Below are 56,770 nucleotides of genomic sequence, written 5' to 3'. Positions count from 1 at the left end.
CATCAGCGATTTTATAACCACGTTCAGTGACTTGTTTGACGGCTTCAATTTTGAACTCATCAGGATAACGTTTTCCGCGCATGTAACACCTCATATTTTTGGTTCATTATAACTCTATGAAGTGTCTATTGTTCTAGGGGCTTACCAAGCTCGCAGCCAAAGCGGTGCGTCAGCATTGGCACATCGAGAACCAGCAACACTGGGTGCTTGACGTCACCTTTAGGGAAGATTGTTCAAGGATTGGTGACCATGAAAACGCGAAGAAGATGGCGCTATTTCGGCGTATCGTGCTGAACCTTTTAGAGCAACATCCGCTAAAAGCAAGTAAACCAACCAAGATAAGAAAAGCAGCATGGAATGGCGATTTTAGGAGCGAGGTTTTCTTTGGTTAAATGATTTAACAAAGTTTAATCCCGCCCTGACCCTGATACACTTACCAAAATTGATTTGACTAAAATGAATTAAAAACAAGGTGACTCATTTCTATAATATAGGTGTTTAACTAAGTTGAATAACTATTTTAGATGTTAACTTCTCAGAAAATTGTATAATAGAGGAGTTGCTATTTAAACGACGTAAGCCTAAAAGCACAAATAAAAAGTTAACGGGTAATGCTAATTAGCCACAATAGACTTATCTGACTATAAATCTTTACTTGTTACAAAATTATTCATTACCCCTTTTAGAAAGCAACACCAATAATACTATCTAACTTGTAACTGACTAGGATCGTCGGTAGCAATATAAATAGCTTTAAACTTCTTCTCACCATGTTCATTCACAGTTGTATTTGTGAATGTATAATTTTTAGAAAAATATGAGAACTTTGTTAACTCATCTTCATTCAAGTCATCATAATTAAATGAGATTGCACAGATCTTCCCCGCACAAGCATAAGACTCCGCATAATAATTAGTGTTTTTAAATACTTTTAAGTTTTGTGTAAGCTGATATTCTCTTGCCTCAGACAGTTCTGTTGGAGCGATATCTTTAACTTTAGAAATAAATTCATCTACATTCTTCACAGTAAAAAATGTTCTTAAAGCTTCTTTTGAAACTATATCATTTTCAAGAACAAAGGAATTTGTAAATGAGTCTGCGTCGACAAAGCTTTCTTCAGTTAATAGTTTTGGGGATTTATCTTCGATTGTTTTTTTTAGGAGCTCTAATTCCACACCATCATTTTGTTTTTTTTCAGATTTGATAGTTTTTGTTAAATTACTCTCCTCTAAATCCTTAACTTTTGTGGCACTAAAATCTTTAGCTTCATGTTTGACCGTTGCTTTATTAGAGTCATGATGATTATCATAAAAAAAAACAAAATAAATAGAGGTTGTTATGATTATAAACGTAATGGTATAAAATTTTTTCATGTTAAATCCTTTTAATGGAAAGTGAGAAAACTATCCCACCTTCCAAATAACAAATAAAATTAGTTATTCAAGTTGTATCGAACACTCTAATCGCCCGCTAGAACATTTCATTGTTATTGTACCATTATCGCCTACAGTAACCGACATAGACCCTGATGGGCAAGTGCAGGTCATTGCTTGCGCGTTAGCGCACAAACTACCGAATAATATTAGTGAAAGTGCTATTTTTTTCATACTAAATTAACTCCATTTAAAATTGCCACTCCAGATTAACAGCGCAATCACAAAAATACAACACTGGTAAAACCCTAGAACAGTAGACACTTCATAGAGTTATAATGGACTGCCCCAGGTCTTTGCTTGGAATAACATTCGCGTACAAAGAAATTAGAAAAAGTAGGTCGAAAAATGATGTACGAACGAAGATAAATTTTAGTTGAAGCTCATTTAGGGGCATAAATGAGTTTGGTGGCGCTATCCATCAGCCCACCACACCTTGAGCCTCGCCTTTTGGGAAGTCCCGAATTCAGATAATAAGTGCACCACTCATGGTTAAACGGTGAGGAGAGATCAACTGCCTGTTGGTGATACTCTGTAGTCGCCAAACAAACATGAGTAGTTACCATGAATTACAAGCAGTTGATCGAGGGACAACGATACCAGATTGAGGCCTATTTACGCGANGGTTTCAGTTATCGGGAGATAGGAAAACGTCTGAAAGTAAGTCACAGCACAATCAGCCGGGAAGTAAATCGCAATCGAATTCGGGATAACCATTACTTGCCGGAAGTCGCTCAGGTGAAGGCATTAAAACGCCGTAGTCAGTCCGCGAAGTCTAGAGTATCTGAACTGACCATCACCTTTGTTGAGTTCGGTCTCAATGAGAAGTGGAGTCCAGAACAAATAGCCGGTGTCGGTAAAATCATCGGATATAACGTCAGTCATGAGTGGATTTATGGCTATGTCCAGCGTGATAAATTATGCGGCGGCAAGTTGTACAAACAGCTACGCCAGAGTCACCGAAGATACCGTAAAGGTAATCGCGCGAAGCGTGTGATTATCCCGAATCGCGTTGGCATAGAGCATCGTCCCGCTATCGTGAACAAGAAAAAGCGGTTCGGAGACTGGGAAGCTGACACGGTTCTGGGCAAGCAAGGTACGGGCGCGATTGTCAGCCTAGTTGAGCGGAAAAGTAAGCTGTACCTGATACGCAAAGTGCCAGCGAAAAGCGCAGCCGATGTGGCCCGGGCAATGGTTGGCATGCTGTGGAAATATCGAGGTTGTGTCCGAACTATCACAGCGGACAACGGCAGCGAGTTCTGTGACCACGAACAGGTCGCAGAAAAGCTTAAAACGGATGTCTACTTCGCTAACCCTTATTCGTCCTGGGAACGCGGACTGAATGAAAACTTCAACGGTTTGCTGCGGCAATACATACGGAAAGGCACCGATTTGCGGACGGTAACAGATAGGCAAATTAGTGAGATTGAACGGACATTAAATGCCAGACCGAGAAAGTGCCTCGGCTTCAGGCAACCTGTTGCGGTATTCAATGAATTACGCAAGGCAGCCTAATTTAGCGAGTGGTGCACTTCGGAGTTGAATTCGCGAGCAATAAAATAAAAAGATTAACACAAAAAACCTATGAATTATATTTGTGAAAATAACGTCAAAATACACATGAGCTCTAAAAGTGAAAATAACGTCAAATAAAAACAAGGCGCAAACCCAAAAACCTAAAAATATAATCAGCAGAGGCAAACGCAAATACAATGCCTTATCAATTTCAACAAAATATTATTGAAACTCACAATGAACAGTAATTAAAAACTGAATAAGTTAACTGTTTTGTGTAGACGTAAGATATTTTAAACAAGAGAGCTAATTGAACTAAGCGAGTAACAGTTAAACAACAAAGTGCTGTATTAGTGATGCAACTATTGCCATCACTAAACAGCGAGTTGTTATTAAAGATTAAGCTGAGTGTATGATGAGGCTTGCTCTAAAAAAGTTATCATCGTAACTGGTTGAATAGTGCCAATTAAGCTGGGCAGTTAAACGTTCAACTAACATCAATCCGAGCCCGAAACCACTGGAGTTATGCCGTGACAACGGGTTAACAATATCGATTCTATTACCTCGTTGAGTGATGCTAATGCCTTTAGCACCGTGCTCTAAACTGTTACGGACCAAGTTATTTAACACTATGCTCAGCGGCTCTTTAAGCACTAATAATTGGGTGTCATCACAGGATAACTCCACCTCAACCTCGCTGCCTTGAGCAAATTGTTGATCATAAACAATGCTCTGCAACAAGTCGGCTAACGTTATTAAGCTTTTATCCATCGGACTACAATCAGAGCTCATTAACCACAGCAATGTCTCGGTGATCGATTTCATCTGAGTCGTCGCTTGACTGGCATGCAATGTCGGCCCGGTTAACTGGCCCTGTTGTAAGGTCAAAATATCAAACGAAGACTGACAGATAGCGATGGGCGTGCGGAGTTCATGACTGGCAAAACGCAAAAATGATAGCTCACGTTGCTGCGCCTCTTTAAGCTGTTTAATCGAGCTGTCTAAGGCATCGACAATAGATTGAAGCTCGGCATAACACTGTTTTGGAAATCGAAGTTGTTCCATCTTTTGCCAATCATGCTGCTTTATTGCCCGACTGATCTGATGCACCGGTGAAATCACCCGGCTCTGTAGATACCAGGCCAGAATGGCATTAACGGTAAACGTCATGATGACCAAGAGTAAGATAGCTGCCATATTTTTGGGGGCAAACTCTAACTCATGGGTGGCGTTATAGTGCAGCCATACATAGCTAGCATTTCCCGCCTCATCTTGATGTAGCATCAGGGCATCGATGAATTTACCATCGGTATGCTGGTGTTTTACGTCATTAGGCTGTTCGGGGGGGTTACCATTATTTATCGCCTTTATCTTGCTTGGCACCGACTCCCAGCTATTAAATACGCTCAGGTTGTCGGTGTAAAAAGGGCTATTTTCGGCACTGGCGTATTGCACTGCAGCTTGAGCGGCATTTCTCATGGTGATCTCATGCATGCTAAACATGCCTGTACACATCATACACAGGGGGATAAAACTGTTGATGAGTAAAGTGATCGCCAAAAAGCTTAAACCATAAACCTGATAGACTCGCTTTAAACTGAGTTTAGGCTTCATCATCGACCTTTAAACATAGACCTACGCCACGAATAGTATGCAGCAGCTTTTGCTCAAAAGGCTTATCGACAATTTTACGCAGTAGATGAATATGACTGCGCAGACTATCACTATCTGGCAAACTATCGGGCCAAAGTAATCTCTCAATTTCATCTCGCTCTACTGTTTCAGGACTCCTTCTCGCCAATAGCGCTAGGATCTGCCAGCCTGTCCGTGTTAAGACTAAACGCTGCCCTTGTCGATATACGTTATGTCCAGCAAAATCAAATTCAAGCTCGCCAATTGTAAGCAGATTCGGCGACGGGCGCCGCTGCGACACGACCTTGAGTCGAGCCACTAATTCAGCCATAGCAAAAGGTTTAACCAAGTAATCATCGGCTCCCACTTCAAAACCAGACAATCTATCTTGCAGGTTACTGCGCGCTGTCAGCATAATGATGGGAGCAATGATGCACTGTGCTTTCCATTTTTTACAGGCACTAATACCATCACCGTCGGGTAAATTAAGGTCGAGAATAATAGCGTCAAAGTTACGCTTTATTATCGCCTGCTCAGCCTGTGCAAGTGTCTCAGAATAATCCGTTTCGATATCATTCAGCTCTAAATAATGAATAATGTTTTTAGCAAGCAGACGGTTATCTTCGACAAGAAGCACTAACATAATTATATGATTTCCAATTGATGTGCAATGTGTACTAAATTAGCACGATTGCTAGCTGACAGCTTATTTCTCATAGATTCTAGATGATATTCTACGCCACGAACGGTAATGTGTAACTCTTGTGATATTTCATGGTTATGCAAACCTGTAGCGGCCATTCTTAATGCTTTAATCGCAGTTTTATTAAATAACTTATATTGGCGGTAGGGATTTATTTGATCATGAAAATGTTCAAATAAATTCATTTGGGCTTGCTTAAGCGTAACCTCTAAGCCTGTCAGATTTAGATCTTTATATTCATGCTTAGCGAGTAAAGTGAATCGACCGCTCCAAGCATTCGAAGCAAAGTTTTTCAGCGGCCAGCTGACAATCGTATTAACACCATATCGATTAAACAGTTTTTTAGCTTTATTTGGCCGTCCACCTTCATCAAATACATAGCAATAGGGAGACTTTAGGCACAGAGCTTCGCCAAAGTTAATGTCTGTTGCGGCGACACGAGCCAGATATTGTTGATGCAGTTGTTGCACCGTCGGTGATGAAGCCAATACGCCAGCAGCACTTTGTAGCGTGCGGCGTGTCAGTAAATTGCCGCGATTATTTTCACGGTAGTCTTCATAAGCACTGTTAGCTATGCCTTGAAACCAGAAGCCACCAAAGCCATGTGAGGCTATTGGTCGCTTGATATCATCGAGTACTGTATTGGCAATCTCTGGGCTTGCTTCCGCTTTCGTTATAGGCAGTTGAGTTAAACGTTCCATTTTTACACCACATACGCGCTATCAAAAACCACTAAGGCGGCACTTAGCACGCACCGCATCAAACAACTCTGTTACAGTTGTTAAACTGATAGCACAGAGTCTACGCAATTTATGATATTGGATAAACGCTCATGGTATGGAACTTCTAACTGCACAACAAAAACATACAATTTTATATTTCCCCGCCAAGTTTTGACGTAACTTTGACGTGCTGCGTTTTATACTCTTCGGTAGCCACGCCTTAAAAAGCTGACTTTGTCATTCGCCGAAACCTCACGATAAACATGCGTATCATAAGCGATAGAACCCAAAACTCCCGTCGCTAACCTCCTTGATTAACTCATTGACCTCACTCTCGATTAGACTAAAACCATTAAATACGCTAAGTCGATCACATAAACAGATCGAATATAATTGAATGTGGAACCTTGCATTCCACGCAGAGTCAGAGCAACTAACGCATGAAGATTTTCTCCTGTAATAAACCCAATCACTCACCAATCTGTTTATAAAGGTTATTCCATGTTAAGCACACCTCCACTGCGCCGCATGCGACGTCTACGTAGCTCTGAAGCCATGCGCGATCTATTACGCGAAAGCCATATTTCACTCATCGATTTAATCCACCCTATTTTTATTGAAGAGCAACTCGAGCAGGCTATGCCGATCGCTACTCTACCTGGTATCAGCCGTATTCCCGAAAGCCACCTCGCCGATGAAGTTCGTGAGTTATATGCCCTTGGCATTCGCTATGTGATGCCCTTTGGTATATCACACACCAAAGACGCCGCAGGCAGCGATACGTGGGATGAAAATGGCCTACTTGCTCGTATGATTAACACCATAAAATCGACCGTCCCCGAGATGATGGTGATTCCAGATATCTGCTTCTGTGAATATACCGATCACGGTCATTGCGGCGTGATGCACCACAACGAAGTCGATAATGACGCCACCGTAGACAATTTAGTTAAACAGTCTGTCACCGCTGCTAAAGCTGGCGCCGATATGTTAGCCCCATCGGCGATGATGGATGGTCAAGTAAAAGCCATTCGCCAAGGACTCGATGACGCGGGTTTTCAACACGTCGCCATTTTGGCTCATTCGGCAAAATTTGCCTCTGCTTTTTATGGTCCATTTAGAGCCGCTGTAGACTGTGAACTCAGTGGGAATAGGAAAGGCTACCAACTCGATTACGCTAATGGTCGTCAAGCGCTACTCGAAGCCACATTAGACGAGGCCGAAGGCGCCGACATTCTGATGGTCAAACCAGGAACCCCTTATTTAGATGTGATCAGCCGTTTAAGACAGGAGACCCATTTGCCTATAGCGGCATATCAAGTCGGTGGTGAATATGCTGCGATTAAATTTGCCGCACTAGCGGGAGCGCTCGATGAACGAGCCGTGGTAACCGAAACTTTTACTGGCTTAAAACGCGCGGGAGCCGACCTCATTGTGAGCTACTACACCAAACAGTATGCCCAGTGGTTAGCCGAAAGCAAGATGCCCTAGTCGCTGCCCTAGATTAATACAACATTGCCGCCTGATAGACTGCTAATCGTCGCCATCATTATGCTTGATGGCTAACAGCCGACTCTATGAGACTAAGATTTTTGTAATAAGACTCAATAGTTACCTCAATTTATGTCGACGACAAACTCAGAGATCAACATTAACGATTTTGCATCAATCAATAGATGACTAACTTTATTTGATTGGCATCATCCAGCTTATGGACTCAAGCGCCTATAGAGACAAAAAAGCCCTCAACATTGTCATGCTCAGGGCTTTTTTAATACTTAAAGCTTAATGGCTAGCGACTCGTAAGTGCTACCTCAGGCTTAAGAAGCGTCTTTTGAACCACGGTTGTGGCGCTTACGCTCGTTTTCTGTCAAATAACGCTTACGAACACGGACGCTCAGTGGCGTTACTTCGACTAACTCATCATCATCGATAAACTCAAGCGCTTGCTCAAGGCTTAAGTTGATAGGTGGAGTCAGTACCTGCGCTTCATCGGTACCCGATGCACGCATGTTCGTTAGCTGCTTACCTTTCAAACAGTTAACTGTAAGATCGTTTGCACGCGCATGAATACCAACGACTTGACCTTCATACACTTCGGCAGCGTGGCCAATAAACAGACGTCCACGATCTTGTAGACCAAATAGTGCGAAGGTTAGTGCCTTACCTGTTGCGTTAGAGATCAGTACGCCGTTAGCGCGTTGACCAATATCGCCACCTTTAAATGGACCATAGTGGTCAAAGGTGTGGTAAATCAGACCAGTACCAGATGTGGCAGTTAAGAACTCAGTTTGGAAACCGATTAGACCACGGCTTGGAATCACGAAATCGATACGCACACGGCCTTTACCGTCAAGCTGCATATCTTTCATTTCAGCTTTACGGGTACCTAGTTTCTCGATAACGCCGCCTTGATGCTCTTCTTCAACGTCAACGGTTACGGTTTCGAACGGTTCACACATCACGCCATCGATCTCTTTCATGATCACTTCTGGACGCGAAACGGCTAACTCGTAACCTTCACGACGCATGTTTTCAATCAAGATTGACAGATGAAGTTCACCACGGCCCGATACACGGAAACGATCTGGGCTGTCAGTTTCTTCAACACGCAGTGCAACGTTATGCACTAATTCCTGTTGTAGACGCTCAAGGATATTACGTGAAGTCACGTACTTACCTTCTTTACCAGCAAATGGAGATGTGTTGACTTGGAACGTCATGGTCAATGTTGGCTCATCAACTGACAGTGGTGGTAGTGCTTCTACAGCGCCTACTGCACAGATAGTGTCAGAGATCTTAAGCTCACCAAGACCAGTGATTGCTACGATGTCACCAGCGTTAGCAATTTCAACTTCGGTACGGTCTAGACCCATGTAACCTAATACTTGGCCGACTTTACCATTACGTGTCTTACCATCAGCACCTACGATGGTGACTTGTTGGTTAGTCTTAACGCTACCACGTTTGATACGACCTACGCCGATAACACCAACATATGAGTTGTAATCAAGTTGCGAGATCTGCATCTGGAAGTCACCTTCCGAGTCAGCGTCTGGAAATGATACTTTCTCAACGATAGTTTCAAACAGTGGCGTCATGTCGACACCCGCTTCGTCTGGATCTAAAGTTGCGTAACCGTTTAATGCAGATGCGTAAACGATTGGGAAGTCAAGCTGCTCATCAGTTGCACCTAAGTTATCGAATAGGTCGAATACTTGGTCAATAACCCAATCAGGGCGAGCACCTGGACGGTCAATTTTGTTGATAACAACGATAGGCTTTAGGCCTTGCGCGAATGCTTTTTTGGTTACGAAGCGCGTCTGTGGCATTGGGCCATCAACCGCATCAACCAGTAGCAATACACAGTCAACCATCGACAGAACACGCTCTACTTCACCACCGAAGTCGGCGTGGCCAGGGGTGTCGACGATGTTGATACGGTAATCGTTCCACTTGATGGCAGTATTCTTTGCAAGGATCGTGATACCACGTTCCTTTTCGATGTCGTTCGAATCCATCACCCGCTCAGCGGCTTCTCCCCGAGACTCCAGGGTTCCAGACTGTGCCAGCAACTTATCAACAAGGGTAGTTTTACCATGGTCAACGTGTGCAATAATGGCGATGTTACGTAAATTCTCTAACACAAATAAACCTCTTACCATCAAAAAAATAGGGGGTATTACTAACAGCTTCAATAATAGCTATTGCAATAAAAAACGTGCCATTCTACTCTAGACGAGGACTCTCGCACAGGATTATTTTTTAGTCAGCTATGAATAATCATGATCGTTGCAATGCGCACCAAGATGGTGAACGCACCATAACAAGGCAAATAACGCACCAATGTAGTGCAATCCGAATTGCGGCGCATCACCTCCTCACACACAACCTCAAACTAATCAACAGTTTAGAATATTGGCACGAGTCTAGCTTTATATTGGCCAGTACCGCGCCAAGCGCTAAATTGAATGTTACAAGAAGGGCATCCCCTCTACCCTACACGGAGATTTAAGAATGTCAGCAGAATCAGTTTTACAGCAAATAGCAGAACTTGAAGTTAAATTTGTTGATTTACGTTTTACCGATACCAAAGGTAAAGAGCAGCACGTTTCTATTCCGCATCACCAAGTTGATGCCGATTTCTTCGAAGACGGCAAGATGTTTGATGGCTCTTCAATCGCAGGATGGAAAGGCATTAACGAATCAGACATGGTATTAATGCCAGATCCAACCACTTTTGTATTAGATCCTTTTACAGAAGAAACCACTGCACTTATCCGCTGTGACATTCTTGAGCCTGGCACCATGACAGGTTATGACCGCGACCCACGCTCTATTGCCAAGAAAGCAGAAGAGTATCTCGTCTCTACGGGGATCGCTGATACCGTATTGATTGGTCCAGAACCAGAATTCTTCCTATTTGATGATGTAAAATTTGGCACCGACATGTCAGGTTGTTTTGTCAAGCTTGACGCTAAAGAAGCGGCTTGGAACTCTGGTACCCATTATGAAGATGGCAACACAGGACACCGTCCATTCGTTAAAGGCGGTTATTTCCCAGTAGCACCAGTTGATTCTTCACAAGACTTACGTAGTGCTATGTGTCTAGTGCTTGAAGAGATGGGCCAAGTCGTTGAAGCGCATCACCACGAAGTGGCGACTGCCGGTCAAAACGAAATTGCCACACGCTTCAACACGCTAACTAAAAAAGCCGATGAGATTCAGATCCTTAAGTATGTAGTCCATAATATGGCACACGCTTATGGCAAAACAGCCACCTTTATGCCCAAGCCAATTGTTGGCGACAATGGCAGTGGTATGCATGTACATCAATCACTGGCTAAAGATGGTGTTAACCTATTTGCTGGTGACAAGTATGGCGGATTGAGTGAAACGGCCCTGTATTATATTGGCGGTATCATCAAACATGCTCGCGCACTGAATGCTTTTACCAACCCAAGCACTAACTCTTACAAGCGTTTGGTGCCACATTTTGAAGCCCCAGTGATGCTGGCATATTCTGCCCGTAACCGCTCAGCCTCAATCCGTATCCCTGTGGTACCAAGTCCGAAAGCGCGCCGTATTGAAGCACGCTTCCCGGATCCACATGCAAACCCATACTTAGGTTTTGCTGCGCTTCTAATGGCCGGTCTTGACGGTATTCAAAACAAGATCCACCCTGGCGAAGCGATGGATAAAGATCTCTACGATCTACCAGCAGAAGAAGCCGCAGAGATCCCACAAGTGGCAACCTCACTGGAAAATGCACTCGAAAACCTCGATGCTGACCGTGAGTTCCTCACTAAAGGCGGCGTCTTTAGCAATGACTTCATCGATTCGTATATCGCATTGAAGACCGCAGAAGCAGAGCGAGTGGCTCGCACCACTCACCCAGTTGAATTCGAGCTTTACTACAGCTTGTAATCTACCAATACACGATTAAAAAACCGCCTACTCAGGCGGTTTTTTTATTGCTCAACCCATACGTCAACGCAACTGCTCTACATGCTTAAAAATGCATGAAAGCCATAGCTTGAAATCGCGCCTAGGTACCGACAATAAGTCAAATTGAACCTCCTCAATCATACCTAGTGTCATCCGCATGCAAACCTTAAGTCGACAATTATCCATTAAGGCCTAATCTTGCTTAAAAGGATTTATCTTTATGGGTAAACTGCTATGATGAGCAGGCCGATAATTTACAGTAGAATCAATTATGTCTAGCCGTGATCCGTTTGCCAGTTACACTTGGAAGAGCGATATTTTTAGTTGCGAGAGTAACGATATCAGCACCTTTTACGCGTGCTTAAAAGAGCAAGTCACTCGATTAGGTTTACTGGAACGAACCCTCGGCGACGCGGGACGCTACCCGTTAAATCTGTACCAATCACCGGCACAAAAATCGGGGCAGCCCTCACTGTTAATTAGCGCAGGGTTTCACGGTGAAGAAGCCGCTGGCCCTTGGGGAATGTTGCATTTCCTCAATGAATTAGAACCCGAACTCTTTCAGCGCATCAACCTTAGTCTACTGCCACTTGTCAACCCGACAGGATTCAAGCGTGGCCATAGATTCAATAAGTTAGGTCAAAATCCTAATCGAGGTTTTTTGGTCGAAAATGGTCGCGGTAAAAGTAATGATGACACCTCTACGGAAGGTAAAATACTGCTTGAACATTCGCAGTTGTTACAGGCCGCCAGTAAAGAAGGTATTTTAACTTGCCATGAAGATGTACTGCAAAACGATACTTATATCTATTCATTTGAAGCTAACCAAACTCCAGGCCATTTCAGCCGCACACTGCGTGACACCCTAGGTGAATTTTTTCCTATTGCCCCTGATGGTTTTATCGATGATTGCCCGGTAGCCGACGGCATTATCTTTAACCATTTCGACCTCTCATTTGAAGCCTTTTTGGTCCGCTTAGGTGCTAATGCTGGTGTATGCAGCGAGACGCCGGGTAAACAGAATTTCGATCAACGCGTTTTGGCTAATAGTGCCATTATGCAAACCTTTATTGAGCAGGTCATTGCCAGACAGTAATCAACATCATGTAAATCGATATTACGACACCTACACTTAAGAATAGATATTTTCATTTTTTAACTATATATTCATCTATCGGTATTTTTTAAGGATGAATATATGAATCAATTTCAACAGGTTTCAGTCGATAAGCTGGCTAATGTTTATTTCGATGGCAAAGTGATGAGCCGCACAGTCACTTTTAGTGATGGCAGCACACAAACATTGGGCGTGGTATTACCCGGCGAATATGAATTTAGCACTGCAGTGGGCGAAATCATGCACGTGATCGATGGTACCTTATCAGTGTTACTTCCCGGCAGCGATACATGGCAAAGCTTTTCCGCAGGCAGTCAGTTTCAACTGGCGGCGAAGGTCAGTTTCACCATGCGTGCCAATGACATTGCCCAGTATTGCTGCCAATACCTAGATTAACCCCACAAACCACTTAGAGTCGCTGAGCGGCGACATTGTCGCTCTATATGACGACTCATTTACGTCTCAAGTTGCGGCAACCACTTCCTCTATGCGTACACCTCAACTGGCAACCAAACGCACCTCTACAATTGACTAACAACATATTGCGACGCATAAAACACAGCAAGATACGCGATGATTTTTATTCAAAAACAGACTAATCTAACCAAGATACCATCGTATAACAAAGGATCGCTTATGCGCACGCTATTGCTTTTTACCTTACTACTTGTTACCGCGTTCGCGCAGGCGGCCATTTATAAATGGGTCGATAAAGATGGCAAGGTACACTACTCAGACAATCCAATTGAAAATGCTCAAGCGGTCGAGCTCAAAGAAAATACCCAAAATCAGATTAAGCTCCCCCCAGTGGTAGTGCGTGATCTAGGCGACAAGCAACTCGAGCCAGCAGCAGATAAACCCAGCTATCAGATGCGGATCAGCAGCCCATCTGAAGAGGAAACCATTCGTGATAATAACGGCAACATCACCATTATCGGTTCGATAACCCCAGATCTTGCCAGTAATCACGTGTTGGTACTGTTAATGGATGGCAAAGTGATAGGGCCAGCCCAAACCACTGCGATATTTAGTTTGGAAAACGTCGATCGCGGTGAGCATATTTTTGAAATTAAGGCATTAGCACAAAACGGCAAACAACTTGCATCTACTCCTCCAAGAACCATATTTCTTCATCGAGCTAGGGTCAACGCAATACCAAAGCCAAAACCCGCTGGCGGCTAATAATTATTAATTAATTACTTTTTATTGGCTTAGCGCATATTTCGACATTTTTCCTCTCGATGAAGCTAGCTTGCACCATGCACCAAATTGGTGCACCATGTTGGTGCGATCTATTTCAGGGAGTCGTAAATGCACACAGACCCTTTGCTGAACAACTTAGTGACTGCGGTCATAGTGATTAATCACGACCTAAAACTCTGCTATGCCAACAGTGCAGCAGAGCAACTATTAGGCATAGGCAGTCACCGACTCACAGAACATAGCCTAGGCGATTGCTACCAAGAACTGAGTGTCGACACTCAACTGCTGATGAGCGCCATTGAGCAGCACCAAGGGCTAACAGTCAATAGTGCCAATATCACCACCTTAGATGGCAACGCACACATTCTCGACATCACTCTGTCTCCCATCGAAGCAGACAATGACCACCCCCAAGGCTTATTGGAGTTACGTCAGGTGGATCAACAACGGCGTATTCACCAGCAGTTAACCTTAGATGCACAGCAACAAGCGGCGCAGTATCTGGTGCGTAACTTGGCTCATGAGATTAAAAACCCGCTCGGTGGACTGCGCGGCGCGGCGCAATTACTCGCCCGCGAATTAAAAGATGATGAACAACGCGAATTTACCGACCTGATTATTGAACAAGCCGATAGATTACGTAACTTGGTCGACCGCCTGCTAGGGCCACAAAAACCGACACAGCACAGCATGCATAATATCCATGAAGTGATCCAAAAAGTGCTTAAGCTGGTTCAGGTCACCTTGCCCACTAATATTCATCTAATCCAAGACTATGATCCTTCCATCCCTGATATTGAAATGGATCAAGAGCAACTGCAGCAAGCGGTGCTCAATATTGTACAAAATGCGATACAAGCATTAGCAACAGGCGGCGAGATCCGCATTAAAACACGCACCCAACACCAGATAACCATTGGCACTCTGAGGCACAAGCTGGTACTGGCTTTATCTATCATAGACAACGGTCCCGGCATCAAACCCGAGCTCATGGATACCCTGTTTTATCCTATGGTCACGGGCCGCGAACATGGCTCCGGGTTAGGGCTATCCATTGCCCATAACTTTGCCAGATTACACGGCGGGCGCATTGATTGCGCCTCGGTTCCCGGACAAACCGAATTCACCATTTTACTGCCGGTCAAAGGCTAAAATGAGTTACAGGTCACCAGAGACACGCGCGTGACACTACATAATGAGTATTCAACTTAAGAGAGTAAGCGTATGACAGAAAAAGTTTGGGTTCTCGATGATGACAGCTCTATACGCTGGGTCGTAGAGCGCGCCTTAAAAGGGGCTAACATTAGCTGCGCTAGCTTTGCCGCTGCCGAATCACTCTGGCAAGCACTAGAGCAGACTCAACCCCAAGTGATCATTTCAGATATTAGAATGCCAGGCACCGACGGCCTGACACTGCTGGAGCGCTTACAGCTGCATTACCCGCATATTCCAGTGCTTATCATGACTGCCCACTCAGATCTCGACAGCGCCGTTAGCGCCTATCAAGCGGGCGCATTCGAATACCTGCCCAAACCTTTCGATATCGACGAGGTGATTGGTTTAGTCGAACGTGCACTCAATCATGCCAAGGAACAATCACCTAAAGTTAAAACTGTACCCGAGGTCAAGGCCCCAGAAATTATCGGCGAAGCCCCCGCCATGCAGGAGGTGTTTCGCGCCATAGGTCGACTATCACGCTCCTCGATCAGTGTACTAATCAATGGTCAATCGGGCACAGGTAAAGAACTGGTGGCGGGAGCACTGCACAAACACAGCCCTCGTAAAGACAAACCTTTTATTGCGCTCAATATGGCGGCCATTCCGAAAGAGTTGATTGAGTCTGAGCTGTTTGGGCATGAAAAAGGAGCCTTTACGGGCGCGGCAGGCGTGCGTCAAGGCCGCTTCGAACAAGCCGATGGCGGTACCTTATTTCTCGATGAAATTGGCGATATGCCACTGGATGTCCAGACACGACTGCTGCGGGTGTTGGCCGATGGTCAATTTTACCGTATTGGTGGCCACTCGCCAGTACAGGTTGATGTGCGCATCATCGCCGCGACCCACCAAAATTTGGAAGCACAAGTCAGTAAGGGGGAGTTTCGAGAAGATCTATTTCATCGCTTAAACGTTATCCGCGTGCATCTGCCACCGCTATCGCAACGCCGGCAAGATATTCCCCAGTTAGCGCGCCACTTTTTAGCCACTGCGGCCAAAGAGATCAGTGTAGAACCCAAAGTACTCACCAAAGCCACCGCAGAGTTGTTAGCTAGCCTACCTTGGCCTGGTAATGTGCGCCAATTAGAAAATACCTGTCGCTGGTTAATGGTGATGGCATCGGGACAGGAAATTTTACCTCAAGACTTACCACCAGAATTATTAACCCCAACCGCCAGTCACCCCGTTAAGGCTGAAGCGGCAGGCGGCTCATGGCAACAAGCCTTAACCCAGTGGATAGATAAACGATTAAGTGAAGGGGATAGCGACTTACTTACCGAAGTTCAACCCGCATTTGAGCGCATCTTACTCGAAACGGCACTTAAGCACACTAACGGCCATAAGCAGGAAGCGGCCAAGCGTTTAGGCTGGGGACGTAATACATTAACCCGTAAACTCAAAGAGTTAGAAATGGGCTAACCTAAGAATACCAAAGCTGACATAACAAAAAGCCCAGCTTAGGCTGGGCTATGTTGTAGCTCTTCAGAGGGAGCATTGTTTGCCATAGTTGCCGATGATTCTGTCACCTTGTCACTCTCGTTTGCATCGACAGGCATAGCAGCTTGCCACAAGGCACCGACCCATAAATTTTTACTGAATTTCATTGTGTTGCTCCATTTTTGCTGACCAGTTCAAAGTAATACTATGGCGTCTATTAGTAAAATGAATATATGCCATGCCATAAATGCCAATAAAGAATGAACATACCAATCAAGACGTTACAGTATTACCTAACCCTAGTGGAAAGCGCGAATTTTACCCGTGCCGCCGAAAAATGCTTTATCACCCAACCGACGCTCAGCAAAATTATCCAGCGCCTCGAAGAGAGCCTAGGCCAGCAATTACTGCATCGTAATAATCAAAAAGTTGAACTCACTCAGGCAGGCATATTGCTCGAACGTAGCGCACGAGAAATTCTCGGCCAATGGCACAGATTACAAGAAGATTTAACCAATTTAAGTGGCCTCAAATCGGGCCACTTACGGCTGGGTGTTTGCCCCATGATGAGTAGCCTGCTGATCGGCCTACTAACCAACTTTCGACAGCGCTATCCTGGCATCGAATTACAAATGTATGAATATGGTGGTTTTGGTTGTGAACAGGCCTTACTTAATAACAGCTTAGACATCGCCTTTACGGCGCTGCCCACCACACATGAAACCGAGCTAGCTCATCACCCCTTGACGCGCTACCCTCTGCTCGCCTGCTTACCCGAAGATCACCCACTGGCAGAAAAACAGGCGATCACTTGGCAAGACTTTGAACCCTACCCCTTTATTTTGTACAACGAAGACTTCTCACTGGCTAAGTTGATCCGACGACTTAGCGCCAAGGCGGGAGTGCAATTAAATATCGCTTTTCGCAGCGGCCAATGGGATTTTTTAGCCACTATGGTTGAAGCCCATATGGGGGTCGCTATTCTTCCCGAGCCCATCTGCGCTCGCCTCAGTACTAGCCGCTTAACGTTTAAACCCATAGTGCCAAATCTAACTTGGGACTTAGCCTTAATTTGGCGTAAAGATCTGCCTCTTACGCCCGCAGCTGCGGCATTGTTACACTTGAGCCAGCAAGCACAACTGGCGGCACCATCATCACCTTAGTTAAGTGATATCGACCTTTAAGGTAAATACCTTTTAACACTAAGCCGCCCGTTGGCGGCTTATTTCAGGTATATAAATCAAGCTTAAATGGGGTCTTGGTGGATCAACACTTCCACATGCTCGAACAACTTACGCACCCTCGCCTCTGCCGCATCAGCAATGGCATGAGCCTCGCGTAGCGTAAGCCGGCCATCGAGCTCTAAATGACACTGTACAAAGGTGGTCTTGCCCGACTCGCGAGTACGTAAGTCATGAAAACCGTTAATACGTGGGTCTTGCTCTAGGGCTTGCACAATAAGCAATTTCTTATCGGCATCAAGCTCTCTATCGAGCAGCGACTGCGCCGAACGATAGCCTAAGTCTAACGCCTGGTGACCAATAAATAGCGCAATGAACACGGCGAACAAACCATCGGCCCACCACCAACCAAATTGTGACAATATTAAGGCGAGTAAGACTGCCGAGTTGAGTAATAGATCCGACTTATAGTGCAGCGCATCGGCCTCCACGACCGTGCTCGATGTCGCCGCTACCGCCCGCTTTTGTAACATCACTAAGGCAAAGGTCAACACTATGGCGATAACCGAGACTATGATACCCATCATGGCATGATTGACTGGCGTGGGGTTAATGAGGCGATCGCCACCATGAAACAGCAATAAAAAAGCTGAGCCCATGATAAACGCCGACTGCGCCAGTGCCGCCAAAGGCTCCGCCTTACCATGGCCATAGCGATGATCTTTATCGGCAGGCACAATGGCATAACGTATCGCAATGAAGTTAACTATTGAGGCTAACGCATCGGCAAAGGAATCTGTGAGCGATGCAAGCATACTGGCAGACCCAGAATACATCCAGGCTGCAAGCTTGATAACAATAAGGGTGAACGCTGTCGCCACTGCTGCGCGGCTAGCCAGCTTCACCCAAAAATCGTATTGGGAAGTGTCTTTCATAAGGTCACATTACTACTGATTAAAGTAGGGGAAGAAACGTAACCCATTGTAACTTAGTTAACGCTTATCGGCGATCCCCTTTACGTCCGGTACCTTTGCCCAAGTTGGCTTTAAATTGCGCCTGCTGCTCGGGGGTGAGTAGTTGATAGATATCGTGTTGCACTTTGAGTCTAGCTATCGCCGCATTTTGACGTTGCTGCTGTTTAGCTTGCACTAACGCCAACGCATCGGCCTCATTAAAACTGTCTGCGCTGAGCACTGCCAACATTTGCGATTGATGAGCTTGGCGTACGTCATCGGTAGGGCGATTTTGTTTCATTGCATCTCGATGTTGCTGCATTATCTGCTTCATTTGGCCACGCTGCTCATCGGTTAAGTCTAAACCACGAAAGAGTTTATGCATGCCATCATGATGAGCCCTATGTTCGCCATGCATCTTATGATACGGCGCCGCATCACGATTAGGCGTTTCGGCAAACGCTGCTGACGACAATAAAGTTGCCGTGGTCATTAGTGCCAATAATCCAGATTTTAGGGTTAACTTGTTCATAGTCTGCCTCTTACACGCTATTGCGAGTGGGTAAATCAATTAAACTCACGTTGAGTTCCAACACAACTAGTGTACGCCCTGCAATGTAATGCTGCGCGATAGTGAGGTAAACCTCTGTAAAGTTATTACGCTGATACGCTAAAATAGCCAACAGTAAGGCTTTACGTAGGCTTACATTGGTAGACTGCAATTGACATCCAAACGGGTATACTCAGCCTGTTAAAGGTGTATCGATATTCACACAGAGATTAAGGCGCATATGAATCAAATATTGTTAATTGACGATGACTTAGGTCTAGCCGAACTGCTAGTGCAGTTTTTAGAACTAGAAGGATTCAGCTTAACCGTGGCCAACGATGGTCAGGCGGGGCTCAACCTTGCGCTGGAGCAAGAGTTTGACTTAATCCTATTAGATGTGATGTTACCTAAACTCAACGGTTTTGAGGTGCTTAAGGCCCTGCGAATCAAGAAGCACACTCCGGTGTTGATGCTCACCGCACGCGGTGACGAAATAGACCGAGTAGTAGGGCTAGAAATTGGGGCCGACGACTATCTACCTAAACCTTTTAATGATCGAGAATTGGTCGCGCGTATTAAGGCGATTATCCGCCGCACCAGCCAGCAAGCAGATGAACAGCAGCCGGGTATCATTGAATTTGCCGACATCAAACTCGACCCAAGTCGCCAAGAGGTGACGTGCCAAGATCAACTCTTAATCCTCACGGGAACCGAGTTTAGCCTACTGTATTATATGATCCAACATAACGGCGAAGTGTTAACCAAAGAGACGCTGAGCGAGCAGGTACTCGGCAAAAAATTGATGCCCTTCGATCGCAGCCTAGATATGCACTTATCTAATTTACGCAAAAAACTCCCCGAACGTGCCGACGGCCGCCCGCGAGTCAAAACGTTGCGTGGCAAAGGGTATATCTGGTTAACTTAAATGAAGCTCAGTAGCCTACCCAATCGCATTTTTATCAAACTGCTACTCAGCTTTTGGCTGTGTAGCAGTTTAATCATAGCCATTGTTGGTCTGCTGCCATTGTTGCAGCAAAATCACGATCAAACTCAAATGACACCGCGCCTTGAAGAACTGCTTGAGCGTGTGGCTATCCATATTCAAACTCACCCAGAAGTGCTCACCTCCGGGCGTGAACAGCGCTGGCATCGCATTAAAGAGATGGACCATAAACCGGTACGCTTCTATCTAGTCAATGAACAAGGCCAAGTGGTCAATACCGACCGAGTTTCTCGCGGTATGCGCCGCTTTATGTTGTTGGCAGAAGAAGCCGCACGCCCCATCAGCCACCAGTTTAAGAGTGAGATTTTTTTTGGCCCTCACGAGTTTAGTGTCAATGGCAGTAAATTTAGCCTCTATGGCAGAATGGCCGAAATGCACCCTCGGCCCTGGTTCTTTTTCTTCGCCGACAACATCATCTTCACCCTAGTGCTTGCCATTGTGTTGTCGGGCTTATTGTGCGGCCTACTGGCATGGCATTTAGGTAAACCACTACGCGCCTTAAAAGCGAGTGCAGAAGCGGTAGCCAGAGGCGAATTAAGTCATCGCGCCGATAACAGCACCACAGCACGCAAAGATGAAATAGGTCAACTCGCCGTTGCCTTTAATGCCATGGCGGGTTCAATCGAGTCTATGGTTAATAGCCAACAGCGGCTTATTAGTGATATTTCCCATGAACTGAGAACACCATTAACTCGGCTGCAGTTAGCCTTAGCTCTGGCGCGCAAAAAAGGCCAAGAATCAACGGAACTCGAGCGCATTGGCTATGAAGCACAATTGCTTGAGGCGATGATAGCCGAGCTATTGGAACTATCACGAGCCAAGCTCAATCTACACGAAAGCAAACATAACTTGTCACTCAGTGAAACCTTAGGTCAGGTATTGGATGATGCCGAATTTGAAGCCGAGCAGCAAAATAAACGGTTGCTCATCGACATTGATGAGCAGTTGATATTGCCGCTCACGCCGCGACCACTGTCAAGGGCAATAGAGAACTTACTCCGCAATGCGATTCATTATGCTAACCAGCAAATCTCCATCAAAGCGGTATCTTTTAACGATCATGTGCTTATTGAGATAATTGATGACGGACCCGGTATCGCACTGGACGCCGATCTTAAAGCCATATTTGATCCCTTCTATCGACCTCAATCTGCTAGGGAAAGAGAGTCTGGCGGTTGGGGGCTGGGATTGGCAATAGCGAAGGCGGCCGTCGATGCCCACAAGGGAGTGATCAGCGCATCCAATGTTACACCTCACGGTTTATTGGTCAGCATCAAGCTGCCGACATAGCAGCTTGCTCATGTAACTGCGACAACCAATCGGTAAATTTTTGTATGGTGGGGATGCGCTTATCCGAATGTCCCATTAACTGGCTCAATGCATAACTAAATTGATAATAGGTCTGTACATCGTCACATGCCTTGGCGCCATCATCACTGTTGATCATTGTGCCGCGAATATAATTTTTGAGTAATTCGCCACGATCAAACCCAGGCCGTTCACCAACAGCGAGTATCGTACTTTGATTCCAACGACAATATTGCTCAAGCAAATCATTAAATTTATCGCGGTAAACGTCTGAGGCTTGTAGCAATAACTCTTGATTAGGCATCATTCGCTCTATCACAAAGCGTTTTTGAGCTAACACATCATGTAGGCGCTGGCAGTGATGAAATAGATAGCATTCAAAGGGATCGGAATATTGCAGCTGATCGCGCTCAGCCGATGTCAACCAATCTTGGTATTGAGCACAAGCAACAGCGACGACTAAATCCGCCTCGGTGGTGAAATGGTTATAGATGGTTCCTTTAGAAATTTGACTCGCCGCAACCAGATGAGAACGGCACAGATCAAAACTCTGGTGCCCCCTAAGACATCGCTGTGCAACCTCAACAAGATAATCCGTTCTTTGTTCCCAGCTACTCATAGCGACCCCATCACATTTCGACAAACAAATACATTGCAACTTCACAATCAAACCATAACAGGGTTTGTGTCCAGCAGATATTGAGTAATACTGATACCACTATTAACAAACTCAATACCCCATGTTAAAAATCGAATTGCTTGAGAGTTTTATCGCGGTGGTGGAATGCGGCAACTTGTCTAAAGCCGCCGATAAGATCTGTCGTACCCAATCAACCTTAAGCCTGCAGATCAAAAAACTGGAGGAGAGTGTCGGACAATCCTTACTCCTGCGCGACAACAAAGGAGTCACCCTCACCGAGTCGGGCAATACTTTACTCAACTACGCTTACAAGATGATGCAGCTCAACTCTCAGGCGCTAGATGAGCTTAAAGAGTGCCAAAACCGTGAAATTATTCGCCTTGGGGTGCCCACAGATTATATTAAGCGCTACCTCAGTAGTTGTTTACTCGAGTTTATTCGCGAATTTACCTGCATAGAGCTGGTCATTGATACCGATGTTAGTGGCAATCTGTATAAGCGCCTGCAACAAGGAGAGTTTGACCTTATCGTTGCCACCCATTGGCAGCCACCAGCTCACGGTGAACTTCTGTTTGAACGTCGATTTCATTGGGTCGCAGCTAAAAATGGCAATGCCCATCAGCGTGCCACGATCCCTATGGCGCTATACCCCGAAAATTGCCCAATCCGAGCGCAGGTTTTTGCTAACCATCAGCTCACCATGCGGCCTATCAATGTATTGTTATCGACACCGTCGCCACAAGCCTTATGCATGGCGGTAGAGAACGATCTTACTATCGCGCCTATTGCCGAGTTTCGCATTAATGATAATATGCAGATATTAGATCCACTCGAACACGGCCTACCCGTGTTGCCAGTGTTTAACGAGGGTTTATACCTCAACCCTGACACCCAAACCGATGCCACCCAGCAATTGATCACGCTGATCAAAGCCAACGTCGAAATCTAGCAGAAGCCAATCACAACTGACCTCTTGCGCAAGATGCAGTGAAGTGCCGCTATAGGGCACTTCCGCTTACTTAAACTAGGCTGTATTTTCTAGATTAAGCAATCAGCAACAACGGCACAACATACAGGGCCTGTTGATCTTTGCTGGTTGAATTTTGTTCTAGACAAAAACGTTTTAATCGAGGCGAGTGGATTGCAGCCTAGTCATCTAAGCAAAATTCACTTAACAAAGAGTAAAACGTTTTTAGCCGAACCCTTCGGGCAGCGTTTGTTGGGTATTTTTACTGCGTTCTCAGCTTTTTATGTAGAATAACTACACTACAAAGCTTCTGCCTTGTATAAATACCCAGCAATTCGCTGCAAAAACAACCTTGAAAGATCAACAGGCCCTAGGGACTGTTTATCTTTATAGATTAACTTTACCGTAGTTTGTAGCCATTTTCTACAAGGCAGCACTTATGGCAGGTCATTATTTCTACATGTCACAAGCGCTAAGCTGGTAGAAAGCAGCGAAGGCTTCGGCTAAACCGCAGCCATTTCTATCATGGGGATTGATTTATCCAGCCCGCCTCCCAATCTTTCCAGACAGGGGTTAAACCTTGCGCTTTTAACGCATCAACCACCTGTTCGACACTGCGATTATCGGCAATTTCAAATTGGTCCAGCTGTGTTTGCGGATGAGCATATCCGCCAGGTTCAGTCGAACTGCCAGCACTAATATGGGTGATCCCTAAGCGATATAGATGATCTCGCAGCGCGGCAGGCTCTCGTGTCGACAGGCTTATCTCCAGTTGTGGATTAAAGAGCCTAAAAGCGCAAATAATCTGCACTAAGCCTTTATCACTGAGTGCCACTTTAGGCTGTACGCCCCCAGTACAAGGCCGCAACCTAGGCAGTGAAATGCTGTAACGACTGCGCCAATGCTGGTGCTCTAAATAATGCAGATGATGCCCCATTAACAGGGCATCAAAGCGCCAATCATCGAGTCCAAATAGCACTCCTAAACCTATTTTATCGACACCTGCGCGGGCGATACGCTCTGCAGAGGCTAAACGATAAGCAAAATCTTGTTTATTACCACGCGTATGATGCTGGCGATAAACTTGTGGGTTATAGGTTTCTTGATACAGCATTACCGCATCGAGACCATGGCTCACTAAACATCGATACCCATCTTCGCTCAGCGGCTGTACTTCCATTGCAACAAAGCTAAAATGCCGTTTTACCTCTGGCAACATGGAAACAAAATAATCGATGCCCACTTTAGTTTCATGCTCACCCGATACCAGTAGCAGCGAATCGAAACCTCGGCGTTTTATGATGGCTATCTCTTGGCGCAGTTCTTCATGGTTTAACCGTTTACGTTTAAGCTTATTACCCATGCTAAAACCACAATAATCACACTCATTGGCACACAAATTAGACAGGTATAAGGGTAAATACATACCGATAGTTGCGCCAAACCGCTGCCGGGTTAACTGCGCTGCACGCTGCGCCATCGACTCTAAATAAGGTTCGGCGGCGGGAGATAATAACGCCATCAAGCCAGACAAAGAGCCTTCGCAGCTCAATAAGGCCCGTTCCACATCTGCTGATCTGGCAGAATATTGCGCCAACTTTAACCGTTCTGTGGGTAGGGCCTGTAAATAATCGACAAAACTCATCGGCAATTACTCCAAGAATGCCGTCAACGGCGTTTGTGGACTGGTATGGCTTGCATGCTCCGACACACCCCCTAATCCGGCTTGGTAGGCGTCACGCCCAGCCTTAACGGCAATGGCGAAACTGCGCGCCATCATTACCGGATCGCGGCTACTGGCTATTGCAGTGTTAACCAATACGGCGTCGGCCCCCATCTCCATCGCCTGCATCGCCTGAGACGGCGCGCCGATCCCAGCATCGATAATTACAGGTACCTTAGCCTGCTCAATAATGATCTTTAAAAATGTTTGGGTAGCCAAGCCTTGATTAGAACCGATAGGGCTACCCAGTGGCATCACCGCCGCACAACCCACCTCCTCTAAACGACGGCACAATACGGGATCGGCATGTACATATGGCAATACCACAAAGCCTTTATCACACAGTTGTTGAGCAGCCTTTAGAGTTTCGATGGGATCGGGCAGTAAATATTTAGGATCTGGGTGGATCTCCAGTTTAATCCAGGAGGTGCCCAGCACATCTCTGGCTAATTGCGCCACCATGACCGCCTCATGCGCATTTCTCGCCCCAGCGGTGTTAGGTAATAGTTTGACCCCTGACGCTAATAATGGAGTCAAAATATCATCGCGTTTTGCGGTCAAATCCAAACGTTTCATCGCCAAGGTGACCAGTTGCGAACCACCCGCCTCAATGGCGGCCAGCATAATTTTTGATGAACAAAACTTACCCGTTCCACTAAATAGGCGAGATTCAAACTGTATATCGGCTATGGTTAACATATTATCCTCCTGCCACTACGCCAAAAATCTCAATCACATTCCCCTCTTCACACAAGGTGCTGCTCCACATCGATTTAGGCACAACATCTCCACCGCAAACAACGGCAACCCTGTCGAGCTGTATCTTCTGTGCAAGCAAGAGCTGCTGCACATTGGTTCTATTGGCGACAGTCACTGGCTCACCATTGAGCATCAGGTTGATCTCATCCATGTATCTTCTCCATAACATAAGGGGCGCACACGGCGCATTGCGGGTCGCGCTTACGCCGCGAACTGAGTTGATTTAGGCCAAGGCCATTAAAACGATATAAGGTGTCATACCGCCTTTGTTGCACATCGTCTAATTGCAGCAGGATCTGCATTGCCAGCAATGTCTGCATCGAAGCCATCACGCCCACCATAGGACCTAAAACACCTTGGGTGTCACAGCCTTGGCTCACCTTTAATGATTGTGGAAACAGGCAATGGTAACAGCCAGCTTGTGGCGCCTTTTGCAGGTCAATACACAACAACTGGCCACTAAAATGCGCCACCGACGCCACCACATTAGGACGCATTAACGCCACACAGGTTGCGTTAACTAACTGGCGAGTCATAAAATTATCGCTGCAATCGATTACGACATCGACCTGACTTAAATGGTTGACGGCATTGTCGTGACCAAGATAGTTGTCATCACTACGCACCTGACAGCTAGGGTTGCGATGTTGCAGTTTATGTTGACTCACTAAGGCTTTATTGTGACCAATATCCTTATCATCAAACAGCAGCTGACGCGGTAGATTACTGCTTTCGACCTTATCACCATCGATGAGCAGCAAAGAGCCAATACCAGCACCGGCAAGGTACTGAGCGCAAAGCATTCCCAGCCCCCCTAAGCCAATAATGGCCGCACTGGCACAACTGAGCCGTTGCTGTCCCTGCTCCCCCATCTCTGGCAGCATGATATGACGCGAGTAACGAACATAGTCTTTATCATCAAGCGCCATAACCTTCCTCCCACGCGGCATGCAGGGCATGATAAGCCGACTCGACACTGAGACCCTCTTTTAGCGCCCGCACTACGGCAATACCATCGACCCCTGTAACTTTAACTGACTGAAGTCGCGTGGCATCGATACCGCCGATGGCGACCGTAGGCAGATCTTCCGCTAATAGAGCAGCGTAACGCGTCAGGTTTACCAGCCCTTGAGGCAAAGACGGCATCTGTTTTGTCGTCGTTGCGAAGATATGCCCTAGGGCGACATATGATGGCTTAAACTGGGCGGCTAACTTAAGTTCAAAATAGCCATGACTCGATACTCCTAACGCCAAGCCGTGCGCGGCAATAAGCGCTAAGTCAGCATCATGCAGATCTTCTTGGCCAAGATGCACACCATAGGCGCCATGTTTGAGAGCGAGTTGCCAGTGATCGTTAATAAACACTTGGGCTTGATAGCGTCGACCAAGGGCGATCGCAGCGCAGATCTCAGTCTCAAGTCGTTGTGCATCTATGCCACTTTCTACTTTTAGCCGCAGCTGCACTGTCGTCGCACCACAATGAAGCAAACGCGCTAGCTGCGTAAGACAATCGACCACAGGATAGACCCCCAGCGGCAAGCGTAAACGGGGGAAGATGAACGGTGACACTTCAACTTTTGACAAGTCATCATCAGACTCGATGCGTTTAATCTCGGCAAAATATGCCATATCCTTAGGCCAACCTGTTCGAGCCAACGGCCCAGCCCCTTGACCTATTTGCTCTGCCTGTGCGATCCCTTGGCTCACATAGGCTTTTGCTAGCAAAATCGCATCATGCATCACAAATCCCTGCGCCAACATGGCGGCAATTGCGGTCGATAGCGTGCAACCACTGCCATGATGGTTGGGATTGGTACTACGCCGACTCGATAACATAAATGCTTGGCCTTGATGCAGGGGACAAACCCCAGCAGCCTGAAGACAAATGAACAAGTCTGTGGCGACATGAGGATGCCATAACAGCCCTTTATCACCGCCTTTAGCTAGCACATTGCAATCTAAATGCTTGGCTAAATCCGTTGTGGCCGCGACGATACCGGCACCATCGCGTGCTGCGTCACTATTCATAAAGGCAAGCTCATCGGCATTGGGGGTCAGCAAGGTGACTAATCCACTGAGCACCGAATAATCTAAATTCGACGCTAACGGCTCGCCGCAGCTTGCTACCATCACAGGATCGACAATTAAAGGAATGGGTTTTCCCTTGCGCAACTCGAGTTCGCTTAACGCTGTGGTTAACCACTTGGCGATAATCATAAGCTGCGCTTGATTTGCCACCATCCCCATTTTTATCGCATCTGGGGGTAAGTCACTCAACAGGGCATTAAGCTGAGCCAACAATGTGCTCTCATCGACCGGTGTCACCTTGTCAACTGCTACGGAGTTTTGCGCCGTAATGGCGGTGATAACTGTGCAGCCATGACACTGCAAGTCTTGGAGCGTGGCAAGGTCAGCTTGTATACCCGCACCGCCACCACTGTCGGAGCCTGCAATCGTCCACACTATGGCTGGAGTCGAGCTGGCAGCAAGGAGCGACTCATCTAAGTCATTGGGGGGAACATTTAAGCGGAGAGTCATTTGACGACCTCGTCAACCAATGAAGCATCGCGTAACGACACCTCGTTGAGTGCCGTTGACACTGAGAGATCTGCACTGTGATATAGCTCAGCGCCCTGACGCTTAAATTGTTCGGCCATCTGCCGCATTCCCTCCGATGGCGAAAACGCACCTGCATCTTGAACGCTAACGGCTTGCGCCGCCGCATATTGCCTGACCTCCTGAGTAATTTTCATCGAACAAAACTTTGGCCCACACATAGAGCAAAAGTGTGCCACTTTGGCTGACTCTTGCGGCAACGATTCGTCGTGATAGGCGCGTGCCGTATCGGGATCCAGCCCGAGGTTATATTGATCTTCCCAGCGAAACTCAAACCTAGCTTTAGATAGGGCGTTGTCACGCATCTGCGCACTTGGGTGCCCCTTAGCCACATCGGCTGCATGTGCCGCGATTTTATAGGCAATCAAGCCTTGTTTAACATCTTCTTTGTTGGGCAGACCTAGGTGCTCTTTGGGGGTGACATAACACAGCATGGCGCAACCATACCAAGCGATCATTGCCGCACCTATGCCAGAGGTAAAATGATCGTAACCCGGAGCAATATCAGTCGTTTGTGGCCCCAAGGTGTAGAAAGGCGCCTCATCGCACAAGCTTAATTGCTTGTCCATATTCTCTTTGATCAAATTCATCGGGATGTGCCCAGGTCCTTCGATGATCGTTTGTACATCGTATCGCCAAGCCACTTTAACTAATTCGCCAAGGGTCTCGAGTTCAGCAAATTGCGCCTCATCGTTCGCATCGACGATGGCACCAGGTCGCATGCCATCACCCAGTGATAGTGATACATCATAGGCAGCACAGAGTTGGCAAATATCCTCAAAATGCTCATAAAGAAAGTTTTCTTGATGATGAGAAAGGCACCATTTGGCCATGATAGACCCACCGCGAGAAACAATGCCAGTGACTCGCTTGGCCGTCATGGGGATATAACGCAATAACACTCCGGCATGGATAGTAAAATAATCGACCCCTTGCTCTGCCTGTTCGATGAGTGTATCTCTAAATACATCCCAAGTGAGATCTTCTGCGATGCCATTGACTTTCTCTAATGCCTGATAAATAGGCACTGTGCCAATAGGCACTGGTGAGTTACGAATGATCCACTCGCGGGTTTCATGAATATAGCGTCCAGTGGAGAGATCCATCACGGTATCGGCTCCCCATCTCGTGGCCCAAACCAATTTTTCCACCTCCTCCTCAATCGATGAGGTCACCGCCGAATTACCTATATTGGCATTCACCTTGACTAAAAAATTGCGCCCAATAATCATAGGCTCTGCTTCGGGGTGGTTAATGTTCAGCGGAATAATCGCCCTACCGCGAGCCACTTCTTGGCGCACAAATTCCGCGGTGATGGGCTCACCTATGGCCGCACCAAAACTTTCCCCCTTAGCTTTACGATTCAGCACATCATCTGCAATCTCGCTCCGCGCCATATTTTCGCGCAGGGCAACATATTCCATTTCAGGGGTAATAATGCCCTGTCGAGCATAATGTAATTGAGTAACACTGCGGCCAGAAATGGCCTTTCGAGGAATCAAGAGTGAGTCGAAACGCAGGTGATCTAAGCCATCGTCTTTAAGGCGTTGCTGGGTAAAACCTGAGCTCACCTGCTCAAGTTGCTCACTGTCGGCGCGCTCGCTTATCCAATGTTGACGTAATTTGGGTAAGCCGAGGCGAACATTAATTTCGGTCGCGAGATCTGAATAGGGTCCAGCACTGTCGTACACCTTAAGCGGTAAATTGGTTTCCACGATAGGCGTCTGCTCAGTGCCTGCGATCACTGTGTCACTTTGACGAATTTGACGCATCGCAACACGGATGTCTTGGCGACTCCCGGTAACATAAATTTTCTCTGAATTTGGATGTTGTAACGGTTTAAGAGTCTCGATAAAAGCCTGAGCTTGTTCTCGATTTTGACGACGATTTGACATAAGCAATCTCACTATTAAATGAATATGAAGTTGCTTGTCAGGAGAAATGAGAGTTGATGGCATTAAGCAGGTGCACGACCACTTGGTGGTCATTAACTCGCTCAAAATAATAACGCTGCCATGAAGTACAACTGATTAATAACAGAAAAATAATCTTAAACTGGCGTACTGAGCGAGTGTTTAAGCTCACAGTTGTACACTCGTTCAATGATGTTTAGCTGAGATTCGACTCATATTGTTGTCATCACACGGCGTTAATATCATGCTTGTTTCCTTCGCAGGGACTAACCTGATCAGGTTCAACGGATCCCGAATAAACGGTCTCAGCCTAATGGCACTCCGACAAGAGACGGTCAGTATAGACTCAAGCAAGATCAATAAACAAGCCCCTATCCCATAGTCCAAGATTTAATTAATTCAGCAATTTACCATTTTAATGACAATATAAATAAAGTAAAAAAACGCGAGTTAACCTAGCCACATCAACACTTACACCTTTATGAGCGTGACCTTTACGCTTTATTTAATGCGCTAGATTGACTGACAATCATCCACCTCTGGGGTAAAAATAATAATCGCTATCATTGACAAAAGGGCGACGCTCAATAAAAGGTTAACAGACAGGCTATTTGGTGCGCCCCCTGTAATTCTTGGCAACAACCTCCGCCACAGAGTGAGCTTAGCGCACACGCGTAAGCAGGATGTGGTGTTTATTGATATGAACTGTTAGACTGCGCTAGACGAGGTCTAACCAGATGACACTAAACCCCATGACAAGCCAAGAATTATCTATAACTACTGATAAATCATTACCTAAAGCGCCATACTCACCAAAAGAGGAACTGGCAAACGCCATTAGCCACGGCCTAGGCATTGTGGCTGGCATAGTGGCATTAATGGTGTCGCTCATTAAGGGATGGGATCACCTATCAGGAGTACAGCTTACAGGTGTTACCATCTACTGTGCGAGCATTATACTTTTGTTTCTCTGCTCGACTCTCTATCACAGTGTCAAGAACCCTCAACTTAAACATACACTAAAAATTGCCGATCATTGCGCGATTTACCTGCTGATTGCCGGAACATATACCCCGCTGTTGCTTATTGAACTGGGCGGTGACAAGGCGCTGTTTATGCTCATTGCTATCTGGGGAATAGCCTTAGGTGGAGTGCTATTTAAAACCATCTTCATTCATCGTTTTAAAATGTTCAGCGTATTGCTTTACTTAGCGATGGGCTGGTTATGTATGGTGGTGCTAGACGACCTGATTGCCGCCATGACGCCGCTTGGCTTTAGCTTATTGCTCGCGGGTGGCTTGTTTTACAGTGGTGGCGTGGTGTTTTACGTCGTTAAGCGCATTCCTTATAACCATGCTATCTGGCATTTATTTGTGTTGGCTGGCGCGGTCAGTCATTTTCTCTGTGTCTACCTCACCGTTATCTAACGTTAATCTATTGGGTTAATTGATTGCCCGCGACGATTAAACTCAGCAAATGCGTCGCCAAGCTGCGCTGCTTGAGCGAATAAACCCGCTTGGCTAAACAGCAGTTGCACACATTCGAGTGTACATAATCCACCCTGAACTTGGTTACGTCGTAACTGATATGTTGAATCTTGTGTCGCTTGTAATTCCAGTCTATTTGCCTGTTGTAAATAGGGGCTTTGACGCACCATTTTTCGTGCTTCTTGCCACGTAGCATCCAAAATAATGATCGACTTTTGTGTCCCTGTTTTAGCGTCACCCTGTGCGATGTCATCGGCGCTAATCAAGGCAAGATCTGAGTCAACATTTGAGGTAGCAGGAAACAATAGTAGGGCTTCGCCCGTTTGACAGGCTTGTTGCAACCCCTTATCAGGGTTGATGCGAGACCAAACAAGCTGCTTACAATACTGGGGAAAATGTGCTAATGCTAGTTGACCGGTATTGGTTGGGCGGGTCAGCTCTCGCTCATGGGTAAGTAACACTATGTTCATCTATTTATCTACGCTCGAATGATATAGCACATCGCCTATATGCATCTAGCCATCGCTGTTTCGCGAGCGCCGTCTCAACTTGATGACGCTGGTTAATCGGGGCGACTTGAATCACCCCAAGTAAAAACACCATGAAAGACTCTCGATTAGCGATATTTACTGGCTTTCTTTAAGGCGATTTTCTGTTTGAGTGTTGATAGGTGCTCAATGAAAACTTTGCCGTCGAGATGATCCATCTCATGCTGTAATACGATAGCCAGAAAGTCATCGGTTTCTATTTCAATGCGCTGGCCTTGACGGTCAAGCGCCTTGACCTTGACCTTTTCATAGCGGGTGACCTTAGCGCGGTAACCCGGTACCGATAAGCAACCCTCTTCGCCGATAAACTCACCATCTCGCTCAATAAATTCAGGGTTAATGAGTACTAATGGCTCATCTCTATTATCAGACAAATCGATAACAATGATGGCATGTAAGCTACCGACTTGAGTCGCTGCTAAGCCAATACCGTCGTCGGTGTGATACATAGTCTCGAGGAGATCATCGATAAAAGATTGCACCGCGGCGATATCTTCAACGGGCTGCGCCTTACGCTTTAAACGTTCATCAGGAATGGTCAGGATATCCAATACTGGCATAGTGTTAGTTTAGTCATGAAAATTTGGCGCCATTATGACCTAAATGACGCTAAAGGCAACGTTCGTAGCCGTTTATTTACTTAATGTGCTTGCGCCTTAAACGAAAACGCGATGGCGTCGATATTGAATTATTACGTGCTAAACACTAGGCTATACGTAGCTTGTAAACGGTATCAACTCATTGACGATATAGTGTCACCTTAATGAGGATTATCGAGCTCCAAACTATTAATCAGCTTATAGGAACTCAACTTGATCAGTGCATCCTTGTCACCCATGGCGCGCATTTGGCATATTGTCGGCTTAATTCCTGAAGGTAAGGTAAGTTCATATGGTAAAGTGGCTGACTTAGCCGGATTACCTGGCAGAGCTCGGTATGTCTCTCAAGCACTTAAATTAGCCCCTACTGAGCTTAATCTGCCTTGGCATAGAGTGATCAATAGCCAAGGAAAAATCGCGTTTGCTGAGCACACGCCTGCTTTTATAGAGCAGATGCAACGATTAAGAAGTGAACAGGTGATAGTGAACCGTGGCAAGGTTGCATTGTCAAATTATCAATGGCGGCCCGATCTTGCAACATTAGTGCTGGAATTACCATTTTAATCGCCGCCTTTATCCCGGAGAGACTCTTGTTGATCATGAAGCCTATTATTATATTCAGTTTGCTTGCCTTCAGTATGATTGCTTCAGCGGCACAACACCCGCTTACTCCGCACAGTGCCGAGTATCAGGTTAATTATGGCAGTATCGAGCTCGGGAAAGCCCGCTACCAACTGCCGCCGCCACACAATAACCTATATCAATACCGTTTCGACAGTGATGTCAGTCTGCTCATGTTGACTGATAAACGAGTAGTGCAAAGTACCTTTACCTTAGACGGTGAACGATTAGTCCCCATGCGCTATACCCATGAGCGCAGCGGCACCGGTCCGCATTATCAAGAGCAATCGGCTTATGCTACCGATCAGAACATCGTTCATAGCCGTTACAAAGAGGAGCGCACAAAATTTCCCTATAATGGCAATCTATTTGACCCGCTCATGGTGCAGTTACAATTTCGGCTCGACATGATGGCGGGATTAACCAATTTACATTACGCCATGCTCAAAAGCGGTGAAATTGATGAATATGATTTTAAGGTAATAGGCAAGGAGCGAATGCTCATCAAAAGTGGTCAGTATGATACGGTAAAAATTGAAGTGGTGAGAGACAATAGTAAACGCCAAACCTTTTTTTGGATGGCACCTGACTTAGGTTATTTACCGGTTCGACTGACCCACTTTGAAAAAGGCAGTAAGCAATTAGATATCACACTACTCAGCTATCAATTTTCTCACCAGCCTGCTGAGGTGATCAATCAACAGGCGGCTAATCCGTGATCCGTTCAGCTGTTAATGGCAAACCTTTAACAGCTGAAACTAAACAGAGTCTTAATGGCCTAGACTTTGCGATAATTTAATGCTCACATCTTGACGCTCCGATCCGCTCCGATCTTAGTGTTTAAATCTTAGTTATCAATATCACTTCCAAGAACGATTTCACCACGGCAAAATACTTGCCAATCACCCGGTTGCAAAATCTGCCAACGTTCATTATCAGTTAATGGCCGCGTTGCTATCACGGTGACGATATCATTGGCTGTGGTTTCCTGATTGAAATCAATTACCACATCGGTATCAATTAACTTAGCCTTGCCAAATGGTGCACGGCGGGTGATATGACATAAGTTATTGGTACAATAAATCATCAAGTATTCACCATCACTAAGGAGCATATTAAACACCCCAAGCTGGCGAATTTCATCGGCTAACGTCGCGACATAACGATATACATCGAGTCGATTCTTTGGTGGTGTATCACCAAAACGTTCGACGATTTTTTCTAAGATCCAGCAAAAAGCCAACTCACTGTCGGTGTCTCCCACCGGCTGATGCCGGGCTACGTTGAACTTAGCGTGATAATCACTTAACTGACCGTTATGGGCATATGTCCAGTATCGTCCCCAAAGCTCACGCGTAAATGGATGAGTATTTTCTAACGCTACACAACCACGATTGGCTTGTCTTATATGGCTTATTACCACTTCACTCTTAATCGGGTAAGACTTGATTAATTTAGCCACGAGAGACTGGCTGCTAGGTTGAGCATCTTTAAAAGTGCGACTGCCTTTGCCCTCATAAAAGGTTATTCCCCAACCATCAACATGCGGGCCGGTTACCCCACCACGTTCGGCTAAGCCAGTAAAACTAAAAACAATATCGGTTGGCACGTTAGCACTCATGGCCAGTAGCTCACACATAAAAAAGCACCTTCACTCTCAAATCGGTCATTAAAATCATTCTAACTAGTTGACCCAGTTTGTGGAATCCTAGTGTCAATAAAAAAATTTAAACAATTGTTTGAAAATTGCTTGTATAAATGTCACGAGAGGGTTAGATTTTATGCGACACAGGTCTGACCACAATCTATAATTGTGATAACCGTCATATAAAAAGAGCTGACATTAGTGCAGTTAACAGTCGCAATTGAAGGAGAATAACAGTGACAACCTTACTTTGGATTTTAGTGATGCTCTTTACGTTAGGCGCATTAGCCTACCTAAGAGTTTCTCTGCTCACCTCAAGCATCATTGCCGCCATTGTCATGGCAGTCGGTACCGCTACAGATGCCATCGCCATGCTGTCTTGGCTCGTCTTCTTTGCGATTGTGCTTCCGCTTAATATCGCTGCTTTTAGAAAAAGCGTTATCACTCGCCCCCTGCTTAAGATGTACAAAGGCATCATGCCTGAAATGTCTTCAACAGAAAAAGAAGCCATCGAAGCAGGTACAACTTGGTGGGAAGCGGATCTTTTTGCCGGTAAACCCAACTGGAAAAAATTACACAACTACCCGGTTGCTCGCCTAACCGCTGAAGAACAAGCCTTTCTTGATGGCCCAGTTGAAGAAGTCTGTAAGATGCTCAACCAACATCAAGTGTCTCATCAACTCGCAGACCTTCCCCCTGAGATCTGGCAATACTTAAAAGATCACGGTTTTTTTGCCATGATCATCAAGAAAAAGTACGGTGGACTCGAATATTCAGCCTATGCGCAATCACGCGTATTACAAAAGCTGGCTGGCGTATCCAGCGAACTGGCTTCCACTGTTGGTGTGCCTAACTCATTAGGCCCTGGTGAATTATTACAACACTATGGTACTGCCGAGCAGCAAAACCACTATTTGCCTCGTCTGGCAAAGGGATTAGAAGTCCCCTGTTTTGCATTAACCAGCCCTGAAGCTGGCAGTGATGCTGGTGCAATTCCTGACTTTGGTGTGGTCTGTAAAGGGCAATGGCAAGGTGAAGAAGTGCTAGGTATGAAACTGACCTGGAACAAGCGTTATATTACCCTAGCTCCAGTTGCGACCGTTTTAGGCCTTGCCTTTAAGCTGCAAGATCCCGATAAATTACTCGGCGATAAAGAACATTTAGGTATCACCTGCGCCCTTATCCCTACAGATGTGCCTGGAGTTGAAACGGGTCGTCGCCATTTCCCACTTAACTGTATGTTCCAAAATGGTCCAACCCGAGGCAACGAAGTGTTCGTTCCCTTAAGCTTTATTATCGGCGGGCCAGAAATGGCAGGTCAAGGCTGGCGCATGCTGGTTGAATGTTTGTCTGTAGGCCGTGGCATTACCTTGCCGTCAAACTCTGCCGGTGGCGTAAAAACCGCCGCTGTGGCGACAGGAGCTTATGCGCGTATTCGTCGTCAATTTAAGTTACCGATTGGTAAGCTTGAAGGGATTGAAGAGCCAATGGCACGCATCGGCGGCAATGCCTATTTAATGGATGCGGTAACAACCTTAACTACAACCGCTATTGATTTAGGCGAAAAACCTTCGGTAATTTCTGCCATCGTTAAGTACCACTTGACTGACAGAATGCAAAAATGCGTTATCGATGCCATGGACATCCACGGCGGTAAAGGCGTGTGTTTAGGTGAAGGTAACTACCTAGGTCGTGGCTATCAAGCGGCACCTATCGCCATTACGGTTGAAGGGGCAAATATCTTAACCCGCTCGATGATCATCTACGGTCAAGGAGCTATTCGTTGCCATCCTTATGTATTAGCTGAAATGGAATCAGCATTTGATCCTGATGCAAACAAAGCACTAAACGATTTTGATTCGGCGCTATTTGGCCATATCGGCTTTACGATTAGTAACTTGGTTCGCAGCTTCTGGTTAGGCTTAACCTCAAGCCGATTCTCAAATAGTCCCTATAACGATAAAACCAAGCGTTACTACCAACAGATGAACCGCTTTAGCGCTAACTTGGCTTTATTGTCTGACTTAGCGATGGCGACATTGGGTGGGGGGCTTAAGCGTAAAGAGCGTATCTCTGCTCGCCTAGGGGATTTGTTGAGCCAGCTTTATTTAGCGTCAGCAACACTGAAACGCTATCAAGATGAAGGCCGCCAGAGCGAAGATCTAGTCTTAGTGCAATGGGCCGTTGAAGATTCATTGTACAAACTACAAGACTCGCTTGACGATCTATTAGACAACTTCCCTATGGGATTAGGACGCTTATTACGGGTCATTATCTTCCCATTTGGCCGTCCACTTAAGCGTCCAAGTGATGTACTGGATCATAAAGTGGCTAAGATCATGCAAACGCCCTGCGCCAGTCGTGACCGTTTAGGTAAAGGTCAATTTTGGACACCATCTGAGTTCAATGCTGTAGGCATTCAAGAGCAGACCTTTAAAGATATTCTAGCTTGTGAGCCGCTACACGATAAAATTTGTAAGGCATCGGGTAAGCGTCATCCTTTCATGTGGTTAGATAAGCTAGCCGCCGAAGGAAAAGCCTTAGGTATTCTCAGTGACGATGAGGTTGCTTTACTTGAACGCGCTGAAATTGGCCGGATGAAATCAATCAATGTCGATGATTTTGATCCTGCCGAGTTAAAAGCCCAGGTCGTCGCGTCAGCAGCCCAACATCAAGCCGCATAAATCGCTCTAGAAACGATTAACAGCAAAAAGCCCAAACGTGAGTTTGGGCTTTTTTGTTATTTATGTTTCACCCTAATTAAGTTGTTTGTTTGGCAACTTAATTTATGCTAGTGCGACAAAGAAATCACATTGTAGGCATCTTAAGCATTTGAGTTATAAAAGATTGATTATTTGATGGCTAAGCGCCCAAATGGTTAAAGACTTAGGCTAAGATTATCACTTACAACCTCAGCATCTCTTTGACAAACGGGATAGTCAATTTACGTTGATGAACTAACGACGCTTTATCTAATCTATCAAGCACATCAAATAAGGTACGTAAATCACGAGCTAGGCGGTTCAGTAAAAAACGACCGACATCTTCAGGCAACTGTAAACCACGCATCGCCGCTCGGCGTTGTAATGCCGCTAGCTTTTCATCATCAGCCATTGGCTGAACTTGGTAAGTCAAGCCCCACTGCATTCTAGAGATTAAATCGGGTAACACAAAGCCGCTATCGACGGCAGAGGCACTGGCACTGACCACCAATTTGCAATTTTTCTGCTCGGCTACACGGTTATACAGATCAAATAGACTCTCTTCCCATAAAGGGTGGCCGGCTATTGCATCAATATCGTCAATACAGACAAGGTCAACCTGCTCTAATCCTTCTAACAATTCGGTTGAGATACTGGCATGGATCCCCAGTGGCAAATAGAAACTGTTGCGATTAAGTTCATTAGCACGGGCACAAGTCGCATGCATCAAATGGGTACGACCCGATTTTACCGGCCCCCATAGATAAACGGCCTTCTCCGCACTTCCATCAGCACAGTCTTGTAAACTTTGAATTAATTGATCGTTTCCGGCCGCAGGATAATAACTGTTAAACGTTTCATCATCAGGCAAATAAACGGGTAACGACAACTGTAATGGGGAATGGGATGCCACTAATTAAATCTCGATATCATTTGTTTGGTAAAAGAAAGGTTCCAAACATAATGGAACCCAGCTTACATTAATGACCAAGCCAAATATAGTTAATGGTCTCACTCTGTGATGGTGCTAACGGATCAGCACCGCCTACTGGCATAGGCGTTAACACAGACTGCGGTTTAATTCTTGATTCTAAACTGAGTAGACGGATAAGATCTTCTTTAGTACCAAATAGCGCTAAAGTAAACTGGGCTGCCCCGCCTTGTAAACGTGTTAACGAAACCTGTTTTACCGCACTGAGTTGAGTAAGATAGTTTTCAATATCAACCAGCTGTTTACGTTCAGTAATATCGATAAAAGTAAGTTGAGTACTGAGTGCTGCACCGCTGTCGGCAACCGCGTACTGGCTCACATAGTATTCGCTTATCGTTAAAAACATCTGATTAAGAGCACTATCAATATCGGCAACCACTCCCGCGTCTTGTACCAATGGATTAAACAAAACACCGCTTTGAGTGCTTGGATACAATACCATCGAGTAATGAAATTGATTGTCTGCGGTAGGTTCAATCGAACTCATTATAAAATAATCAGTATTATAACGAGCAGATGCGTTAGCGACTGCATCGACAAATAAGCCTCGCACATCGCTGATGCTGACATTCATCGCATCATCAAGATCCATCATTGGCAACAAAACCGGCAGTCCACGAGCCTGAGCTAACTCATCGATATACGCTCGATTCTCTGACGTTGATGAGTCATTCAAAATGGCGCGTTGACCGTCTTGCTGCAAGCTTAACCAGATGAGAGTGAGTGGACGCTGGCTTCCCCATACAGGCAACTGAGCATCACGAAGTAATTGGATTATTTTCTGATGATCGAAAGTCGCATGTAAATATTGCTGACCGTCGGTTTCTTGATACCCAAACTGACGAATAAGTGCGGTAGGATTATTAAGTGCAGCAACAATACTCGGCGCTGATAAGGCACTTTTATTGCCAGTATTTTTAAGGATCACATTGTGTAATGCTTGTGTTAGGGCATTATTTTTCGTTTTCGTGGTACGGTCTGCTACCTTGACAATACTCATATCAAGTTCAGTCACTTCTGCCGCAACGGCCATATGTGCAACCATCAAGATGATGGTGGTAAACAAACCATAGGTAAGACGCTTAAACATCTATATCAATACTTTAACCAAATACAATGGCTGCAGTGTAACACAGTTTGTGCGGTTCTTGCCTGCATCCCCCCTAACCCGAGGTGATTTTTTATTAATTTTTTTTAACCCAAAGCAAAATAATGTGACCGTAACTAATGCAAATGAAATGACTAAACGTTAAAATCGTTCGGTTTACCTAAAAAAAGAGAATGAAAATGAATCGTTTAGCAATTCCATTACAAGGCGCCCAGATGTTATTTGTCGCCTTCGGTGCACTGGTATTAATGCCGCTATTAACTGGCCTTGATACTAATGTCGCTTTATTTACAGCAGGCTTGGGCACCCTGTTGTTTCAACTCGTCACCCGACGACAAATCCCTATCTTCCTCGCTTCCTCTTTCGCTTTTATTGCGCCTATTCTTTATGGCGTACAAACGTGGGGGATCCCATCGACCATGGGCGGACTCATGGCGGCCGGTTGTGTTTACTTGATTCTGGCAAGTCTTGTCAAAGTACGTGGTGATGGTTTTATCAAGCGTTTATTGCCGCCAGTGGTCGTTGGGCCGGTCATCATTGTGATTGGCCTAGGATTGGCCCCTGTTGCGGTCAATATGGCTTTAGGTAAAAGCGGCGATGGTAGCCTAGTTTTGGTTGATGGCAGCGTAGCATTGATGATCTCGTTAGCATCGTTACTGTCTACCATCGCGGTAGCCATATTTGCCAAAGGCGTTGCCAAATTAATGCCGATTTTAGCTGGTATCATTGTGGGTTATTCTCTCAGTTTAACCATGGGTATTGTTGATTTCACCCCAGTACACAACGCCAACTGGTTTGCTATCCCAAGCTTCGTTGCCCCCGAGTTTAACTGGCACGCCATCGCCTTTATGATCCCTGTGGCAATCGCCCCCGCGGTTGAACATATCGGAGATATTTTAGCGATTTCAAACGTTACTGGTAAAGATTACATGAAAAAGCCCGGCCTACATCGCACCTTAAGTGGTGACGGCATTGCCACCATCGCAGCATCTGCACTTGGTGGTCCACCAAATACGACATATTCAGAGGTCACGGGGGCAGTAACGCTTACCAAAAGTTTTAACCCCCGCATCATGACATGGACTGCCATCACCGCAATCACCTTAGCTTTTGTGGGTAAACTGGGAGCACTGATGCAAACGATCCCCATTCCAGTGATGGGTGGTATTATGTGTTTATTATTTGGTTCTATTGCAGCAGTTGGGCTTAACTCGCTTATCAAAAATCAGATCGACATGGGCGAGCCGAGAAACTTGTGCATCGTAGGCGTTACTTTGGTCTTTGGTATTGGTGGCATGGCCTTTGGTATTGGTTCATTTAGCCTAACCGGTATTAGCCTATGTGGTATTGTCGCCATTACCATGAACTTATTACTGCCAGCAACTAAACCAGAAGCAGCGCTTACCGAGTAACACATCTACTAGACTAAAATTAAACATAAAAAAAGCCCTTCAATCGAAGGGCTTTTTTTATTTAGTAGATGCCTAAGTTAACTATGATTGACTTAACGTCATATATCGCGTTTTAGCTAACAGCACTCGAGTAATGAGCAGACTTATGCGTCTTGGGCAGGATATTTTGCCGCAGTTTCATTAATTAAAGTTTGCAACTCACCTTTTTGATACATTTCAGTCAAAATATCACAGCCACCGATAAGTTCGCCTTCAACCCATAACTGCGGGAAAGTAGGCCAATTCGCATACTTTGGCAGTTCTGCGCGGATATCGGGATGCTGTAAAATATCAACGTACGCAAATTGTGCACCGCAATTAATCATAAGCTGTGCCACCTGAGATGAAAATCCACAGCTAGGTAACTTAGGTGAACCTTTCATGTAAACGATGATTGGGTTTTCAGCAATCTGCTGTTTGATTTTTTCTACAGTTTCATTTGTTTGCATCTTCTTTCCTAAATATTGCAGCAAAGCTACTTAAACAATTTTGCCTATTGTACGTCAGGATGACTAAGAACAAAAACCTACTTTTACCAAGGTTATTGCATAGAATAATTTAACGATTGAATTAATCGGTAAAATCAGCCAAACAATGATTCACATCACAATTTTATCAGGTAGAATGGCTAGCTGTGAGCAAACAGAAAAAGACAATTGAATGTCAATGGAGAAAAAACATGGCTTTTGAATTACCAGCACTTCCTTATGCAAAAGACGCATTAGAGCCCCATATTTCCCAAGAAACGATTGAATACCATTATGGCAAGCATCACAACACTTATGTTGTGAAGCTAAACGGCCTAATTGAAGGTACTGAACTTGCCGAGAAAAGCCTAGAAGAGATCATCAAGACCTCTACTGGTGGTATTTTCAATAATGCGGCTCAAGTTTGGAACCACACTTTCTATTGGAACTGCCTATCGCCAAATGGCGGCGGCGCTGCCACAGGTGATATCGCAGCTGCTATAGATTCAACCTTCGGCTCTTTCGATGCATTCAAAGCACAATTTACTGATTCTGCAGTGAACAACTTTGGTAGTGCATGGACTTGGTTAGTTAAAAAAGCTGATGGCTCTTTAGCTATTGTCAATACCAGCAATGCAGCGACACCATTAACAGAAGATGGTGTAACACCATTACTGACTGTTGATGTGTGGGAACACGCTTATTATATCGATTACCGTAATGTGCGCCCTGACTATCTTGCTCATTTCTGGGAACTTGTGAACTGGGAATTTGTTAATAGTAACTTTGCTGCTTAATCAATAGTGTCACAATAAAAAGGAGCCTTAATGGCTCCTTTTTTGTTTTTAATCTAAGGACTTTTAAACAAATCATCGTCAGCCACATATGCAACAATTGCATTTGCAATTTTTTGTTATTGTTTTCATTATACTTTTTGCTACCCAACTCACATTTCCCGTCTATCATTAGGAGTAGGTAACTGAAAGTTCAGTTGCCCCTTAAGATTTATTGCTGGCTTCAGGGGGTGGAAAATGGGCATATTCGAGCATTATCAACAGCGCTATGAAAAGAAATTAGATGAAGAATATTCGCTACAAGAATTTTTAGCCATTTGCAAAGACGATCGTATTGCGTATGCATCGGCAGCCGAACGCCTGCTTATTGCAATCGGTGAGCCTGAGGTTATCGATACCTCAAAAGATTCAATTTTAAGCCGTATCTTTTCCAACCGTTTAATCTCCCGCTATCCTGCGTTTAAAGATTTTTTCGGTATGGAGGAGGCGATAGAACAGATAGTGGCCTATCTAAAACACTCGGCACAAGGTCTTGAAGAATCTAAACAGATCTTATATTTACTTGGGCCTGTAGGTGGTGGTAAATCATCCCTAGCAGAAAAGCTCAAATCATTAATGCAGCATGTACCTATTTACGTACTCAGTGCTAATGGAGTGCGTAGCCCAGTCAATGACCACCCATTTTGCTTATTCAACCCTGATGAAGATGCCGAGCTGCTCAAGAGCGAATATGACATTCCGGGGCGCTACCTCAAAACCATTATGTCGCCATGGGCCGTCAAGCGCCTCCATGAATTCGGCGGTGATATCTCACAATTTAAGGTGGTTAAAGTCTATCCTAACATTTTAGATCAGCTGGCCATTGCCAAAACAGAACCCGGCGATGAGAACAATCAGGATATCTCCTCACTCGTGGGTAAAGTCGATATTCGCCAACTCGAACATTTTGCCCAACACGATGCCGATGCTTACTCCTACTCGGGTGCACTGTGTCGAGCCAATCAAGGGTTAATGGAGTTCGTTGAGATGTTTAAAGCCCCTATAAAGGTGCTACATCCACTACTAACCGCCACTCAGGAAGGTAACTACAATGGTACTGAAGGGCTTTCAGCCCTGCCCTTCAACGGTATCATTTTAGCGCACTCTAACGAGTCAGAATGGACCACCTTTAGAAACAATAAAACTAACGAAGCGTTTTTAGACCGCGTCTATATTGTTAAAGTCCCCTACTGTCTGCGTGTGTCTGAAGAGATTCAAATCTATAAAAAATTGCTATTCAACTCTGAGTTATCACAAGCCCCATGTGCTCCCTATACTTTGGAGCTACTGGCCCAATTTAGCGTATTGTCTCGCATTAAAACACCTGATAACTCATCGATATACTCAAAAATGAGAGTCTATGATGGTGAGAGCTTAAAGGATACAGATCCCAAAGCTAAATCTTACCAGGAATACCGTGATTACGCTGGTGTCGATGAGGGTATGCAAGGGTTATCGACTCGCTTCGCCTTTAAGATTCTCTCTAAAGTATTTAACTTCGATCACAGTGAAATTGCCGCCAATCCGGTGCACCTATTTTATGTGCTAGAGCGACAAATTGAACAAGAGCAATTTCCTAACGATACCGCCGAGCGATACTTAGAGTTTTTAAAAGGTTACTTAACCCCTAAATATGTTGAATTTATTGGTAAAGAAATTCAAACAGCCTACTTAGAATCCTATTCAGAATATGGCCAGAATATTTTCGACCGTTACGTCACCTATGCAGATTTTTGGATCCAAGATCAAGAATATAGAGACCCAGAAACTGGGCAACTGTTTGACCGAGCCGCCCTTAATGCTGAGCTCGAAAAGATTGAGAAACCAGCGGGGATCAGTAATCCAAAAGATTTTCGCAATGAGATTGTTAATTTTGTATTACGAGCCAGAGCTAACAATGAAGGCTCTAACCCACTATGGACCAGCTATGAAAAGCTGCGCACTGTTATTGAAAAGAAAATGTTCTCCAATACTGAAGATCTATTACCGGTTATCTCTTTTAATGCCAAAACTTCGACCGATGATCAGCGTAAACACGATGATTTTGTCAATCGAATGATGGAGAAAGGCTATACCAAGAAGCAAGTAAGACTGTTATCAGAATGGTATCTGCGCGTGCGTAAATCATCTTGATAATATTAGGTGGGGAGATCTCTCCCCACGCGTTGTTTGGAGGTGCGCATGGCTAATTTTATTGACAGACGATTAAATGCTAAGGGAAAAAGCACAGTCAATCGGCAACGATTTATCAATCGTTATAAACAACAAATTAAAAAAGCGGTCAGCGATGCGGTGACTAGGCGCAGTGTTACCGATGTAGACAAAGGTGAAAAAATTGCTATCCCTACCCGTGATATTAGCGAGCCCACTTTTCATCAAGGCCGTGGTGGCGTTAAAGAGCGAGTCCACCCGGGTAACGATCAATTTGCTCGAGGAGATAAAATTGAACGCCCGCCCAAAGGACAAGGTCAAGGCGGCGGACAAGGTGATGCATCTGACTCTGGGGAAGGACAAGATGATTTTGTATTTCAAATATCTAAAGATGAATATTTAGAGTTGTTGTTTGAAGATCTTGAACTGCCGAACTTACAAAATAATCGCCTCAATAAACTGGTAGAATACCAAACCTATCGTGCGGGCTTCACTAATGATGGCGTGCCTGCCAATATCAATATAGTGCGTTCACTGCGCTCCTCATTGGCACGGCGCATTGCCATGTCATCATCAAAAAAAGCCCTATTAACCGAACTTCAAGCAGAGCTAGAAGCGTTGGAGCAAACACCGGGTTCTGAAGCTGAAAAGATCATTAGCTTACAGCAGCAGATAGCCGAATTAGAGGCAAAAATTGCCCGAGTGCCGTTTATCGATACCTTCGATTTACGCTTCAACAACTATGCAAAACGTGAAGTACCCTCAAGTCAGGCGGTGATGTTTTGTTTAATGGACGTATCAGGCTCTATGGACCAAGCCACCAAGGATATGGCAAAGCGTTTCTACATTTTACTCTACCTGTTTCTCACTCGAACTTATAAAAACCTAGACGTAGTCTATATTCGGCACCACACCCAAGCCAAAGAGGTAGACGAGCATGAATTTTTTTATTCACAAGAAACTGGAGGTACTATAGTGTCCAGTGCACTTAAATTAATGCACGACATTCAACAACAACGTTATCCTGAAAATGAATGGAACATCTATGCTGCTCAAGCATCGGATGGCGACAATTGGGCCGATGATTCACCAGCCTGTCGTCATATATTAGAAAAAAAACTACTCCCCGTTGTGCGCTACTTCAGCTACATCGAAATTACCAATCGCGCCCACCAAACTTTATGGCGTGAGTATGAAGCGTTGCAAACAACCCACGATAATATTGCAGTTCAGCACATTAGACAAGCTGAAGATATCTACCCAGTGTTTAGAGAACTGTTTAAGAAACAAGCGGTTTAAGGGGGCGATTATGAATTCAAAACGCAGCAAGAGATTAGATGATGGCCCCGATTGGACATTCGATTTGTTGCAATCGTATCTAACGGAAATCGAACGGGTCGCGGCTCATTATCGACTCGACACCTACCCTAACCAAATTGAAGTGATCACCGCCGAACAGATGATGGATGCCTACGCTGGTATCGGCATGCCTATCGGTTATACTCACTGGTCATTTGGTAAAAAATTTATCGAAACTGAACAAGGTTACAAACGTGGACAAATGGGATTGGCGTATGAAATCGTTATCAATTCCGATCCCTGTATCGCTTATTTAATGGAAGAAAACACTATCACCATGCAAGCCTTAGTGATGGCCCATGCTAATTTTGGCCATAACAGCTTCTTCAAAGGTAACTATCTGTTTAAAACCTGGACCGATGCCAGTTCCATCATAGATTATTTAGTTTTTGCAAAGAATTATATCCGTGAATGTGAAGAGCGTTACGGCACCGAGCAGGTTGAGCTCATCATCGACTCCTGCCATGCCTTGATGAACTATGGCGTTGATCGCTATAAACGACCTAGCGAGATCTCATTAAAAGAAGAAAAGGTTCGCCAAAAAGAACGTGAGGAATACCTACAAAGCCAAGTCAATGACTTATGGCGAACCATTCCATTAATGCCCGCCGCTGACAAAACGCAATCAGACAATCATTTCCCCGCCGAGCCTCAAGAAAACATTCTCTATTTCATTGAGAAAAATGCCCCCTTGCTAGAGTCTTGGCAGCGTGAGATTGTGCGTATCGTCAGAAAAATGAGTCAATATTTTTATCCACAGAAACAAACCCAAGTCATGAATGAAGGCTGGGCAACCTTCTGGCACTACACCATTTTGAATCACCTCTATGACGACAATCTCGTCAGCGATCGCTTTATGATGGAGTTTTTAAAAAACCACACCAACGTTATCGCGCAGCCCAGTTATAACAGTCCTTATTACAGCGGCATCAATCCTTATGCGCTGGGTTTTAATATGTTTGTGGATATACGGCGTATATGTGAGTCACCAACCGAAGAAGATAAACGTTGGTTCCCTGAAATAGCGGGGAGTAATTGGCTCGATACCCTACACTTTGCAATGCAAAACTTTAAAGATGAAAGTTTTATCAGTCAGTACCTATCACCAAATATCATTCGCCAATTTAAACTGTTTAGTATTCTCGATAACGACCAAAAAAACTACCTTAATGTCTCAGCCATTCATGATGACCAAGGCTACCATGACATCCGACAAATGTTGTCACAGCAATATAACTTGTCCAATATTGAACCCAATATTCAGGTACAAAATGTCGCGATATCAGGCGATCGTTCCTTAGTGCTAAGGTACATTCCCATCAACCGAATTCCTTTGGATGATAGCTGTAAAGAGGTCGTTAAACATCTACACCGATTATGGGGATTTTCAGTGACATTAGAGGAACTAACAGAACAAGGTGACACAAGGATCATCGTAACTTGCCCTGACAAACAGGCAGAGTTAGATCAAATATAAGCAATTTCAGCCATAAAAAAAGCGCCAAATTGGCGCTTTTTCTTATTCAATCTCACATTAAGCGAAAGTGAAATCCACGTGCTCGATAAGAGGCTTAAACGCGTGACGTTGCATAGCTTGAACACGAACCTTAACTTCTTTACCATCTAAAACGATAGTGATGTCAGAAGTATAGAAATCAGCATTTGCTTGAATGTTGATGATATCTTTGTGTTCGAATTCAATAGAAACAGGTTCTTTACCCGCACCATAGATAACAGCAGGAACTTTACCAGCATGACGTAGGCGGCGGCTCGAACCTTTCCCTATTTCAGTACGGGCTTGTGCGGTAATTGCGTAAGACATAATTTACTCACTTAATATAATAAAGTTTTAGGTGATCATCGCTTTCGACCAACGATGACCTCATTTAAAGCGAGCGAATACTAGCATACCCCAGACTACGACACAAACACTTGTTAAGCCCCTTGGTATTACCAAGTTCTTACCGGTCCAGTATCCACATGTACAAAACCAGAATTAGGGTAAAAGCCCACACCACCTAACTTTAAAGACACCGCAGCATCACGCAAATCTTTCAAGTTAACATCGGGAACCGCAATATCCATTGCCATTCCCTTCATGTGGTAACTCTTCTTTGCTACACCATTACTCTTTTGCGCGAGCATGTGATTAGTTTTCGGTGAACGATAACCTGAAATGACATGATATTCATGCTGATCATCAATATTTAACGTCTGTTTAAGCAAATAAAGTAGATCGAATAATCGCTTATCCATTGGAGCCACTTCATTTTGCCTATGATCACGCAAAATATGATTAAAATCTGTGAGAGTATTATCCTGATAACTCCCATCAATCCAATAGCTTCCTTGCCCCTTTTCCCCTGTATGTCTGTTATAAAAGCTCAAGCTACGTACGCCTTTAGTGGAACGACTCGCTTTTACTTTAGGAGACACCATCGAAAACATTGCTACACCACCTAGGCCTAACAACAACTGCCTACGTGAAGGACACACTATTGACATTAATACCACCGTTCGTTATTTACACAAAAACAGCGCACAAATTAAACGATTTCAATGGTGAGATCAAGCTAATGTTTTGCCACAGCCCTTTATTCATCAGGGTTTGGGGAGTTATAGGCCTGTAGTTCCGCAATGATATTTTGATTTTTCTTATATATATCATCTCTAAACTGGGCAATATTGTGCTCATCAAGCCAAGAGGTCCAATAAACAAGATGAACAGGTAATTTATCATCGAAGGCGAACCATTGCGTTTTTGTTCGCTCAATTTGCATGTCAACCCAGGTCTGTTTATCACGCACTAGGTTCGATGCTATCCAGTTAGCCAACTGTTCGACTTTTTCAACGCGAATACAACCTGAAGATAACGCCCTATCGCTGCGCGCAAAAAGGGCTTTATCCTGAGTATCATGTAAATAGACGCTGTATTGATTTGGAAAATACAACTTATAGCGACCTAAGGTGTTATTAACACCTGGCTTTTGCACTAAACGATAAGGGAAATGCCCTCTAGCAAGATCTCGCCACTCTTCATCGCTTTTTACCACTAATTCCTCAGAATAATTAAACGCTTCAAAATTATGTTGATTAATATAGCCACCATCTTGGCGAACTTTAGGCAGTAGATCGTATTTAAGTAAACGCCTTGGCACTCGCCAGCTGGGATTGATAACTAAATTGCTTATCTCCCCCTGTATAACAGGTGTAGGCCGATAAGGCTTACCCACAATCACCTTAGAGTGCAGCACGGTTTGATTATCATCTACCAAAACTAAGTCATAAGCCGGAATATTGATCAGTAGATACCGCTTACCTATCTTGCTCATATATTTTGCGCGATTAACAAAATTGACTGCCAGCAACCTAGCACGATTTATCGGTGTTACATTGAGCCATCGCAGCGTTGCAGGCCCAATAATGGCATCGGGATTGAGCCCATGACGCTCTTGGAAAGTTAATATTGCGCGGCGTAAATTGTCATCGTAAACGTCGTTGGATTGATAAGACTCAGAATGATTGACCGGCGTGGATGGTGTTGATGTTGATGTTGATGTTGGTGCAGAACTTAACAAACCACGGTATTCTGACCCCACCTTACCTGTCTGTGTATTTTGACTTTCCTTACCTTCACTCATGTCTTGCATGGCATGGTCTTGGGTAACATTGCCCTTATCGATATCTTGCTCATCATAATCACCTAACCATCTTAGACGATCAACAATGGCACTAATATCAGGGTGACTATCACCAGGCTTTAACCACCCATTGGGTTCTATCCTTGTCCAGGGCTGCACCTTCGCTAACCACAACAGATAGCGAATACGGTTGTTTACAGGCAAAAAACCTTCAACATTTGGCTCAAGCGCTAACACGGCGGTATAGGGATCGTCATCATTAACCAAATAGGGGGCGATAGCGGTGATGCCATTATGCTGCCAAAATTGCGCGACTGAATCTTTTACCTGATAAAAATCATCAACAGATAAAGGTTGATTTGCCGTTAATATCCGCTGGTATCGCAAGAAGCGGTCATTCGACTCAATTAGAGAGATCAACTGCACTTGCTGTAACAACGCTGAAGTTGCGGCTTCCATTCTGGTCTCAGAGACAGCTGTAGACATCCCCCACAGCAAGACAATTACCGTAACTATACTTCGCATCATAATCCCTCCTCGAGTAATTATGGCGCAAATGCACGCGAGTAATGGCACACATAAAGACAGATTTTGTATAAGCTAACCGTTTATCCAAACTAAATCGCTAAATAACCTGATACTGAAATAAAGTTGACCAACATAGTTTCTCGATATCTTAACCCATTAGCATCATTAGCATCAGTATTTTACTATCTGCTTCACTGTGTGATTATGATGCTATAGGGTGTGGACGGAGACTAAAGACGATTTAATTAGCTTGAGCATAATAATCGATTAAGGTTTGCGGACAAGCTCACAGGCAATGGCAGATCTGAGACATATCAATAAACAACAGAAACAAAAAGGCCTCAACTTAGTTGAGGCCTTTTTGTCATCTTAAGATGGTACCCGTGGCCAGACTTGAACTGGCACGCTTATTCAGCGAGGGATTTTAAATCCCTTGTGTCTACCGATTCCACCACACGGGCAATGTGTGCGTTTTATCGCTATTGCGCTAAAACTTAAAGTGGAGGCGCGACCCGGAGTCGAACCGAGATCGACGGATTTGCAATCCGCAGCATAGCCATTCTGCCATCGCGCCAAATTGAATGCCCAATTTACGGTGTAAATTGGAGCGACATATCGGGTTCGAACCGATGACCTATACCTTGGCAAGGTATCGCTCTACCAACTGAGCTAATGTCGCATCATTCTTTGCTACATTTATTTTCAAACTTAATTTAAATCTTGTTCAACTTAAGTTTAATTAACAATGTTGCTTTGTTATCTAGGTTAAGCTTTAGTTGCTTCCCCTTGACTTCGGAATCGAATTCTACCGATTTTAGTTCCAGTGTCAACGCACTATTTTACAATTTGATGTCGTTTGCACACTAAGTGATCGCATTGCGTTCTAATTGTTCGATTCGTCGGTTAAATCGCCCCAGGCCGCCATAATATAGCTAACCATGGACCAAAATGTCAGAATCGCAGCGACATAAAACAGCGCAATGGCGGTATAAGTCAAAAAGTCATTCGGACGCCAGATCAAACCGACAATGGCCACCATCTGGGCCGCGGTTTTGTACTTACCAATCCATGACACGGCAACCGAGCCCCGCTTACCAATTTCGGCCATCCATTCTCGCAACGCAGAAATCACAATTTCACGGCCAATCATAAAGAGTGCCGGTAAGGTTAACCAAATATGGTTATATTCCGCCACCAACATCACTAAAGCAGTGGTCACCATGATCTTATCGGCAACGGGATCGAGAAAAGCGCCAAACCGGGTCGATTGTTGCAATTTTCTGGCAGCATAACCATCCAGCGCATCTGTGACGGCAGCTAACCAGAACACAAAAGCAGCCGCAAAGGGCGACCAGCTATAAGGAACATAAAAAAGAACTACAAAAACAGGCAGTAAAACTAGCCTGAACAGCGTAAGTGCTATCGGTACATTAAACGGCATGACGAAACCAATTATCTAAAAGCAGCGCCAATCTTGCCTTAATTTTGTTACCCTCGCAATGCATCATGTATTGTTTGCGCCATTTCTAAGCTAATACCTGGGACTTTTGTTAATTCAGCCACACTTGCGCCTTTCACTTGCTGAAGTCCCCCTAAATATTGCAATAAGGCCTTACGCCGTTTGGGTCCAACGCCAGCAATAGACTCGAGTGTTGAAGTGTTACGTGTTTTTTGGCGTTTGTTTCTATGGCCTGTGATCGCAAACCTATGTGACTCATCACGAATATGCTGGATCAAATGCAGTGCTCCCGAGTCAGCAGGCAGATGAAACGCTAGCTCATTTTCACCATAAATAAGGGTCTCTAAACCGGGCTTACGCCCTTCCCCTTTGGCAATGCCAATCAATGTCGGAGCAATATCTAACTGAGCAAATTTCTCATCGACGACGTGCTGGGCGATTCTGAGCTGGCCAATACCGCCATCAATAAATAAAATATCGGGAATTTTGCCATTAGCATCGATTTTATCGAACCGTCGACTAATTGCTTGCTTCATTGCCGCATAATCATCACCAGGAGTGATCCCCTTGATATTATAGCGGCGATACTCTGACTTATTGGGCCCTTCACGATTAAACACCACACAAGAGGCCACCGTACTCTCCCCCATGGTGTGGCTTATATCGAAGCATTCCATACGACGGATCGGATTCGACAGTTCTAATGCCTCTTCGAGTAACAAGAATCGCTGCTCTATGGTATTTTGCTGAGATAACCGCGTTTCAACCGCATTTTTTGCATTGGTATCGGCAATGCGCAAGAAACTGGCCCGCTCACTGCGCACCTTGGTCTTAATCGTCACGCTTTTAGCGAGCGCTTGTTCAATCGCTTGCTCCAACTCATGGATATCATCAAAGTCATGGCTAACGATGATCTCTTTTGGCAACGTGCGTTGACTGTCGAAATTAAGATAAAACTGCAGCATAAAGGCGCGTAGAACCTCATCGAGTTCGGTCTTATCTGGTACGGCGGGATAGTAACTGCGACTCCCAAAAATTTTACCGCCGCGAATAAACAATAAATGAAAACAAGCAACGCCAGAGGCAAAGTAGACCCCAATAACGTCCATATCTCCGCTGCCGCCCGACACCTCTTGTTGCTCGACAACCCGGCGCAGTGCACTTATCTGATCACGAAAACGCGCAGCAGCCTCATAATTAAGTGCTTGTGCCGCTTGTTCCATCTTACCTACCAGCGTTCCCATTACCTGCTGATCTCGCCCGCGTAAAAATAGGGTGGCAAGTTTAACCTGCTCTTGGTAATCCTCATCGGATACTTTACCGACACAAGGGGCGCTGCAACGGCCAATTTGATACTGCAAACAGGGGCGGGACCGCGCCTTATAGTAGATATCGTCACATTGACGGATAGGAAATAACTTTTGCATCAAATGTAAGCTTTCTCTAACGGCGCCGCCATTAGGATATGGACCAAAATACTGGCCTCTCTCACGTTGAGGCCCACGATGATAGGCTAAACGAGGATGCTGATGCTGACTGAGAAAAATATAGGGATAAGATTTGTCATCTCGCAGCAACACATTGTATTTTGGCATGTACTGCTTGATGTAATCATTTTCGAGAATCAGCGCATCCGTTTCGCTGTGCGTCAGCGTAACGTCAATATCATGAATGTGCGAAACTAAGGCTTCGGTTTTGACATTGTTTAAATTTTTACGGAAATAGGAGCTAAGGCGTTTCTTAAGATCTTTAGCCTTTCCCACGTAAATAACGGTCCCCTGAGCATCATACATACGATAGACACCAGGGGATGAGGAGACGGTCTTGAGAAAACGGGTCGAATCAAATGCAGAGATAGTCATACCTAAACGCTTGTTGGGCTGGAGTAATTAAAACTGGCCTGTATCCAACATCTTATAACGAATGGCTAAGCGGGTTAGTTCAACATCGCCATTGATCCCCAACTTATCAAACAGGCGATAGCGGTAGCTGTTGACGGTTTTAGGACTTAAATTGAGTTGCTCAGAAATATCACTGACCTTCTCACCATTGGTGATCATCATCATGATCTGCAGTTCACGCTCAGATAAGCTTTTAAACGGGTTATCGTCCGTTTGGTTAAATTGACTCAAAGCCATCTGCTGAGCAATTTCGGGCGATAGATAACGCTGACCATGAGCCACTTGACGAATCGCTTGGATCACCTCTGGTGGCGTAGCGCCTTTAGTTAAATAGCCAGAAGCCCCAGCTTGCATCACTTTGGTGGGAAACGGATCTTCGGTATGAATAGTCAGCACAATAATTTTGGCATGGGATTGATAACGTAGGATCTTACGGGTCGCTTCGAGCCCGCCAATCCCCGGCATATTCATGTCCATCAAGATCACATCGGCTTCGTTATTACGACTCCACTGCACAGCAGACTCGCCATCACCTGCTTCACCCACCACCTTAATGCCACGCTCATCTTCGAGAATACGACGAATGCCAGTTCTTACCAATTCATGATCATCAACCAAATATACAGATATCAACTTAAAATCTACCTTGTATAGCTAACACTAAACCGACATTGGTTTACGTACGATAACACCATGTAATTTATCCCAATTCACTTTAATAAGAAAGGATAAAATGAATACATCTAAGCCAATGAATTATAAGTAATCTATTTCAGTTATTTACCGTTCAAAAAATTAGCAAACCGCCAGTTACAAGCTAACGGTTGACTAACTAAAAACGACATTGCACTTGGCTCATAACGACTCCATCTGGGTCGGTACGAGCCAATGGCTTCACAAGTCAATCGCTTAAGCTACACCATGACAATTAAGATATTCGCACACCCCATTTCAAAGTATGGCCTGCATAATGGGCTGTGTTATGCGATAGTATCGGCCGGAATATACACCCAACCTTGCATTAATACCCGAGCACTACGACTCATACTCACTTTTTCCACCTGCCACTCACCCGCTTGTTGCGTGGCACTCGCACCCACTTTTAGCGTGCCCGATGGATGACCAAAACGCACACTCGTGCGCGCCTGACCACCCGCTGCCAAATTCACTAAAGTACCGGGGATTGCCGCCGCAGTACCAATAGCCACTGCCGCGGTACCCATCATGGCATGGTGTAATTTACCCATAGACAGCGCACGAACTAACAGATCCACATCATGTATCGTCACCGTCTTACCACTCGATACGCTATGCTCTTGTGGCGGCGCGACAAAGGCGACCTTAGGGGTATGCTGACGAGTCTTAGCCTCATCAATCGATTGGATAAGCCCCATTTTTAAGGCGCCATATGCCCGAATGAGTTCAAACTTAGCCAACGCCGCAACATCACCATTAATCGCCTCTTGCAGCTCGGTGCCATCGTAGCCTAGATCCTGGGCATTTAAGAAAATAGTCGGAATACCGGCATTAATGAGGGTTACGGTAAAACACCCGACGCCCGGCACATCAAGCTCATCAACCACATTTCCCGTGGGCAACATGGCGCCCGCTTCATCGGCGGGATCGACAAACTCAACTAACACCTCAGCAGCTGGAAAAGTCACACCGTCGAGTTCAAAATCGCCCAACTCAAGTACTTCACCATCGCACATAGGCACATGCGCTATAATGGTTTTATGGATATTGGCCTGCCAAATACGCACCACTGCTATGCCATTTGCGGGGATCTTGTCTGGGTCAACTAAGCCTTGGGTAATAGCAAAAGCCCCCACCGCAGCCGTTAAGTTACCGCAATTCCCGCTCCAGTCGATAAAGGGGTTATCGATTGCCACTTGGCCAAAAAGATAGTCAACATCATGCTCTGGTTGACCGCTTTTAGCCAAAATCACGGTTTTACTGGTACTCGAAGTGGCTCCGCCCATGCCATCGGTATGTTTACCATAAGGATCTGGACTGCCGATCACCCGTAATAATAGTGCATCGCGCGCCGCGCCGGGCACTTGCGCCGCTTCAGGCAGATCGTTTAAAGCAAAAAACACCCCTTTACTGGTGCCGCCACGCATATAGGTCGCGGCAATTTTCATCTGTTTCATGGACATTCCTGTAATCGCGTTGGCGACGACATCAAACGCTAGTATGTCATCGCCAACTGAGGTCATTTAGGCCTTTTTAGCCTCGAGAAAATCTTGAGCAAAACGCTGTAATACGCCACCGGCTTGATAAACTAACACCTCATCGGCAGTGTCTAATCGACATGTCACAGGCACCTCGATGCGCTCGCCATTTTGACGATGAATCACTAAGGTTAACTGGGCTCTGGGGGTCGGCTCACCGACAACATCGAAGGTTTCACTGCCATCAATACCATAGGTTTTACGACTCTCGCCGGGCTTAAATTCGAGCGGTAATACCCCCATACCCACGAGGTTAGTACGGTGGATCCGTTCAAAACCTTCGGCTACAATCGCTTCAACGCCAGCCAGTCGAACACCTTTGGCGGCCCAGTCTCGTGATGAGCCTTGACCATAATCGCCGCCCGCCACAATAATCAAGGGCTGCTTGCGCTCCATGTAGGTTTCAATCGCTTCCCACATACGCGTCACTTTGCCCTCGGGTTCGATACGAGTCAGTGAGCCTTGCTGTACTTCGCCGTTGACCACGGCCATCTCATTAATGAGTTTGGGATTAGCAAACGTGGCTCGCTGCGCCGTAAGGTGATCGCCGCGGTGGGTGGCGTAGGAGTTAAAGTCCACCTCAGGCAAGCCCATTTTAGTTAAGTATTCCCCGGCGGCACTGCTGGCTAAAATGGCGTTGGATGGCGATAGGTGGTCGGTTGTGATGTTGTCGCCCAGCACCGCCAGTGGACGCATACCTTTGAGGCTACGCTCCCCTGCTAACGCCCCTTCCCAGTAAGGTGGACGACGAATATAGGTGCTTTGCACACGCCAATCATACAGTGGGCTAACTTGCTCACCATAATCCACGGCTATATCAAACATCGGCGTGTAGATCTCTCTAAACTGCTCGGGTTTGACGCTGGCTTTCACAATGGCATCGATCTCGTCATCAGTTGGCCAGATATCTTTAAGGCGCACGGGCTCGCCTGATTGATCAACCCCGAGGGTATCCTGTTCAATATCGAATCGAATCGTGCCTGCAATCGCATATGCCACCACCAGCG

At 45.3% G+C, this 56,770-nt stretch carries 52 protein-coding genes, 3 tRNA genes, 1 pseudogene and 1 riboswitch (1 of these 57 only partly in view); of the genes and pseudogenes, 22 read left to right on the top strand and 34 right to left on the bottom strand.

Annotation, left to right across the window (positions count from 1 at the left end; translation table 11 throughout):
* The coding region (locus DN599_RS18050) for a transposase (protein ID WP_162599247.1) at positions 1–82 on the bottom strand (82 nt) is incomplete at its 3' end.
* Between the two features lie 64 nt (positions 83–146).
* Here DN599_RS18050 and DN599_RS18045 point away from each other — a divergent pair.
* Positions 147–392 (top strand): annotated as a pseudogene (locus tag DN599_RS18045) (ISAs1 family transposase); the annotation flags it as partial.
* A 312-nt stretch (positions 393–704) separates the two neighbouring features.
* Here the strand turns inward: DN599_RS18045 and DN599_RS18040 are convergent.
* Complete coding sequence (locus DN599_RS18040) at positions 705–1,373, bottom strand: hypothetical protein (protein ID WP_110458978.1); 669 nt, start codon at positions 1,371–1,373, stop codon at positions 705–707.
* A gap of 624 nt (positions 1,374–1,997) precedes the next feature.
* On the opposite strand from DN599_RS18040, the gene DN599_RS18035 reads away from it, so the two are divergent.
* Positions 1,998–2,948: an IS30 family transposase gene (locus tag DN599_RS18035; RefSeq protein WP_110458977.1), complete on the top strand. Its 951-nt coding sequence runs from the start codon at positions 1,998–2,000 to the stop codon at positions 2,946–2,948.
* Between the two features lie 399 nt (positions 2,949–3,347).
* Here the strand turns inward: DN599_RS18035 and DN599_RS18030 are convergent, their stop codons facing one another.
* The 3 genes from DN599_RS18030 to DN599_RS18020 are packed head-to-tail and all read right to left on the bottom strand — an operon-like array spanning position 3,348 to position 5,984.
* Complete coding sequence (locus tag DN599_RS18030; protein WP_162599245.1) at positions 3,348–4,565, bottom strand: sensor histidine kinase; 1,218 nt, start codon at positions 4,563–4,565, stop codon at positions 3,348–3,350.
* The gene (locus tag DN599_RS18025) at positions 4,552–5,223 is read right to left on the bottom strand and encodes a response regulator transcription factor (RefSeq protein WP_110458975.1); all 672 of its coding nucleotides are present in this window, start codon (positions 5,221–5,223) and stop codon (positions 4,552–4,554) included. Before DN599_RS18025 ends, DN599_RS18030 begins: the two co-directional genes overlap by 14 nt.
* 2 nt (positions 5,224–5,225) lie before the next feature.
* Positions 5,226–5,984, bottom strand: coding sequence for a response regulator transcription factor (locus tag DN599_RS18020; RefSeq protein WP_110458974.1), 759 nt, complete (start codon positions 5,982–5,984; stop codon positions 5,226–5,228).
* 522 nt (positions 5,985–6,506) lie between these two features.
* On the opposite strand from DN599_RS18020, the gene hemB reads away from it, so the two are divergent.
* On the top strand, positions 6,507–7,496 hold the full coding sequence (gene hemB / locus DN599_RS18015; RefSeq protein ID WP_110458973.1) for a porphobilinogen synthase: 990 nt from the start codon (positions 6,507–6,509) through the stop codon (positions 7,494–7,496).
* A 329-nt stretch (positions 7,497–7,825) separates the two neighbouring features.
* On the opposite strand, the gene typA is transcribed toward hemB, so the two are convergent.
* A complete protein-coding gene (typA, locus tag DN599_RS18010) occupies positions 7,826–9,652 on the bottom strand; it encodes a translational GTPase TypA (RefSeq protein ID WP_110458972.1) in 1,827 nt (608 codons plus the stop codon).
* A gap of 370 nt (positions 9,653–10,022) precedes the next feature.
* Here typA and glnA point away from each other — a divergent pair, with 370 nt between their 5' ends.
* From glnA to glnG, 6 genes are all read left to right on the top strand, one after another.
* Entirely contained in the window at positions 10,023–11,432 is a 1,410-nt protein-coding gene (gene glnA / locus DN599_RS18005; RefSeq protein WP_110458971.1) for a glutamate--ammonia ligase, read from the top strand.
* Between the two features lie 292 nt (positions 11,433–11,724).
* Positions 11,725–12,549 (top strand): N-acetyl-ornithine deacetylase, encoded by an 825-nt coding sequence (locus DN599_RS18000; protein ID WP_110458970.1) that lies wholly within the window; start codon positions 11,725–11,727, stop codon positions 12,547–12,549.
* A 102-nt stretch (positions 12,550–12,651) separates the two neighbouring features.
* Positions 12,652–12,966, top strand: coding sequence for a pyrimidine/purine nucleoside phosphorylase (gene ppnP / locus DN599_RS17995; RefSeq protein WP_110458969.1), 315 nt, complete (start codon positions 12,652–12,654; stop codon positions 12,964–12,966).
* Between the two features lie 240 nt (positions 12,967–13,206).
* A complete protein-coding gene (locus DN599_RS17990) occupies positions 13,207–13,752 on the top strand; it encodes a DUF4124 domain-containing protein (protein WP_110458968.1) in 546 nt (181 codons plus the stop codon).
* A gap of 129 nt (positions 13,753–13,881) precedes the next feature.
* Entirely contained in the window at positions 13,882–14,925 is a 1,044-nt protein-coding gene (gene glnL, locus DN599_RS17985) for a nitrogen regulation protein NR(II) (RefSeq protein ID WP_110458967.1), read from the top strand.
* Positions 14,926–14,997: 72 nt separating this feature from the next.
* The gene (glnG, locus tag DN599_RS17980) at positions 14,998–16,407 is read left to right on the top strand and encodes a nitrogen regulation protein NR(I) (protein ID WP_110458966.1); all 1,410 of its coding nucleotides are present in this window, start codon (positions 14,998–15,000) and stop codon (positions 16,405–16,407) included.
* A 38-nt stretch (positions 16,408–16,445) separates the two neighbouring features.
* Here glnG and DN599_RS18765 read toward each other — a convergent pair whose 3' ends face one another.
* Positions 16,446–16,592 carry a hypothetical protein gene (locus DN599_RS18765; RefSeq protein ID WP_204165150.1) on the bottom strand — a complete coding sequence of 49 codons (147 nt, stop codon included), beginning with the start codon at positions 16,590–16,592 and terminating at the stop codon, positions 16,446–16,448.
* Positions 16,593–16,685: 93 nt separating this feature from the next.
* Between DN599_RS18765 and DN599_RS17975 the strand changes: the two genes are divergently transcribed.
* Entirely contained in the window at positions 16,686–17,588 is a 903-nt protein-coding gene (locus tag DN599_RS17975) for a LysR family transcriptional regulator (RefSeq protein WP_110458965.1), read from the top strand.
* Between the two features lie 83 nt (positions 17,589–17,671).
* On the opposite strand, the gene fieF is transcribed toward DN599_RS17975, so the two are convergent.
* The 3 genes from fieF to DN599_RS17960 all read right to left on the bottom strand — a co-directional run bounded on the left by fieF (position 17,672) and on the right by DN599_RS17960 (position 19,281).
* Positions 17,672–18,541 carry a cation efflux pump FieF gene (gene fieF / locus DN599_RS17970; RefSeq protein ID WP_110458964.1) on the bottom strand — a complete coding sequence of 290 codons (870 nt, stop codon included), beginning with the start codon at positions 18,539–18,541 and terminating at the stop codon, positions 17,672–17,674.
* A 64-nt stretch (positions 18,542–18,605) separates the two neighbouring features.
* Positions 18,606–19,091, bottom strand: coding sequence for a Spy/CpxP family protein refolding chaperone (locus DN599_RS17965; protein ID WP_110458963.1), 486 nt, complete (start codon positions 19,089–19,091; stop codon positions 18,606–18,608).
* A 10-nt stretch (positions 19,092–19,101) separates the two neighbouring features.
* Complete coding sequence (locus DN599_RS17960; RefSeq protein WP_110458962.1) at positions 19,102–19,281, bottom strand: hypothetical protein; 180 nt, start codon at positions 19,279–19,281, stop codon at positions 19,102–19,104.
* A 69-nt stretch (positions 19,282–19,350) separates the two neighbouring features.
* Between DN599_RS17960 and DN599_RS17955 the strand changes: the two genes are divergently transcribed.
* On the top strand, positions 19,351–20,034 hold the full coding sequence (locus DN599_RS17955; protein WP_110458961.1) for a response regulator: 684 nt from the start codon (positions 19,351–19,353) through the stop codon (positions 20,032–20,034).
* Positions 20,035–21,402 (top strand): ATP-binding protein, encoded by a 1,368-nt coding sequence (locus DN599_RS17950; RefSeq protein WP_110458960.1) that lies wholly within the window; start codon positions 20,035–20,037, stop codon positions 21,400–21,402.
* Here the strand turns inward: DN599_RS17950 and DN599_RS17945 are convergent.
* Positions 21,386–22,039: a TetR/AcrR family transcriptional regulator gene (locus tag DN599_RS17945; RefSeq protein WP_110458959.1), complete on the bottom strand. Its 654-nt coding sequence runs from the start codon at positions 22,037–22,039 to the stop codon at positions 21,386–21,388. The two genes, DN599_RS17950 and DN599_RS17945, sit on opposite strands and share 17 nt — an antisense overlap.
* 121 nt (positions 22,040–22,160) lie before the next feature.
* Here DN599_RS17945 and DN599_RS17940 point away from each other — a divergent pair, with 121 nt between their 5' ends.
* Complete coding sequence (locus tag DN599_RS17940; protein WP_110458958.1) at positions 22,161–23,009, top strand: LysR family transcriptional regulator; 849 nt, start codon at positions 22,161–22,163, stop codon at positions 23,007–23,009.
* 541 nt (positions 23,010–23,550) lie between these two features.
* Here the strand turns inward: DN599_RS17940 and thiH are convergent.
* From thiH to thiC, 6 genes are read right to left on the bottom strand one after another with little or no spacing between them, the layout of a single operon-like run.
* Entirely contained in the window at positions 23,551–24,672 is a 1,122-nt protein-coding gene (thiH, locus tag DN599_RS17930) for a 2-iminoacetate synthase ThiH (protein WP_110458957.1), read from the bottom strand.
* A 6-nt stretch (positions 24,673–24,678) separates the two neighbouring features.
* A complete protein-coding gene (locus tag DN599_RS17925) occupies positions 24,679–25,449 on the bottom strand; it encodes a thiazole synthase (RefSeq protein ID WP_110458956.1) in 771 nt (256 codons plus the stop codon).
* Between the two features lies 1 nt (position 25,450).
* On the bottom strand, positions 25,451–25,660 hold the full coding sequence (gene thiS, locus DN599_RS17920; protein ID WP_110458955.1) for a sulfur carrier protein ThiS: 210 nt from the start codon (positions 25,658–25,660) through the stop codon (positions 25,451–25,453).
* On the bottom strand, positions 25,653–26,438 hold the full coding sequence (locus DN599_RS17915) for a HesA/MoeB/ThiF family protein (protein ID WP_110458954.1): 786 nt from the start codon (positions 26,436–26,438) through the stop codon (positions 25,653–25,655). The genes thiS and DN599_RS17915 overlap by 8 nt, the downstream gene beginning before the upstream one ends.
* Complete coding sequence (thiE, locus tag DN599_RS17910) at positions 26,428–28,047, bottom strand: thiamine phosphate synthase (RefSeq protein WP_110458953.1); 1,620 nt, start codon at positions 28,045–28,047, stop codon at positions 26,428–26,430. Before thiE ends, DN599_RS17915 begins: the two co-directional genes overlap by 11 nt.
* Complete coding sequence (thiC, locus tag DN599_RS17905; RefSeq protein ID WP_162599244.1) at positions 28,044–30,020, bottom strand: phosphomethylpyrimidine synthase ThiC; 1,977 nt, start codon at positions 30,018–30,020, stop codon at positions 28,044–28,046. The genes thiE and thiC overlap by 4 nt, the downstream gene beginning before the upstream one ends.
* Before the next feature lie 253 nt (positions 30,021–30,273).
* Positions 30,274–30,372, bottom strand: a riboswitch (TPP riboswitch).
* Between the two features lie 418 nt (positions 30,373–30,790).
* Between thiC and trhA the strand changes: the two genes are divergently transcribed.
* Positions 30,791–31,465 (top strand): PAQR family membrane homeostasis protein TrhA, encoded by a 675-nt coding sequence (gene trhA / locus DN599_RS17900; RefSeq protein WP_110458990.1) that lies wholly within the window; start codon positions 30,791–30,793, stop codon positions 31,463–31,465.
* A gap of 2 nt (positions 31,466–31,467) precedes the next feature.
* Here trhA and DN599_RS17895 read toward each other — a convergent pair whose 3' ends face one another.
* Together DN599_RS17895 and def are read right to left on the bottom strand one after the other, a co-directional pair.
* Positions 31,468–31,995 carry a tRNA-uridine aminocarboxypropyltransferase gene (locus DN599_RS17895; protein ID WP_110458952.1) on the bottom strand — a complete coding sequence of 176 codons (528 nt, stop codon included), beginning with the start codon at positions 31,993–31,995 and terminating at the stop codon, positions 31,468–31,470.
* 146 nt (positions 31,996–32,141) lie between these two features.
* The gene (gene def / locus DN599_RS17890) at positions 32,142–32,633 is read right to left on the bottom strand and encodes a peptide deformylase (protein ID WP_110458951.1); all 492 of its coding nucleotides are present in this window, start codon (positions 32,631–32,633) and stop codon (positions 32,142–32,144) included.
* A gap of 276 nt (positions 32,634–32,909) precedes the next feature.
* Here def and DN599_RS17885 point away from each other — a divergent pair, with 276 nt between their 5' ends.
* Positions 32,910–33,236 (top strand): MGMT family protein, encoded by a 327-nt coding sequence (locus tag DN599_RS17885; RefSeq protein WP_110458950.1) that lies wholly within the window; start codon positions 32,910–32,912, stop codon positions 33,234–33,236.
* 35 nt (positions 33,237–33,271) lie between these two features.
* Positions 33,272–34,012 carry a DUF3108 domain-containing protein gene (locus tag DN599_RS17880; protein WP_110458949.1) on the top strand — a complete coding sequence of 247 codons (741 nt, stop codon included), beginning with the start codon at positions 33,272–33,274 and terminating at the stop codon, positions 34,010–34,012.
* A 128-nt stretch (positions 34,013–34,140) separates the two neighbouring features.
* Here the strand turns inward: DN599_RS17880 and DN599_RS17875 are convergent, their stop codons facing one another.
* Entirely contained in the window at positions 34,141–34,932 is a 792-nt protein-coding gene (locus tag DN599_RS17875) for a class II glutamine amidotransferase (RefSeq protein ID WP_110458948.1), read from the bottom strand.
* 242 nt (positions 34,933–35,174) lie between these two features.
* Between DN599_RS17875 and fadE the strand changes: the two genes are divergently transcribed.
* Complete coding sequence (gene fadE, locus DN599_RS17870) at positions 35,175–37,622, top strand: acyl-CoA dehydrogenase FadE (RefSeq protein WP_110458947.1); 2,448 nt, start codon at positions 35,175–35,177, stop codon at positions 37,620–37,622.
* Between the two features lie 220 nt (positions 37,623–37,842).
* Here the strand turns inward: fadE and hda are convergent, their stop codons facing one another.
* Both hda and DN599_RS17860 read right to left on the bottom strand, forming a co-directional pair.
* Positions 37,843–38,553 (bottom strand): DnaA inactivator Hda, encoded by a 711-nt coding sequence (gene hda, locus DN599_RS17865; protein ID WP_110458946.1) that lies wholly within the window; start codon positions 38,551–38,553, stop codon positions 37,843–37,845.
* Positions 38,554–38,620: 67 nt separating this feature from the next.
* Entirely contained in the window at positions 38,621–39,721 is a 1,101-nt protein-coding gene (locus DN599_RS17860) for a DUF2066 domain-containing protein (RefSeq protein WP_110458945.1), read from the bottom strand.
* 197 nt (positions 39,722–39,918) lie between these two features.
* Between DN599_RS17860 and DN599_RS17855 the strand changes: the two genes are divergently transcribed.
* Positions 39,919–41,151 carry a uracil-xanthine permease family protein gene (locus tag DN599_RS17855; RefSeq protein ID WP_110458944.1) on the top strand — a complete coding sequence of 411 codons (1,233 nt, stop codon included), beginning with the start codon at positions 39,919–39,921 and terminating at the stop codon, positions 41,149–41,151.
* Positions 41,152–41,294: 143 nt separating this feature from the next.
* Here the strand turns inward: DN599_RS17855 and DN599_RS17850 are convergent, their stop codons facing one another.
* Positions 41,295–41,639 carry a Grx4 family monothiol glutaredoxin gene (locus tag DN599_RS17850; protein WP_110458943.1) on the bottom strand — a complete coding sequence of 115 codons (345 nt, stop codon included), beginning with the start codon at positions 41,637–41,639 and terminating at the stop codon, positions 41,295–41,297.
* Positions 41,640–41,869: 230 nt separating this feature from the next.
* On the opposite strand from DN599_RS17850, the gene sodB reads away from it, so the two are divergent.
* From sodB to DN599_RS17825, 4 genes are all read left to right on the top strand, one after another.
* A complete protein-coding gene (gene sodB / locus DN599_RS17845) occupies positions 41,870–42,454 on the top strand; it encodes a superoxide dismutase [Fe] (RefSeq protein ID WP_110458942.1) in 585 nt (194 codons plus the stop codon).
* 234 nt (positions 42,455–42,688) lie between these two features.
* Positions 42,689–44,623, top strand: a complete 1,935-nt coding sequence (locus DN599_RS17835; protein ID WP_110458940.1) for a PrkA family serine protein kinase — start codon at positions 42,689–42,691, stop codon at positions 44,621–44,623.
* A gap of 48 nt (positions 44,624–44,671) precedes the next feature.
* The gene (locus tag DN599_RS17830) at positions 44,672–45,940 is read left to right on the top strand and encodes a YeaH/YhbH family protein (protein WP_110458939.1); all 1,269 of its coding nucleotides are present in this window, start codon (positions 44,672–44,674) and stop codon (positions 45,938–45,940) included.
* Positions 45,941–45,950: 10 nt separating this feature from the next.
* On the top strand, positions 45,951–47,477 hold the full coding sequence (locus tag DN599_RS17825) for a SpoVR family protein (RefSeq protein WP_110458938.1): 1,527 nt from the start codon (positions 45,951–45,953) through the stop codon (positions 47,475–47,477).
* Positions 47,478–47,534: 57 nt separating this feature from the next.
* Here the strand turns inward: DN599_RS17825 and rplY are convergent, their stop codons facing one another.
* The 11 genes from rplY to acnD all read right to left on the bottom strand — a co-directional run.
* Complete coding sequence (gene rplY, locus DN599_RS17820) at positions 47,535–47,822, bottom strand: 50S ribosomal protein L25 (RefSeq protein WP_110458937.1); 288 nt, start codon at positions 47,820–47,822, stop codon at positions 47,535–47,537.
* Positions 47,823–47,950: 128 nt separating this feature from the next.
* Positions 47,951–48,505, bottom strand: a complete 555-nt coding sequence (gene mepK / locus DN599_RS17815) for a peptidoglycan L,D-endopeptidase MepK (protein WP_110458936.1) — start codon at positions 48,503–48,505, stop codon at positions 47,951–47,953.
* An 89-nt stretch (positions 48,506–48,594) separates the two neighbouring features.
* Positions 48,595–50,169, bottom strand: a complete 1,575-nt coding sequence (locus DN599_RS17810; RefSeq protein WP_239473344.1) for a L,D-transpeptidase family protein — start codon at positions 50,167–50,169, stop codon at positions 48,595–48,597.
* A gap of 375 nt (positions 50,170–50,544) precedes the next feature.
* Positions 50,545–50,630, bottom strand: a tRNA-Leu gene (locus DN599_RS17805).
* A 39-nt stretch (positions 50,631–50,669) separates the two neighbouring features.
* Positions 50,670–50,743: transfer RNA gene (locus DN599_RS17800), tRNA-Cys, on the bottom strand.
* 29 nt (positions 50,744–50,772) lie between these two features.
* Positions 50,773–50,848 (bottom strand) — tRNA-Gly (locus DN599_RS17795).
* A gap of 204 nt (positions 50,849–51,052) precedes the next feature.
* Complete coding sequence (pgsA, locus tag DN599_RS17790; protein WP_110458935.1) at positions 51,053–51,610, bottom strand: CDP-diacylglycerol--glycerol-3-phosphate 3-phosphatidyltransferase; 558 nt, start codon at positions 51,608–51,610, stop codon at positions 51,053–51,055.
* Between the two features lie 47 nt (positions 51,611–51,657).
* Positions 51,658–53,490 (bottom strand): excinuclease ABC subunit UvrC, encoded by a 1,833-nt coding sequence (gene uvrC / locus DN599_RS17785; protein ID WP_110458934.1) that lies wholly within the window; start codon positions 53,488–53,490, stop codon positions 51,658–51,660.
* Between the two features lie 27 nt (positions 53,491–53,517).
* Positions 53,518–54,162 carry a UvrY/SirA/GacA family response regulator transcription factor gene (gene uvrY, locus DN599_RS17780; protein WP_110458933.1) on the bottom strand — a complete coding sequence of 215 codons (645 nt, stop codon included), beginning with the start codon at positions 54,160–54,162 and terminating at the stop codon, positions 53,518–53,520.
* Positions 54,163–54,509: 347 nt separating this feature from the next.
* Complete coding sequence (prpF, locus tag DN599_RS17775; protein WP_110458988.1) at positions 54,510–55,688, bottom strand: 2-methylaconitate cis-trans isomerase PrpF; 1,179 nt, start codon at positions 55,686–55,688, stop codon at positions 54,510–54,512.
* Positions 55,689–55,748: 60 nt separating this feature from the next.
* Positions 55,749–56,770 carry the end of a Fe/S-dependent 2-methylisocitrate dehydratase AcnD gene (gene acnD / locus DN599_RS17770; protein WP_204165149.1) on the bottom strand. Its footprint extends 1,570 nt past the window's final position, so the window shows 1,022 of its 2,592 coding nt (coding positions 1,571–2,592); its start codon lies off the right edge, out of view — the gene reads right to left on this strand; the stop codon is at positions 55,749–55,751.

Origin of the sequence: Shewanella algidipiscicola (genome assembly GCF_900380485.1) — a bacterium.
GTDB lineage: Bacteria > Pseudomonadota > Gammaproteobacteria > Enterobacterales > Shewanellaceae > Shewanella > Shewanella algidipiscicola.
The sequence above is the reverse complement of the archived record's forward strand: the minus strand, read 5'-3'. Positions and strand labels throughout refer to the sequence as shown.

Bases quoted from the DNA above. Each gene is read 5' to 3' on its own strand.
- DN599_RS18040 (WP_110458978.1), bottom strand. From the start codon at position 1,373: ATGAAAAAATTTTATACCATTACGTTTATAATCATAACAACCTCTATT.
- DN599_RS18030 (WP_162599245.1), bottom strand. From the start codon at position 4,565: ATGATGAAGCCTAAACTCAGTTTAAAGCGAGTCTATCAGGTTTATGGT.
- DN599_RS18025 (WP_110458975.1), bottom strand. From the start codon at position 5,223: ATGTTAGTGCTTCTTGTCGAAGATAACCGTCTGCTTGCTAAAAACATT.
- DN599_RS18020 (WP_110458974.1), bottom strand. From the start codon at position 5,984: ATGGAACGTTTAACTCAACTGCCTATAACGAAAGCGGAAGCAAGCCCA.
- hemB (WP_110458973.1), top strand. From the start codon at position 6,507: ATGTTAAGCACACCTCCACTGCGCCGCATGCGACGTCTACGTAGCTCT.
- glnA (WP_110458971.1), top strand. From the start codon at position 10,023: ATGTCAGCAGAATCAGTTTTACAGCAAATAGCAGAACTTGAAGTTAAA.
- DN599_RS18000 (WP_110458970.1), top strand. From the start codon at position 11,725: ATGTCTAGCCGTGATCCGTTTGCCAGTTACACTTGGAAGAGCGATATT.
- ppnP (WP_110458969.1), top strand. From the start codon at position 12,652: ATGAATCAATTTCAACAGGTTTCAGTCGATAAGCTGGCTAATGTTTAT.
- DN599_RS17990 (WP_110458968.1), top strand. From the start codon at position 13,207: ATGCGCACGCTATTGCTTTTTACCTTACTACTTGTTACCGCGTTCGCG.
- glnL (WP_110458967.1), top strand. From the start codon at position 13,882: ATGCACACAGACCCTTTGCTGAACAACTTAGTGACTGCGGTCATAGTG.
- glnG (WP_110458966.1), top strand. From the start codon at position 14,998: ATGACAGAAAAAGTTTGGGTTCTCGATGATGACAGCTCTATACGCTGG.
- DN599_RS18765 (WP_204165150.1), bottom strand. From the start codon at position 16,592: ATGAAATTCAGTAAAAATTTATGGGTCGGTGCCTTGTGGCAAGCTGCT.
- DN599_RS17975 (WP_110458965.1), top strand. From the start codon at position 16,686: ATGAACATACCAATCAAGACGTTACAGTATTACCTAACCCTAGTGGAA.
- fieF (WP_110458964.1), bottom strand. From the start codon at position 18,541: ATGAAAGACACTTCCCAATACGATTTTTGGGTGAAGCTGGCTAGCCGC.
- DN599_RS17965 (WP_110458963.1), bottom strand. From the start codon at position 19,091: ATGAACAAGTTAACCCTAAAATCTGGATTATTGGCACTAATGACCACG.
- DN599_RS17955 (WP_110458961.1), top strand. From the start codon at position 19,351: ATGAATCAAATATTGTTAATTGACGATGACTTAGGTCTAGCCGAACTG.
- DN599_RS17950 (WP_110458960.1), top strand. From the start codon at position 20,035: ATGAAGCTCAGTAGCCTACCCAATCGCATTTTTATCAAACTGCTACTC.
- DN599_RS17945 (WP_110458959.1), bottom strand. From the start codon at position 22,039: ATGAGTAGCTGGGAACAAAGAACGGATTATCTTGTTGAGGTTGCACAG.
- DN599_RS17940 (WP_110458958.1), top strand. From the start codon at position 22,161: ATGTTAAAAATCGAATTGCTTGAGAGTTTTATCGCGGTGGTGGAATGC.
- thiH (WP_110458957.1), bottom strand. From the start codon at position 24,672: ATGAGTTTTGTCGATTATTTACAGGCCCTACCCACAGAACGGTTAAAG.
- DN599_RS17925 (WP_110458956.1), bottom strand. From the start codon at position 25,449: ATGTTAACCATAGCCGATATACAGTTTGAATCTCGCCTATTTAGTGGA.
- thiS (WP_110458955.1), bottom strand. From the start codon at position 25,660: ATGGATGAGATCAACCTGATGCTCAATGGTGAGCCAGTGACTGTCGCC.
- DN599_RS17915 (WP_110458954.1), bottom strand. From the start codon at position 26,438: ATGGCGCTTGATGATAAAGACTATGTTCGTTACTCGCGTCATATCATG.
- thiE (WP_110458953.1), bottom strand. From the start codon at position 28,047: ATGACTCTCCGCTTAAATGTTCCCCCCAATGACTTAGATGAGTCGCTC.
- thiC (WP_162599244.1), bottom strand. From the start codon at position 30,020: ATGTCAAATCGTCGTCAAAATCGAGAACAAGCTCAGGCTTTTATCGAG.
- trhA (WP_110458990.1), top strand. From the start codon at position 30,791: ATGACAAGCCAAGAATTATCTATAACTACTGATAAATCATTACCTAAA.
- DN599_RS17895 (WP_110458952.1), bottom strand. From the start codon at position 31,995: ATGAACATAGTGTTACTTACCCATGAGCGAGAGCTGACCCGCCCAACC.
- def (WP_110458951.1), bottom strand. From the start codon at position 32,633: ATGCCAGTATTGGATATCCTGACCATTCCTGATGAACGTTTAAAGCGT.
- DN599_RS17885 (WP_110458950.1), top strand. From the start codon at position 32,910: ATGGCGCGCATTTGGCATATTGTCGGCTTAATTCCTGAAGGTAAGGTA.
- DN599_RS17880 (WP_110458949.1), top strand. From the start codon at position 33,272: ATGAAGCCTATTATTATATTCAGTTTGCTTGCCTTCAGTATGATTGCT.
- DN599_RS17875 (WP_110458948.1), bottom strand. From the start codon at position 34,932: ATGTGTGAGCTACTGGCCATGAGTGCTAACGTGCCAACCGATATTGTT.
- DN599_RS17860 (WP_110458945.1), bottom strand. From the start codon at position 39,721: ATGTTTAAGCGTCTTACCTATGGTTTGTTTACCACCATCATCTTGATG.
- DN599_RS17855 (WP_110458944.1), top strand. From the start codon at position 39,919: ATGAATCGTTTAGCAATTCCATTACAAGGCGCCCAGATGTTATTTGTC.
- DN599_RS17850 (WP_110458943.1), bottom strand. From the start codon at position 41,639: ATGCAAACAAATGAAACTGTAGAAAAAATCAAACAGCAGATTGCTGAA.
- sodB (WP_110458942.1), top strand. From the start codon at position 41,870: ATGGCTTTTGAATTACCAGCACTTCCTTATGCAAAAGACGCATTAGAG.
- DN599_RS17835 (WP_110458940.1), top strand. From the start codon at position 42,689: ATGGGCATATTCGAGCATTATCAACAGCGCTATGAAAAGAAATTAGAT.
- DN599_RS17830 (WP_110458939.1), top strand. From the start codon at position 44,672: ATGGCTAATTTTATTGACAGACGATTAAATGCTAAGGGAAAAAGCACA.
- DN599_RS17825 (WP_110458938.1), top strand. From the start codon at position 45,951: ATGAATTCAAAACGCAGCAAGAGATTAGATGATGGCCCCGATTGGACA.
- rplY (WP_110458937.1), bottom strand. From the start codon at position 47,822: ATGTCTTACGCAATTACCGCACAAGCCCGTACTGAAATAGGGAAAGGT.
- mepK (WP_110458936.1), bottom strand. From the start codon at position 48,505: ATGTCAATAGTGTGTCCTTCACGTAGGCAGTTGTTGTTAGGCCTAGGT.
- DN599_RS17810 (WP_239473344.1), bottom strand. From the start codon at position 50,169: ATGATGCGAAGTATAGTTACGGTAATTGTCTTGCTGTGGGGGATGTCT.
- pgsA (WP_110458935.1), bottom strand. From the start codon at position 51,610: ATGCCGTTTAATGTACCGATAGCACTTACGCTGTTCAGGCTAGTTTTA.
- uvrC (WP_110458934.1), bottom strand. From the start codon at position 53,490: ATGACTATCTCTGCATTTGATTCGACCCGTTTTCTCAAGACCGTCTCC.
- prpF (WP_110458988.1), bottom strand. From the start codon at position 55,688: ATGTCCATGAAACAGATGAAAATTGCCGCGACCTATATGCGTGGCGGC.